Here is a 57,671-nt window from a genome sequence, read left to right as displayed (position 1 = left end):
TTAGAAGTAAACAGAACAAACAAAACTATTATTGTAGAAACCCCAGAAGGCTTAATAGATTTGTACTTAAACAATTAAAGCGCAGCAACTATAGGCTCTCCTCTTTCAATAAGATGTATTCTTGCTTGTACAATATCTCGCTGTTTTAACAAAGCTCTACAAAGTGATAAAGGTAAATTTATTTGTGATAACAGTTCATCATATTTATTTACACACAACAGCTCATTACTATAAACTTTTGATAAGAAATCTAAATCATTACCAATTTTAACTTGTTGTTTAAAATTAGTTCTAATTAAATGAAAGCGTCTTTTTAAAACAATTTGCATTTCGTTATTTTCATCATAACGCTTCAACTCTTTATTTAACACTTGAATAAACTTATTACGCTGTGAAGCACTTTGTTTGCTAAATGCAACATTATCGGCAAATTTAAGTTCATTACTAGCTTTATTGTAAGCGCTTTCTATTTCTTCATTTAAAATCACTAAATCGTTTAACTTCTCTACAATGTAATCTGTCTGTTTCAAATCCCAAAAAAATTTTTCGTTTTTAAATATACGTAATAACAACTCTGTTTTGATTTTTATAGTATAAAGTTTTAACAAATGTTGTTAACAATTAACTTTTATTTTTTACTATTGCGCTTACAAAAAACACACAAATGTCTCAAAAACCCTTTACTTTCAAACAGTTTACAGTAAACCAAAATAATTGCGCCATGAAAATTGGTACAGATGGTGTTTTACTTGGGGCTTGGGCTAGTATAAAAAAGCAACCATTTGCCATACTAGATGTTGGCTCGGGCACAGGCATTATTGCACTTATGCTTGCGCAACGTAGTAATGCCGAAGTTATTGATGCTATTGAAATTGATGCCGATGCCTATGAACAATGTGTTGATAATTTTGAACAATCGCCATGGGGAGATCGTCTATTTTGCTATCATGCATCTTTAGAAGAATTTGCCAATGAAATTGATGATGAATATGACCTCATCATATCAAACCCGCCTTTTTATTCCGAAGATTTTAAAACCGAAAATACCTCAAGAGACACTGCAAGATTTCAAGACGCTATGCCATTTCAACATTTGCTTGAATGTAGTGTTAAATTACTAGCAAAAAATGGCAGTTTTTGTGTAGTTATTCCGTTTAAAGAAGAAGAAAAATTCATAGCATTAGCACAACATTTTTCACTATATCCAAACCATATTTTACACGTTAAAGGCAACCCAACAACTGAGGTAAAACGTAGTTTAATTGAGTTTTCGTTTATTGAAAATAATGTATTAACTAACGAATTAATTATTGAAACTGAAAGACACCAATACACACCCGAATACATTGAATTAACAAAAGAATTCTATCTTAAAATGTGATATTTTTAAAATAAATCATCAAACCATTTTTTTTAACCTTACAATATTTTCCAAAAAGAGAGAAAAAACCTATAAATACGCAACACACTTAGTATCATAACTTTTCAATATTAAATCATAAAGTGAAAAATTCCTTAAAAACCATATTATTTTTTTCACTTTTTTCAATAAATTTGATTTTAAACTGAATAATATCAAATTATGAAGCCAGATTTATTCGAAGCTCCAGATTATTACAACCTAGATGAGCTCCTTTCCGAAGAACATAAATTAGTACGCAACGCCGCACGTAATTGGGTAAAACGCCATGTATCTCCAATTATTGAAGATTATGCTCAAAAAGCTGAATTCCCTTCACAAATTATTGATGGTTTAGCTAACATTGGTGCTTTTGGACCTTATATTCCTGCTGAATATGGTGGCGCTGGTTTAGACCAAATTAGCTATGGCCTCATTATGCAAGAAATTGAACGAGGCGATTCTGGTGTGCGTAGTACGGCCTCAGTACAATCATCATTAGTTATGTATCCTATTTGGAAATACGGTAACGAAGCTCAACGCAAAAAATATTTACCAAAACTTGCTAGTGGCGAATGGATGGGATGTTTTGGTTTAACAGAGCCCGACCACGGTAGCAACCCTGGCAGTATGGTTACTAATTTTAAAGATATGGGCGACCACTATTTACTTAACGGTGCTAAAATGTGGATTAGCAATGCGCCTTTTGCTCAAATAGCTGTTGTTTGGGCTAAAAACGAAGATGGCCGCATACACGGACTCATTGTTGAACGCGGAATGGAAGGCTTCACTACTCCAGAAACTCACAACAAATGGTCTTTACGCGCTAGCGCCACTGGTGAACTTATTTTTGATAATGTTAAAGTACCCAAAGAAAACTTACTACCTAACAAAAACGGTTTAGGTGCGCCACTTGGCTGCTTAGACTCTGCACGCTACGGTATTGCTTGGGGCGCTATTGGCGCTGCTATGGATTGTTATGACACCGCTTTGCGTTACAGCAAAGAACGTATACAATTTGGTAAACCTATTGGCCAATTTCAATTACAACAAAAAAAACTAGCCGAAATGATTACCGAAATAACTAAAGCCCAACTTTTAGCATGGCGTTTGGGTATTTTAAAAAATGACGGTAAAGCAACTTCTGCTCAAATTTCCATGGCAAAACGTAATAATGTTGCCATGGCTTTAAATATTGCAAGACAAGCACGCCAAATGTTAGGTGGTATGGGTATTTCTGGCGAATTTTCTATTATGCGCCATATGATGAACCTTGAAAGCGTGATCACTTATGAAGGCACACATGATATTCATTTACTTATTACTGGGCTAGATATTACTGGGTTAAATGGGTTTAAGTAACACCTTGTTAGCATAAAAACATAACCTTACACACTACATCGTTTTAGTAAAAAATCTCTAGGCAATATGACTTTTGACAGTTTTTTTCAGAAGTTGTAAATCTAACTTTGTTAACACAATAACCAACTGCATACAGTTAGTAAAGTTAGAACCTATGGAAAAATTACGAAAAGACACTGTTCAATCTATCAATTTAAAGTTAGCTGCTATTGGGCAACCAACATTTAAAAATGAAGAGGGTAGTAAAGAATCTTTTAACGACACAAAGTTTGATGAGTTAACTACCGGACTAATAATGAGTATAAGAGAGAAGTCCAGACTTCTAGCCGATCATCTTTCTCCTGCTGATGCAAGAATTCAAAATTTTATAAACGATTATTTAAAAGATGTTCCTTTTAGTAAAACTTATAAGCTCCCAAATGATACACTTATATTATCAAAAAAAGGGCAAGCAAGAGAAGCTAGTTTACCAGCAAACGGCAATTCGTTTGTGAGTGATTTAGTAACATCAAAAAGACTTAAACAAGGCATTTTAAATAATCCGTTACACGATAAACGCACTACAAAAGGCACATTTCATATAGTTGAAGGCCCATTACCTGTACCTTTAGATAAAAAAGAAGTACCAAAAATTGTATTTGCTCACTTTATAAACGCTGCATTTAACGCACCCGATGATTTAAAAGTATTACCATTTACATCATTACAAAAAGAACAAGCAAAAGTAATGGTGTCTATGTTATTAAGACCCATAGTTTGCCCTGAAGTAAAGGGTGTTATTGAAGAAAAATCATTAGAAGTGCGCTTTTTTGCACCAGGCAACTTAGTAAGTAATTTAGATTTTGTTGAAAATATTTTTGGTAATGCCGGAGACCCAAGTTTAGCTCATAATGATGCTGCCTTAGATACAGAACACTGGACAGGGCATACAGGCTGTATCATTTTGGCACCACATTTAAAGTCTTTAAAAAAGAAAGATGTTGGGCTACCACATTACAATGATGCCACAGAACGCCAACGTAAAGATGGTATGTGCTATAAAGATGAAAACGAACTTTACAATGACGGGGGCGCCTTTAAATTAACCTGTAGAGATGAGCGCGGTGTGGTTGTTACGCTTATTGCTGATAATTACTACGGCTACTCTAAAAAAGAAATAAAAACACAAATTAGCTACTCTGCAAACCTTTATGGTTTAGTTGAAGAAGAACATGCGGGCGGTGCTATTGCCTATGCAAGACGTATAATGGGCGATACTGTAAACGGACAAGATTATGTTGAAAATTATGGTTTAGACCACACTTTTGAAGATGTAAAAACACTTTTAGCTGATAGAATTGAAGTAAAACCAGAAAATTACGCAGTTGATAAAAAATATCCAAATATTATTTATGTTCCAGAAACGGCTTACTTCAACATAAATAAAAATAATATTAGCTGGAAACACAACGGTAAAAAGCAAAAGTTAACATTATCGCCATTTAAAACCTACGTACACCCATCTGGTAATAAATTACGTTTAGAAAAACATCCGTCAATAAATTTATGGCGTATGGTTGAAACCTATCCTGAAGGTGTATTTTGCCACAAACCTTGTACTGTGTCTGGTGGTGGTAAATCAGAGATTTCAAAATCTATGCAAAACGCTATAACGTATAGCTCTTTCAACATTCATGATATTGAAGAAGATTTTAAAAAAGCCGATGAAATTATTGAATTTGATTATTCAACAAGATGGAAGGTTAAAGATCCTAACCGCCCAAAATCACGCTCATTTTTAAGTGAAAAACGTACATTAGGTTCGGTAGTTAAACTGCTAACGCCTTCTGAAGAAAACTCTGATGAGTTTAATGAATGGTTAAAAGACATTCCGGTTCACGTACGCTCTTTAGTGCTATTTGTAAAACGTTTATTTAGGCAAGCACATGGTGCCGATTTAAACTGGAAAGACATGATGACTGTTGAAATTATAAACGGCGTTAAGGGCACCAAACTCATTTATAATAACACACCCGTAGTTGGCAGTTATGTGCGTATTGGCTTTAACCAACAAGGTAACTGGATGTTAAACAAACTACGTTCAGATTTCTCTGCAAGTGAAAAAATTCAAACAGAAGATGATATTTCAGCATCAATAACACTTCCTAGAAATCAGTTTAAAAACTTAAACCCAGAGTATAAAAACCAAAGTGTTAAAGTATTAACCAACTGCGAAGCACACCTGTTTCAAAGACCAGATGAAGCTATTGTAAGAGGGTATGATAAAGGTGCTGAATTAGATATTATTTCAAATGGCAGATTTTTAACCAACTATGAAATGTTAACTAAAAAAGACGCCATTGCCATTTATGAAGACACAATAAATTACGATAAATACACACAACCTGTTAAAGATTTCATTTTAGAAATTGTTAATAGTAATGATGACGACATTCAGTTTGTATTACCATCGCATCCAAGAATTATTGAAGATGGTTTACCAACAAAAAACCCTCGTTATTTAGAGCCTAACAGGTTTTTTAACGAAACCGAAGCATCATATATTGCAGATATTGGCGTACGTTTACACCGTAAAATTAAGCCACAAGACCCTGTAATACATGTTGTAAATGCGGTGTTACCCGGTAGAAGAAACAATCCGGTTGATAAAGAAGCTGGTATTAGACCACTAGCGGTTTACAACCCAATTCACTACCAAGAAACACCAGAATTGTTTATGGATTTTGTTTGTAGTTTAACAGGTAAGTCTCCTTCAACAACCGGAGCGGGTTCTGAAGGAGCGCTTACTAAAGCACCTTTTAACATGCTTACACCAACTACAGATTTAAATAACGCGCTTCTATCACATATTTTAACAGAGTCTAACGGTTTTAGCACTGCTGCTGGCTATGTTGGTGCCGAAAACAAAATAGACCACGACGTGAGTTTACTAATACCCGAAATTTGGGCAAGAATGACACCTGCTGATAGAGATCCAAAAAACTTAATTGCCAATGGTTCTTTAGAAAAACTTGAAGATTTTGAATACCAAGGCAAAAAAGTATTAGCAAGCAGATTGGGCTACAGAATAACAAGAAAGTTCGATTTATTATGTTTAAATAGAATTTTTGATGAGCCAACCGCCGTATTTAGTGAACGTATGCTAAAACCTGAATTACAAGGTATGGAAGATTATGTTGATGGTATAAACAACATAGTTGAAGCACAACAAAAAGTAGCCTTAAATTATTTTGAAGACGGTAGTGTTGAAGCAGCTATACCACCGCTAAAAATACTATTACACATTATGGCTTATGGCAACTATGAAGGTAAAGATATTAGCAACCCAGAGTTACGCAAATTTTTTACTAGAGATTATGTTTTAAATAGCAGTTGGTACAAAGAACGTTTAAAAATTAAACAACAAAAAGATTTGGCGTACTACAAATCTCAAATAACATATTTAGAAACTTTTATAGCAAAACCTAATAATAGCAAACTAGTGGAAGAAATGAATATTAATAACAAATTAGAAACCACTAAAAAATTATATGAAAACGCAAAAACAGATGCGTATTTAGAAAGCTTAGTGGGCACCATTGGTACAGACCCACTATTTAAAAAGTAGTTTATTTCATTTTAAGCGTAAAAGCGTTTCGCATTTATAAATTATAAATGTTGAAGCGCTTTTTTTATAAATTTTAATTTCTCATTATAAAACAATATTTTAGGCTGCTGTTATACAATTGCTATCAATGGTTTTAAACGCTTTAAAAGAACATATTAAAAAAAACATTGAAATTTCTTCTGAAGACTTAGAAACCATATGCAGTTATTTCAAACTAAAATCTATTAAAAAAAAAGATTTTCTACTAACACAAGGCAATATTTACAAATACGAAGGCTTTGTTATTGATGGATGCTTCAGAATTTTTACTATTGATAAAAAAGGCAACGAAAACACCCTATATTTTGCAGCAAAAGATTGGTGGCTAATGGATATTGATAGCTTTATGAACCAAAAACCATCAAACTTAAACATTCAAGCCTTAGAAGATAGCCAAGTGTTACTAATTAATAGAACCGATAAATTAACACTATACCAAACACTACCTGTAGTTGAAAAACTATTCCGTATTATGTCTCAAAAAGCCCTTGTTGCGTGGCAACGTAGGCTAATACGTAACCAATGTGAAACTGCTAAACAACGCTATTTATACTTTTCAAAAACCTACCCTAACATTGCTTCAAAACTAACAGATAAACAAATAGCTAGTTATTTAGGTATTACACACGAGTTTTTAAGCAAAATTAAAAAACAGCAGTAGTTATAAAATTAAGCCAAACAGTAAAAAACTTATATTATAATTTTTACAACAGTTGAACTTGTTCAACAATTTTCTGCCAACAGTTTATAATTTTTGTGTTTTTAAACAAAACAACAATTACATGAACTCTTTAAAGAAACTAAACTTTTGTATAGCAATACTTGCTATTACTCTATTTTCTTGTGCTTTACAAGCACAAATAACAAACGATATTACCAGCAACCAAGCCCTTAAAGTACTTTTAGCTGCTAAAGCTAAAGCCGAAACAGATAACGTACTTGTTAACATAGCTGTTGTTGATGCTGGCGCAAACTTAAAAGCGTTTGTAAGAATGGATGAATCTTATCTTGGTAGTATTGATGTAGCCATTAAAAAAGCAAAAACTGCACGCTACTTCAACATTGATACTGGTAAATTAGGTGAACTTACACAACCTGGAGGCATTATTTATAACATTGAATTAACTAATAACGGTTTAGTATCATTTCCTGGTGGTATTCCTATAAAAAATAAAGAAGATAAAATTATTGGCGCTATTGGTGTTAGTGGTGGCACCATTGAACAAGATAGAGAAATAGCAACCGTAGGGGCGCAAGCCATTTTAAATTAATTACTTTTGATAAACAATTAGAACTTATGAATTATATAAAAAACCTAGCTTTACTATTAATGCTTACAATTTCACATATTTGCTTTGGGCAAAATGCTGATAATTTAATGCTTTACAGGCAAGATTTTAAAAATATAGCTGGTAAAAACACCGTTTCTGTAACAAGCTACCTGAAAAACGGCAAGCACCTTGTTTTTGTTGGTGGTGCCGGAGATGTAGATGTATTCAGTTTAGATAAAACAGGTACACTTAGCCCAATTAGTAGCCATGAATTATACAAAAAGAAAGGTCCTGCCAGAGGCATGGTTGCAGACAATATTGGTGGTACCGATTTTTTATTTGTAGCTAATAAATTTGGCAACGTTGTTGAAACCTTCAAAATTCAAGACAATGGGTCTTTAGAACGTGCTGCTATGGTTGAAGATACTGAAGAAACACACCTTGCAGTTGGTATAACACTACAAGTAGTACACATGAAAAAGGCATCATACTTATTTGTAGGCGGACTCGAATTAGAAAACCCAGGATTAAGTTCTTTCAAAATAAATAATGATGGTAGCCTTACACACGTGCAATCTATGAAAGACACCGAAGCCCTTCATACCGATGGTATTATTGGCATGTATACGGTTAAAATTAAAGGAAAAACCTTTTTATATACTAGCGGATTCCAAGATAACGGTGTAAGCAGTTTTAGAATTTATGATAACGGAAAATTCAAAAATGTTAACAATATTCACGACAATACAACAGACAGGTATTTAACTGGCGCATACCCAGTAACTGGTGCAACTTTAGGAAACAATAACTATATAGTAGTTGGGCATAGACATCATAAATATTACAAAAGAGGCGGATTTATAAAAAACCCCCATTTCACATATCATGGTGATGGTGTTAGCGTTTTTAAACTCAACAATAAAGGTGCACTAGTTCCTCATTTTGTTTTAAAAGATGATGAAACCACCAAACTTCAGGGGCAAACAAGAATAGAACTAATTTCTAACAACGGAAAAGAAGCTGTCTTTGCTGTAGGAACTAGAGACGATGCAGCCATTCAGCTATGTAAATTAAGTGAAGATGGTATTTTAAGTCCAATTAATTACTTAGAAACTGGCTTTTCAATTTATTACGGGTTAAAATCGCACAAAATAGGAGATGATAATTTCTTAATTGCGGGCTCTAACAGATTTGATTTTGGTAAAGCTGTATCATATAAAATTGCTCCTAAAATTGATAGAAAAAACAAAGTTATAAAACATATTGTTCACCTAAAATATAAAGATGAAGCAACTGATGAACAGGTTAATGAAGCGGTTCAAGCTTTTGTAGACTTACAAAACAAAATTCCTTCAATTTCTGCTTTTGAATGGGGAGAAAACGATAGCACTGAGAAACATGACAAAGGACTTACTCACTCGTTTGTAATTACCTTTAAAGATGAAAATGCTAGAGAACAATACTTATTTCATGAAGCGCACCTAGGCTTAATTAATAAATACGCACAATTCTTTGCCGATGCCGTAGTTATGGATTATTGGACTGAAGAGTAAACTATTAAAAACAAACATTCTTAAAATAAAAATGAGTAATTTAAAAAATAAAAAAGCCATAATAACTGGAGGTGGCAGAGGTTTAGGCAAAGCAACTGCCATTGCTTTTGCAAAAGAAGGTATTGATATTGCTATTACCGGAAGAAACGAAACTGTTTTAAAAGAAACAATTACAGAACTTGAAAGCTTAGGCGTAAAAGCCATTTATGCAGTTTTTGATGTTGGCAACTACAGCGCTGTAAAAAAAGGAATTAATGATATTATTACTCGTTTAGGTGGTGTAGATATTTTAGTTAACAACGCAGGCATAGCAGCTATTGGTTCATTTCTTGAAATGCCTGTAGAGCAATGGGAACAAACTATTCAAACAAACGTTATGGGTATGTATTATGTTACCAAAGAAGTTTTACCGCATTTAATTGATAAAAATGAAGGTGATATTTTTAATGTAGCTTCTACAGCTGGTTTAAATGGCAACCCTAATATTTCAGCATATTCAGCATCTAAATTTGCTGTAATTGGCATGTCTGAATCTTTAATGAAAGAAGTTAGAAAAAACAATATTAGAGTTATTACACTTACACCAAGCACTATAGAATCTGACATGACTGTTGGTTTAGGCATGTTAGAAAAAGGCTCTGAAAACGTATTACAACCCGAAGATTTTGCGCAGCTAATAGTATCTGGCTTAAAATTACCCCGAAGAGCCATGTTAAAAACAGCTGCTTTATGGACAACCAATCCGTAATAAATAATTAAAATTTAATTGATTAAGAAGCGCTTCATTTTTTGAAGCGCTTTTTTTTAATTGCGCAACTAAACTTCAAAAATTGTATCTTTAAAAGAAAAAATGATTTTGAAAAAGCTACTTAAAAGTCTTGTTTTTTCTGGCATACTGTACTTTGGCTGTTCTTCTTCAGATATTAAAAATGAAGACACAACCAATACTAAAAATGAAGAAATTAGTACAACCACACCAGAAACCACACCAGAAAATGTTGTAAAAATATTATCATTAGGTGATAGTTACACCATTGGCGAAAGTGTTTGCAACACCTGCCGTTTTCCTGAGCAATTAAAAGACAGTATCATTCAAAAAATTGGTAACAATACTGTTTCTTTAAAAGTAATTGCACAAACTGGCTGGACAACTTCAGCCTTAAAAAATGCCATAAATAATGACAATTTAGATGAAGATTACAACTTAGCCACACTACTAATTGGCGTTAACAACCAATACCAACGGCAACCCTTTAGTATTTTTGAAAAAGAGTTTCCTGAGCTTGTTAGTAGCGCCATAACTTTTGCTCAATTAAAAAAAGAAAACGTTATTATTGTTTCAATACCAGATTACGCATATACACCATTTGGAAACGGTGACACTACAATTAGTGAAGAAATAAATAAGTACAATAACTTCATTGAAAACTATTGCAACCAATATGGCATAACTTATATAAACATTACAGACATTACCCGCGAAGGCCTTGAAAACCCAGCGCTTGTAGCTAGTGATGGTTTGCACCCATCAACATTAGCCTACAGCAAGTTTGTAAGTTTGATATTACCCGAAGCTTTGTTTAAAATTGGCTACAGCTCAAACTAATTATACCTATATTAGCTTAAAGTTTTCAGTACATGTTTTCATCAAAAAAACGCTTAAACAACGCCTACAAAAATGCTAAAACTGTAACATTTAACAACACTAGTAAATTCATTTTATTTAGTGATTGCCACCGTGGCGACAATAGTTTTGCTGATGATTTTGCAAACAACCGCAACATTTATTTTCATGCTTTAAAACACTATTATAATGAAGGTTTTAATTATTGTGAATTAGGCGATGGTGATGAGCTATGGGAAAACCTATCGTTCTCATCAATTTTAAACGCACATAAAAATGTGTACATGCTTTTAAAGCAGTTTCACAAAGAGAATAGACTACATATGATTTGGGGAAACCACGATATGGTATACCGAAACCCCAACTACGTAAAAAAATATTTATCAACGTATTTTGACCCAAAAGTTGGTAAAGATGTTGAACTTTTTAACAACATTACCTATAATGAAGCCATTATTTTAAAGCATGAAGGCACCAAGCAAGAGTTATTTTTAACACACGGACATCAAGCCGATTGGTGGAATTTTCTATTTTGGAAATGGAGCCGTTTTTTAGTAAGAATTCTATGGAAACCCTTAAATGTTATGGGTATTGCAGACCCCACAAGTCCTGCAAAAAACTATACCGAGTTAATTAAAGTTGAAAAACGTGCTAAAAAATGGATTGCCGAAAACAACAATTTACTAACCATTTTTGGCCACACACACAGACCACGTTTTCCTGAGCCTGGTGATATTGCCTTTTTTAATGATGGAAGCTGCGTACACCCTAGAAGCATTACGGGTTTAGAAATTGAAAACGGCGCTATTTCATTAATTAAATGGCATATTGCCACCAAAGATGATGGTACGCTACAAATTGTTAGAACATTATTAGAAGGCCCTGTAAACTTAATTGATTACAGAACATAAGTATGCTTCAAAAACGTTACTATGGTTTTTTAAAAACACCTGTTTTATGGCAAAGCAAGTCTATATTCAATTTACAACAGTTTGAAATTGAAACGCAATTTTCAAAAATTGATGTTGAAATAGATGAAACACTTCGGTTGGGTAAATATATTGAACGTTTTGTATCTTTTGAATTATTGCAACAGCCTGATATTTCAATAATAGCAGAGAACATTCAAATACAAAAAGATAAAATTACTTTGGGTGAACTTGATTGTTTATTACTAAAAAACCAACAACCTATTCATTTAGAAATTATTTATAAATTCTACTTATATGATGCTTCTGTTGGTAATACAGAAATAGATCATTTTATAGGGCCTAACAGAAAAGATGCTTTGGTTGAAAAACTATTAAAACTTAAGAAAAAACAACTTCCTCTACTCTATTCTGAAACTTGTAAAAACTATTTAAAAAATTTAAGTTTAAATGTAAATACCATTTCACAATATGTATATTTTAAGGCTCAATTATTTTTGCCTTACAGCAACCAAAACATTCAACTTAAAACGTTAAATAATAATTGTATTGCGGGCTATTATATTAATAAAGAAGATTTAGAAAATCTTTCAAATTGTAAATTCTATATACCAACAAAAAAAGACTGGTTAATAACACCGCACCCTAATGTAAACTGGAAAAACCACACTACTATAAAAACAATTACTGAAAATTATTTTAATACTAAATTCTCTACACTTTGTTGGGTAAAATTTAAAAACGGAAGCATAAAAAAAATGTTTCTAGTTTGGTGGTAAACTAAAAACATTTTTTCTATTTATAATAATATATTTTACTTAACTAACATTATTCTTTAGGTAATCTTTCATCAATCATTTTTAATGGCATACCTTCCATTAAATCAAACACATCAATAATACTTCTAAAAGTATCTTCTTCTTCAGATTGTTCTGAAATAAACCATTGTAAAAATACTTCGGTTATAAAATCATCAGCTTTTCTAGCTGCTTTAAATATTTTAAAAATAGATTCTGTAACGGCTATTTCTTGTTCTAAACCAGTTTCATAAATAGCTCTTAAGCTTTCAAAATCATTATTTACGTTGGTAACACTAGGCGAAATTGCCGCCCCACCATTATCATTTATAAACGTAAATATTTTCATGGCGTGTTCACGCTCTTCTTCTGCTTGCTTGTAAAAAAACGCTTTGCTATTTAATAGCTCACGTTGGTCACACCAAGACGCCATGGCTAAATATGAAGCTGATGCTTTCATTTCCATAGCAATTTGATTATTTAGCATGTCCATAACATCAGTGTTAATAGACATTTGTTTTCTAACAATTGTATTCATAACTATACGCTTTTACACAAATTTACAATAAAAAATTGGTGTAAGAGAATGTGAACAAAATTTAAATAAAGTCTAAATAAACAGAATTATGCAAGTACAGCCTCTTGAAAAAATGCTGCTATTTCATCTTTTAGCTTTAATAACTGCGGAATTTCTAAGAAAATTAAATGTTGCTTATCGGCCACAAAAAGTAGTACGAAGTTTTCGTTATCAATTATGCTATTTAAAGCACTGTAAGTTGTTAATGCATTTATTTTACGCCTTAATTCAAGCATTTGCGGAAAGCTTAAATTTATAATTTTATTAGGCGTTATTAAAGCATATTTGCAAAAAGTAATATGCTGTATTTGATAACTGTTATTTGTGTTAACTACATTTTTCACAGGCACAAATATAGTCTTTATTTAGAATAAATAAAAACAAAAAAATAATTTAACGTTTATAAATTTATAAGTAGCTTAACTTTCAGGAGCAAGCTCTACAGATAAACCTTCCATTTCGGGCGTTATTTGTATTTGGCATCCTAAACGGCTATTATCTTTTACATCAAAAGCTTCAGATAGCATAGCCTCTTCATCATCAGTCATTGGAGGTAAATTATTATCACTAAGCACATAACATTGGCAAGAGGCACACATAGCCATACCACCACAAACACCAATAGTTCCTTCAGGAGCTAACTCATATGAACGCACAACTTCCATTAAATTCATGGCCATATCTGTTGGTGCTACAATATCATGTGTTACACCATCTCTATCTGTAATTTTTATATTTACGTCTTGCATTATAAAATGTTTATTGCCAAAGGCATATCATAATTTATGCCACAAATTTAGTTTAAGAAAATCATTTATCTAAATGTTTACTCTACTAATTTAATAGGAATTAAAAAAATTGAAGATTTTATAAAAATAGCTTAGTATTATTACAACATTTGCAGTAATACTAAGCACTTATATTAATTACTTGTTCTATTTGAGGTGCATACTTTTTTATAGTCATTTCAACGCCCGATTTTAATGTCATTTGATTAACACTACAACCAACGCACGCACCTTGTAATTGTACTTTTACCAATTTATCATCTTCAATTGATAAAAGCGAAATATCGCCACCATCACTTTGTAAAAATGGACGAATTTCATCTAATGCCTTTTCAACATTTAGTTTTAGTTCTTCTGAAGTCATTTTATTACTTTTTAACTGCCGAACAACCTGCCATGGTTGTTATTTTTATGGCTTCGGTTGGTGGTAAATTTTCATTACGTGCTACTACTTCTTGCACTACATTTTGAGTTAATTTTTCAAAAGCTTGCTCTAAAACAGTAGCTGTTTGTAATGCTGCTGGCCTACCAACATCTCCAGCTTCTCTTATGCTTTGTACTAATGGTAATTGTCCTAAAAATGGTACTTTTAAATCTTCGGCTAAATTTTTAGCACCTTCTTTACCAAAAATATAGTATTTATTGTCTGGCAATTCTTCTGGTGTAAAGTACGCCATATTTTCTATAATTCCTAAAACAGGTACTTGTATGCTATCTTGCTGAAACATTGCTACACCTTTTTTAGCATCGGCTAAGGCTATATTTTGTGGTGTACTAACTACTACAGCTCCCGTAATTGGTAATGATTGCATGATGCTTAAATGAATATCACCAGTTCCAGGAGGTAAATCTAATAACAAGAAATCTAATTCTCCCCAATGTGCATCAAATATCATTTGGTTTAAAGCTTTTGCTGCCATTGGCCCACGCCAAACAACAGCCTGATTTGGTTGTGTAAAAAACCCAATTGACAATACTTTTACGCCATAATTTTCAATAGGCTTCATTTTAGATTTTCCTTCAACATTAACCGCTAGGGGTTTTTCAGCTTCAACATCAAACATAATAGGTATTGAGGGCCCATAAATATCGGCATCTAAAACGCCTACATTAAAGCCCATTTTTGCTAATGATACTGCAAGATTAGCTGTAACGGTAGATTTACCAACACCACCTTTACCTGATGCTACTGCTACAATATTTTTAATACCGGGTATTGGTTTACCTTTTATTACATTAGGTTTTGGGGCTGCAGGCGCATCAACTTTTACATTTACTTTTATTTTTGCTTTTTGATATACGTGCTCATGTATAGTTTTTAAAATATCAACCTCAACACGTTTTTTAGCTTGTAAACTTGGGTTATTAATTGTAATATCTACAACAACTTCATCACCAAAAGTTACAACGTTTTTTACAGCGCCACTTTCAACCATATTTTGCCCTTCTCCTGGTACTGTAATGCGCTCTAATGCTTTAAATATATCTTGCTTATTAAGCTTCATGTAATTATAATTTATTCTAATATGCAAAGATAACGATTATAGGTTGAAGAAATGTTACCTTAACACAAGTTTTGCTTATTATACTATTTAATTTAGCTATAGAACTTGTAAAGTGATTTTAAATACGTATTTATAGATTTTATAAGGCTTCGGAAGGATCCCAAAACACGGTTTTAAAATTTTGAATTTGATTGTTAACTACCTCAACGCCTTCGCTTTCTAAAAGCTGCTGCATGAGGTTAGTACCCTCAAAATGATGTTTCCCGGTAAGCAAACCGTTTCTATTTACAACTCTGTGTGCAGGTACATTTTTTCCGCCAGATCCGTTCATGGCATAGCCTACCATTCTTGCACTTCTTGCTGCCCCAAGGTATTTTGCAATAGCACCATAGCTTGTAACACGGCCATAAGGTATTAAACGCGCTATGCTGTAAACTTTTTCAAAAAAACTTAAAGTTTCTGGTTTCAAAGTATTTTAAAGTTCTTTTAGAATATTAATTAATGTGACAACCGAAATTATTCCGGTAATACCACCAATAATATAATTCATATTTTTTTGCGATGTAAATGCTTTGTTTTTAACCCTATCAAAAAAGAATATATACATATAAAGCATAACAAATGTACCTGAAACTGCACCCGCAACGTATGATATTACATTAATTTGTTCAAAATTAAGCCACCCAAATGACGCCAAAGTAATAGTCATATATGCCTGATACGGAATTGGAAATACATTTATTGAAGACAAAAATATACCCTGAAAAAAACGGCTATGTTTACTTTTTGTTTTGGTTTTTATTTGCTGTTTGGTAGTAGCTTTGGCTACAAATAAAAAATACACAGTAATGAGCACAAAAATTACAAAAGCCACGCGTTGCAATACATCAACCACTTCGGGGTGCTTGCTTAAATACCTTGCAAACACTGATGCTAAATAGGTTTGTACAGCAACAATTACACATACACCAATAGAGAAAATTATACCTCGATTGTGTCCTTCTTTTAAGCTAATTTTAGCGGCTGTCATGTTTAACAACCCAGGTGGTATTACCCCAACTAATGCAATTATTAAACCTAAAAAAAAAATGATGGTAATACTCAAAATTAATTAATTTGAAATCTAATATACGTAATTGGTTTGTTATGCTCTAGGTATTGTGATTCATAAAATGTTTGAATTGCAGTAACCTCATCAGGGCTTCCTTCTTGATTATAAACATCGTTATTAGCATATAGTACATTATGCCCTGCACCATGCAATAAACCTAAAGTATAACCGTGCATAAACTCACTATCGGTTTTTAAATTCATAACACCTCCAGGTTTAAGCACTGTTTTGTACTTAGCCAAAAAATCGGCATTGGTTAAACGGTGTTTAGTGCGCTTATATTTTATTTGTGGGTCTGGAAAAGTAATCCAAATTTCATCAACTTCTTGCGCTTCAAAAGCAAAGGTTATCAATTCAATTTGAGTACGTAAAAACGCAACATTGGGTATGTTTTCATCAATAGCTGTTTTAGCTCCGCGCCAAAAACGTGCGCCTTTAATATCTATGCCTACAAAGTTTTTATCTGGATATTTTTGTGCTAAAGCCACAGAATATTCACCTTTACCACAACCAAGCTCTAAAACTAAAGGGTTATTATTTTTAAAAACTTTTGAGCGCCAGTTACCCTTTAACTCAAAAGTACCTTCAACTAAATCTTCTCTTTTTGGCTGATATACATTAGAAAATGTTTCGTTTTCTCTAAATCGCTTTAGCTTATTTTTACTTCCCACTGTGTTTTAACTATTTCTTATTATTTGAAAATATTTGGTAAAATTAAGGAAATATACAGAAGCCTTTATATGCTTACCTTTGTTTTTCTTATTTTTTGTAATTGCAATGCTTTTTTGGTGCTGCATTACAGCAAATATGTAAAAAGCCAACATTTGGTTTTGCAAAATACACCCAAATACACATTTGTGAAACACAACAAAAAACGAATATTAGTGGCGCCTTTAAATTGGGGTTTAGGGCATGCTACCCGATGTATACCTATAATTAAAGCCTTGTTAAACCAGGGGTTTACACCCATTATTGCTAGTGATGGTGTTGCTTTAAAACTTTTACAAAAAGAATTTCCCATGCTCTCTTCTATTGAGTTACCAGGGTATAATGTAACCTATGCCAAAAATGGAAAAAACTTTAAAATGAAACTTTTAAAAGATTCTCCTAAAGTTTTAAAAGCGGTTAAAAACGAAAAAAAAGCAGTTAAAGATATTATTGAAACACATCAAATTTCGGGTATAATTTCTGATAACAGATTGGGTGTTTACAGTAAAAAAGTGCCTTCAGTTTTTATAACCCATCAACTTAATGTACTTAGCGGAAGCACCACTTGGCTTAGTACCAAAATGCACCAAAAAATTATTAAAAAGTTTAGCGCCTGTTGGGTGCCAGACATTGAAGGTGATATGAATTTAAGCGGAAAACTAGGGCACACAAATACTTTTGATATTCCGTTAACTTACATTGGCCCCTTAAGTAGATTTGAAAAAAAAGCTACAGTTAAAAACAACAAATTATTAGCTTTAATTTCTGGCCCTGAGCCACAACGTGGTTTGTTGGTTGATAAACTACTTAAAGAACTTAAAGATTACCCTGAAAAAGCTATTTTGGTTAAAGGCTTGATGGAAGATGAACAAACCATACAAATTATGGGTAATGTTACGGTTTATAATTTTATGACATCGGCACTTTTAGAAAAAACTATAAATGAAAGTGACATAGTCATTTCGCGTTCGGGTTACACCACAGTAATGGATTTAGCTAAACTTAATAAGAAAGCTTTTTTTATACCAACCCCTGGACAATTTGAGCAAGAATATTTAGCAAAACGCTTAACCGAAATGAACCTTGTACCAAGTTGCATACAAGATAATTTTACAATTGATAAGATTGAAACTGTGAAAAATTTTGAAGGTTTAAAAGCTTTTGATTTTGATATAGATTACAAAAAATTATTCAGCCTTTTCCAAGGTGAATGAAAACTCACTACCAACGCCATATTCACTTTCTACATAAATTTTTTCATTGTGTGCTTCAATAATATGCTTAACAATTGATAAGCCTAAACCAGAACCGCCTTCTCTTCGTGAGCCACTTTTATCAACCCTAAAAAAGCGTTCAAACAAACGTTTAATATGCTCTTTTTCTATACCCTCGCCATTATCAGTAACTCTTACAATAACTTTATTTTTTATAAGATTTTCTATACTAATTTCTGTGGTTCCTTTTATTCTTCCGTATTTTAAAGAGTTAACCACAAGATTAGCTAACACTTGTTGTATACGTTCTTTATCTGCCCTTACCATTATTGGTTCAGGGTAATCCATATCAAAGGTTAAGGTTATTTTCTTTTTTGAGGCCTTCATTTCAAACATATCAAATACGTTTTCAACAAGTTCAACAATATCAAAAGCTTCGGTTTTCAAACTTAAATCACCTACTTCTAGTTTGGTAATCATATCTAAGTCTTTAATAATATAGCCAAGTCTTTCAATACCTTTGCTTGCTCTTTCTAGGTATTTGGTTCTTATGTTTTCATCATCCATAGCACCATCAAGCAGTGTTAAAATATAACCTTGCACTGTAAATAATGGCGTTTTTAATTCATGTGATACATTACCTAAAAACTCTTTACGGTATTGTTCGCGTACTTTTAAAGTTTCAATTTCAATTTTTTTGTCTTTCGCAAACTTATCTATTTCTTGGGTAAGTGTTTTCATATCGGTTGTTATGGCCGTTTTATTTAAACTAGCCGATTCTAACAACGTTAAATCATCATAAATTCTTTTTACACGTTTATAAATAAATTTTTCTATTCTGAATTGAATAATTACAAAACAAAATATATAAACGCTTACTGCAAAAATGGGAATATAATACCACTTTGGTTGATGAAAATAATATAAAAAAACGCTTATTAAAAGCGTTATGAATGCGGTTATGTATAACGAAGTGTTAATAGCAAACCTATATGATTTTTTAAATTTTGTTTGCGCTTGCATGTGGTACTAATCTACAAATTTATACCCAACGCCTTTTATGGTTTTAAAACTATCATCTCCTAATTTTTCGCGTAGTTTTCTAATGTGAACATCAATGGTTCTACCACCTACAACTACCTCGTTACCCCAAACGGTATCTAAAATTTCATCGCGTTTAAAAACCTTCCCTGGCTTTGAGGCTAACAAAGATAGTAATTCAAATTCTTTTCTTGGCAATATGATTTCTTTGCCTTTTGAAGTTACTTTGTATTCGTCTCTATTTATAACCAAACTGCCAATTTTAACAGTATCTGAAACATCTTCTTCTTTATAACGGCGTAGTAATGCTTTTACTTTACTAACCAACACCTTTGGTTTTATAGGTTTTGTTATGTAATCATCTGCACCTGCATCAAAGCCTGCTACTTGAGAGTAGTCTTCGCCTCTTGCTGTTAAAAAGGTAATTATAGTGTTTTTAAGGTCTGGGTTTTTACGCAATAATTCACATGCTTCAATACCATCCATTTCAGGCATCATAACATCTAAAATAATGAGTTGAGGTAATTCTTTTTTTGCTTTTTTAACGCCTTCACTTCCGTTTTCGGCAGTTATTACTTGGTAGCCTTCACTAGTTAAATTGTATCCTACAATTTCTAAAATGTCTGGCTCATCATCAACTAACAGTATTTTAATGTCCTTTTTCTTCATTTTTTAATAATTTCAAAAGGTAAAGATAAAACTAAAAGCACAATATACTCATTATTGGTTAATTAATAACGTTAAGGTAACAAAGTACTTACCCAGAGTTAACCTTTCGATGTATTACGTAAATGTTTAACACTTTTTTGGTATAAATTTTGTTGTGTTTTCTTAAATTTACATAACCTAAAAGGTACTTTATGGCAAAAAACTACTTTTTATCTGTTTTTTTTATTCTAGCATTTTTGTTTTGTAACTATAAAGGTACATCTCAAAATTATGCTACAGATACGCCTGTTAAAGAAAATATTGAGGGTTTATCTATTTACCCAAACCCTGTTAACAGTGGCCATACTTACATATATATTTCTTCTAAAAAAAACTTAGTAAAACACGTTGAGTTTTTTAATGTTATTGGAAAACTAATTTACAACACTAAATTAATTGGTAAAGAATTAAATATTGCCAACCTTAGTAAAGGTGTTTATATTTTAAAAATAACTGAAAATAATATTAGTGAGACTAGAAAATTAGTGATAAAGTAAAGATAACGTTATTTCCTTGTAAAATAAATATCAATTACACCAAAACCATTAAAATACCTTAAAGTTTATACATAATTTAGAGGTTTAATTAATTAAACTCTCATTTTATGAAAAAACTTTACTTCTTCCTATTTACTATTTTATTAGCAAATATGTCTTTTGGTCAAATTATTAGTGAATTTGATGCTGACCAAGCAGGTACTGATAGTGCTGAATTTATTGAAATTCAATGGTCACCAAATACTTCTTTAAACGGCTATATTATTGTGCTTTTTAATGGCAACGGAGACATAAGCTACAACACTGTTGATTTAACAGGCGAAACAACTGATGCTAATGGATTTTTTGTTATTAATTTCCCTTCAAACGGAATACAAAATGGACCAGACGCCATTGCATTATATATGGATAGTGCCTCAAACTTCCCTAATGGTACCGCTCCAACAACTACAAATCTTGTAGACGCTGTAGTATACGGAACTAATGATAGTGACGATACTGCCCTAATGAATGCTCTGGGTGAAACTGTACAATATAATGATGATACTTCAAATTCTTTAAACCAATCTGGTGATGGAACTTTTTATCTTGCTGCACCATCGTCTGGTGTTACAAACAACACGTTGTCTTCAAACCAAAACCAAATTAAAGGGTTTGCTTTATACCCAAATCCTGCAAATGGTTTTATTAATATTTCTAGCAAAAGCAATGCTAAAATATCTGTTGCTATTTTTGATATGTTAGGCAAACAAGTAATTAACACAGTAACAAATAACGAAACTGTTAACATTTCTAGCTTAAATACTGGCATTTATATGCTTAGAGCCGTGCAAGATAATGCCACAACCACTACAAGATTAGTGGTTAAATAAACACTATTTATACCATATATTTAAAAGCGTTGCAATAGCAGCGCTTTTTTATTTTAACTATTTTTGTACTGTGTTTTTTAAAACAGAATTGCTTGATAAATGATAGACTACAAGAGTATTTTTAACATTAAAACTAACAAAGCATTTGAAAAAAAAGCGCTTGAAATTTTCAAGTTCCAATTTGAAAACAATAGTGTTTACAGATCTTTTTGCGATTTACTTTACAAAACACCTAGTGATGTAAAAACCATTGAAGATATACCGTTTTTACCTATTCAATTTTTTAAATCTCGTACCGTTTTAAGCTCAAACTCTGCTATTGAAACTATTTTTACAAGCTCTGGTACTACAGGCCAAAACACTAGCAAACACCATGTAACTAACTTAAAAGTTTACCAAGACAGCTTTAATTTAGGGTTTTCTCATTTTTATGGTAATATTGAAGATTATGTGGTTTTGGCTCTATTACCATCATACTTAGAGCGCAAAGGTTCATCACTAATTTACATGGTTGATGCACTCATAAAACAATCAAAACAGCCTGAAAGCGGCTTTTATTTAAACAACCTATCTGAATTAAAAAACACATTAACAACTTTAGATTGTGAAGGAAAAAAAATATTACTAATTGGTGTTTCATTTGCACTTTTAGATTTAGTTGAAACCTATAAATTCAATTTAAAAAACACCATAATAATGGAAACTGGCGGTATGAAAGGGCGCCGAAAAGAATTAATACGTAATGAGCTTCACAACATATTAAAACATGGTTTTGGTGTTGATGAAATACATAGCGAATATGGTATGACCGAACTTTTAAGTCAGGCTTATTCCAAGGGCAATGGTATTTTTAATTGTCCACATTGGATGCGTGTTTTAACCCGTGATACTGAAGACCCTTTAAGCATACAAAAACCAAGAAAAACAGGTGGTTTAAACATTATAGATTTAGCAAATATTAATTCTTGTGCGTTTATTGCCACCCAAGACTTGGGCCGGTTAAATACCAATGGCTCTTTTGAAATTATTGGCAGATTTGACCATTCTGATATTAGGGGCTGCAACCTTATGGTGCTTTAACTTATACAAAGCATAACCTATTCACTTTAGGTTATATATGTAAAAACTTCATTAAAATTCAGTTTAATACTTTAACTTTTAATTAAGATTATAACTGTGTAAGCTATTTGTATTTATACCGACAAAACTAATGAGCTAAGAAAAAGAAAGATTAGTTTTTATTTAATTGGTTAGTAATAAGGCTTGGTTTTACACCAAGCCTTATGTTTTTATACCACTCTTAGTATGAAGTAATTTTTTTTACCACGCTGTAACAATACAAACTTTTCATTAATTAAATCTGACGAGGTAATAGCGTAATCTTCTTTTACCTTTTCTTTATTTACTGAAATTGAATTTTCTTTTAAAGCGCGTCTTGCTTCGCCGTTAGATTTTAAAAAGTTACCTTTTTCTGCCAACGCAGCAACCATATCTAATCCGTTTTCAATATCACTTTTTGAAATTTCAGTTAATGGTACCCCATCAAAAACATCTAAAAACGTTTGTTCGTTTAATGCTTTTAAATCTTCACTTGTAGATTTGCCAAATAATATATTACTAGCTTTAATAGCATTTTCTAAATCTTCTTTAGAGTGTACCATTGTAGTAATTTCTTCAGCTAAACGTTTCTGTAAAGTTCGTAAATGGGGAGCTTCTTTATGTTCTTCAACCAAAGTTTCAATAGTTTCTTTTGTTAAAAACGTGAAAATTTTAATATACTTTTCAGCATCTTCATCACTGGTATTTAACCAATATTGATAAAATTTGTAGGGTGATGTTCTGTTTGCATCTAACCATACATTTCCACCTTCGGTTTTTCCAAATTTTGTACCATCGGCTTTTGTAATTAGCGGGCAAGTTAGTGCATAACCTTTACCTCCACCAATACGCCTTATAAGCTCTGTACCTGTAGTAATATTACCCCATTGGTCACTACCACCCATTTGTAAGGTGCAGTTTTTTTCTTTGTATAAATGAAGAAAATCATATCCTTGTACTAATTGGTATGTAAACTCTGTGAAAGACATGCCCTCTTTAGCTTCAGAAGACAAACGTTTTTTAACAGAATCTTTAGCCATCATATAGTTTACGGTAATATGTTTACCAACGTCTCTAATAAATTCTAGAAACGAAAAGTTTTTCATCCAATCATAATTATTAACTAAAACTGCAGCATTAGCTTCGTTGCTTTCAAAATCTAAAAAACGTGACAACTGGCTTTTTATAGCTTCTTGGTTATGGCGAAGCGTTTTTTCATCTAACAAATTACGTTCAGCAGATTTTCCTGACGGATCACCAATCATACCGGTAGCACCACCAACAAGCGCATAAGGTTTGTGGCCTGCTAACTGAAAATGACGCAACATCATAACACTTACCAAGTGCCCAATATGTAAAGAATCGGCCGTAGGATCAATGCCTACATAGGCGCTTTGCATACCAGACATTAAATGTTCTTCGGTTCCTGGCATGGCATCATGTAGCATACCTCTCCATGTTAATTCTTCAACAAAATTCATTTTCATCTTTAATATAATTTATTGTGCTGCAAATATAAAAATACCATACAATTAGTAGGTTATAATTAGTATTCTTTCTGAAGCATTTTAGCAAAAGCTATATAAAATATTCATTATTTTAGCCTCATGATTTTAGTTACAGGCGGTACAGGTTTAGTTGGGTCTCATTTGCTTTATAAACTTATTTGTAATGGCGAAAAAGTTAGAGCTATTTATAGAAACCCTAAAAAACTTGAAAATATTAAAAATGTATTTTCTTGTTATACTAGCAATTACCTTGAACTTTATAATAGTATTGAATTTGTTGAAGCCGATATTTTAGATATTTCGTTATTAACCAATGCTTTTAAAAACATTGAATACGTATATCATTGCGCTGCTTTTGTATCATTTGAACCACATAAATACATACTTTCTAGAAAAACAAATATTGAAGGCACTGCCAATATTGTAAACATGTGTTTAGCAAATAACATAAAAAAACTTTGCCATGTAAGCTCTATTGCTACCTTAGGAAATAGTAATAATAACAAACCTATTGACGAAAGTAGTATATGGAACCCCGAAGCCGATAACAGTGTTTATAGCATTACAAAGTATGGTGCTGAAATGGAAGTTTGGCGCGGTACACAAGAAGGTTTAAATGCCGTTATTGTAAACCCTGGTGTTATTTTAGGCGCTGGCATTTGGCGTTATGGTACCGGAAATTTATTTAAACGTGCACACAAAGGCTTTACGTATTACACTAATGGCACTGTTGGTTTGGTGGCGGTTGATGATGTTGTAAATATTATGATAGCCCTTTTAAAAAGCACAATTACCAACCAACGCTTTGTTTTAGTTGCAGAAAATTGGACTTACAAACGTTTTTTACAAACGCTGGCAAAATCTGTGAATAAAAAAGCACCAAAAAAACAAGCACCTATTTTTCTATTAAAAATAGCTTGGAAATTAGACTGGATAAAAAGCAAACTTACAGGAAAAAGGCGTGTACTAACAAAACATATAGTTACAGCATTAACCACTGAAAAAAACTATAGTAGCAAACACTTAAAAGCTACATTAAACTATACGTTTACACCTATTAACGAAACAATACAAGAAATTGGCGCTTGTTTTTTAAAGCACAAATAATTACAACTCAATATCTAAATTCTCTAATTCTTGAATTGTTTTATCATCTATTGAAGGTGCTGGTTTTGCGCTATTTTTACCCTTTGGAAACTTAATTGAATCGCGTGTTTTTAAAACTTCATTTAAAGAATCTTCGCTTTTTTTAACCCGCTTTTTTTGCTCTTCTTTTTGTATATTTTTATAATGCTCTTTTAACTTTTCTAAACTGTCATTTACCATTTGGTAAATTTCTTCGTAGTCTTTTATTTGGTATGTATAATATATATTGCTTTCGGCAAATTGTAAACTATCAATATTATACTTATTGTAAATGTATGTATTGGGCAAAATCCCCTTGTCTTCTAATGTTTTTCTGTTTACAGCATTTGCAGACCCTACCAATTTAGCATCAATTAAAATGTTAACCATTTTGTTTTTAGATATTAAATTCTTTGGTTTTTTTGGACCATTACACCCAATAAAACCTAAAATGGCTATAAAAACTATTAAAAAACGTTTCAACATTATCTATTAAAAGTTAAGCGTTTAGCATATTTTACGTTACTAAATTTAGCGTTTTGGTAGGCAACATTTCCATTTACAAAAGTATGCGTTATTCTAGATTTAAAAGTTGTACCCTCAAAAGGAGACCACCCACATTTATATAGTGTGTTTTCTTTTGTTACTGTCCAAGGGTTATTTAAATCTACCAACACCAAATCTGCAAAATAGCCTTCTTTTATATAGCCACGTCTTTCAACATCAAATAAAATAGCTGGGTTATGACACATTTTTTCAACTATTTTTTCAATAGATATTTTACCTCTATGATGCATTTCTAACATAGCTGGCAATGCATGTTGTACTAACGGCCCACCAGAAGGTGCTTTTGTATAAACGTTTTTTTTCTCTTCTAAAGTATGTGGAGCGTGGTCTGTTGCTATAACATCAATTCTATCATCTAGTAAAGCTTCCCAAAGTTGCTCTCTATCTTCGGCCGTTTTTACTGCCGGATTCCATTTTATTAATGTACCTTTCTTTTCATAATCTTCACTTGAAAACCACAAGTGATGTATACATACTTCGGCTGTTATTTTTTTATCTTTTAAAGGTGTTTTGTTTTCAAACAGGCTAGTTTCCTTTCCTGTAGATAAATGAAAAACATGTAATCTTGCACCGGTTTCTTTTGCTAATTCTATTGCTTTTGAAGACGATAAATAACAAGCTTCTTCGCTTCTTATTATAGGATGCTGCGAAATAGGAATATCATCACCATACTTTTCAATATGTGCTTGTAAATTGTTTTTTATTGTAGTTTCATCTTCACAATGTACTGATATTCTTAAATTGGTATTTTTGAAGATATTTTTTAAAACCTCTGGATCATCAACCAACATATTACCTGTTGAAGACCCTAAAAACAATTTTAATCCTGCAGCTTGGTTAGCATCTAGTTTTAAAATTTCGTTTAAATTATCGTTTGTACCTCCAAACATAAATGAATAATTAGCCGATGATGTTTTGGCTGCTATAGCAAATTTTTCTTCTAACTTTTCAATTGTTGTAGTTTGCGGATTGGTATTGGGCATTTCAATAAATGATGTAATACCACCTGCAATGGCTGCTTTAGATTCTGTTTCAATTGTAGCCTTTTGTGTTAAACCAGGCTCTCTAAAATGCACTTGATCATCAATAACACCAGGTAAAAGGTATTTGCCTTCTGCATCTAAAACTAAAACATCGGCAGATTTTGGTGTTAAAGATTCTCCTATTTTTTTTATGTACTCGCCTTCTATTAATATATCGCCATTAAAAATAGCCCCCTCATTAACTATATTGGCATTTTTAATTAGTGTTTTTTTCATTTTTTAATATTTAAATAGAATTACGTTTTACTTTTTAAATATGCTTTTAATTTTCATTGAGATAACACCAAAAATAGCTTCAGATATTATACCACGGTGTAATTTAGATTCGCCTTTTGTTCTATCAGTAAAAATTACGGGTACTTCAACAATTGTAAAGTTTTTTAAATAGGCTTTAAATTTCATTTCAATTTGAAATGCATACCCAATAAACTTTACAGTATCTAAATTTATAGCTTTAAGCACATGATTTTTATAGCATACAAAACCCGCTGTGGTATCGGTAATATTCATACCCGTTATAAAACGTACGTACTTTGATGCAAAATACGACATAAGCACTCTTCCCATGGGCCAATTTACCACGTTTACTCCTGTTTTGTAACGCGAACCTATTGATACATCGGCGCCATTAATAGCACATGCATTGTATAGTTTTGGTAAATCGTTTGGGTTATGCGAAAAATCGGCGTCCATTTCAAAAATAAAATCATATTCTCTACTTAACGCCCATTTAAACCCATGTATGTAGGCCGTACCAAGTCCAGATTTTTCCTTTCTAACCTCTAAAAACAACCTATTAGTGTAGGTGTTTTGAAGCTCTTTAACCTTTAAAGCCGTTAAATCTGGTGAATTATCATCAACAATAAGCACATGAACGTCATTAGATTGCCCCAAAACTGCCTTTATTATAGCTTCAATATTCTCAATTTCATTATACGTTGGAATAATAACTACAGCTCCTATCATTCTAATTTTCTTGAACATTTATTTTGGCAAATGTACATTAATAAGCCCGTACTTTTTTTAAATTTTCCTTAATAATTTTGAGGTTCTTATTAATAAAATATAATAATTTTAAGGCATGCTTAGAGAAATTACACATAATGGACTTTTTACTATATTGCTAGTTATTGGCATTGCCTTAGTAGCCATTGCTAAATTAACTGACCCAAAGCGTTTTAACGACTTTATTTATGTAATAGGAAACTCTAAGTACTTGAAAATTTACTCTAGAGATCAAAAGTTTTTTGACAAATTTGATGCACTTTTATTTTGTAATTTAATAATTTGTGGCGCTACTTTTTTATATATTTTATTTAGATATTTCACAAACACAAAAAACACAAATATTAACCTATTATTTAAAATGGGCGTTGGTATTGGCGCTTTTATACTTATAAAAGTACTTATTGAAAGACTTATAGCCAGCCTTTTTGAAATAGATAAGTTGGTTGATAATTATATTTTTCAAAAAATTAGTTATAAAAATTACATTGGTATATTATTACTACCTATTAATGCCATTTTACTATACAAAATACAAGTATCATTAACTGTAATTTACATAATGGTTATTATTTTATTAATAGCAAATGTTATAGGAATAATAACATCATTTAAAATGCATCAAAGTTTTATAAAAAACTATTTATTCTATTTTATTTTGTATCTTTGCGCACTTGAAATAACACCCTATCTTATATTATACAAGGTGTTTATGAGTTAATACAGAACAAACTACTTGTGCCTATGAAAGTGAAAACAATTTTAGTATCTCAACCAGAACCTAAAATAGAGAACTCACCATACTTTGATTTACAAGAAAAGCAAAAAGTAAAAATAGATTTCAGGCCTTTTATTCATGTAGAAGGTGTTTCTGCCAAAGACGTTAGGCAGCAAAAAGTTGACTTATCAAAGTACACAGCTATAATTTTAACTAGTAGAAATGCTGTAGATCACTTTTTTAGGGTTGCTAAAGAAATGCGTTTTACTGTTCCTGATTCCATGAAATACTTTTGCCAATCAGAAGCTGTTGCTTATTATTTACAAAAATATGTTGTTTACAGAAAACGCAAAATTTATGTGGGTAAGCGCACATTTTCTGAGCTTTCGCCATTAATAAAAAAGTATAAAGACGAAAAGTTTTTATTACCAAACACTGATAAAGTGAAACAAGAAGTACCTGATACTTTAGATGCTTTAGGTGTAGAATGGAAACAAGCTACATTTTATAAAACTGTTGTAAGTGATTTATCGGATTTAGCAGATGTTTATTATGATGTTTTGGTGTTTTTCAGTCCATCTGGTATTGAATCTTTATTTCAAAACTTCCCAGATTTCAAACAGAATGATACAAGAATAGCTGTTTTTGGAAACACAACTATAAAAGCTGTTGAAGCCAAAGGTTTACGTGTAGATATTGCTGCACCAACACCTGAAACACCATCTATGACAATGGCTTTAGAAAAATACATAGACAAAGTTAATAAAGGAAAATAATTAACTTTATCGTTATTAAAAAGGCTGGTTTTTACGTAAAAACCAGCCTTTTTTCTTTAACTAATAAAACACTTAAAATGCGTAGCGTTGTGGTCCGCCACGTCTTATTTCTTCGCTACAATGCGCTTCAAACTTTTTAAAATTTTCTCTAAAAGCATTTGTTAATTTAAATGCTGTGGTGTAATAGGCCTCATCATTGTTCCAAGTTGCTCTTGGGCTTAATACACTAGTTGGCACACCAGGGCAAGTTCTTGGTTGGGCTACACCAAATACAGAGTGAATATGGTAATCATCATAATTATACAAGCCTAAATCACCATTTAAAACAGCATTAATCATAGCACGTGTATATTTAAGTTCCATACGTTTACCAACTCCATAAGGGCCACCCGTCCACCCAGTATTTACTAACCAAACATTAACACCAGATTTTACCATTTTATCACTTAACATTTCTGCATATTTTGCTGGGTGTAAGGGCATAAAAGGCGCACCAAAACATGCAGAAAAAGAAGGTACAGGCTCAACAACACCTGCTTCAGTTCCTGCTACTTTTGCTGTGTAACCCGAAATAAAATGATATGCAGCCTGACTTGGCGTTAATTTTGAAATTGGTGGAATTACACCAAAAGCATCTGCAGTTAAAAAGAAAATATTTTTAGGATTTTTTCCAATTGAAGGCACTTTAATATTTTCAATATGATGAATTGGATAACTTACTCTTGTATTTTGAGTAATGGTAGTGTTAGCAAAATCTACCACACCGTTATCATCTAAAATAACATTTTCAAGAATGGCTCCTTTTTTAATAGCATCATAAATTTCAGGTTCTTTATCTCTAGAAAGGTTAATTACCTTAGCATAACAACCACCTTCAAAATTAAAAACGGTGTTTTCGTTTGTCCAACCGTGTTCATCATCACCAATCAAACTTCTATTAGGGTCTGTTGAAAGCGTGGTTTTTCCTGTACCAGATAAACCAAAGAAAATAGCGGTATCTCCATTTTTACCAACATTAGCGCTACAGTGCATTGGCAATGTGTTTTTAAAAACTGGTAGTATAAAATTTAATGCAGAAAATATACCTTTTTTAATTTCGCCAGTATAACCTGTGCCACCAATGAGTGCTATTTTTTTTGAAAAATCTAAAATTGCAAAATTATGTTGCCTTGTACCATCAACATCAGGATTTGCCATAAAACCTGGTGCGTTAACAACCGTCCATTGCGGATTAAAGTTATTTAACTCTTCATCGGTAGGCCTTAAAAACATATTGTAAGCAAATTGATTGCTCCAAGGATACTCATTAATTACACGTATGCTCAATTTATAATTTTCATCGGCACAAGCATAAGAATCGCGTACAAATATTTCTTTGTTAGACAGGTAGTTAACAACCTTACTGTAAAGTTTATCAAATTTATCAGCATCAAAAGGAATATTGATATTGCCCCACCAAACGCGGTCTTTAGTAATATCATCTTTAACAATAAACCTATCTTTAGGAGAACGCCCTGTAAACTCACCTGTATTAACGGCCAAAGCACCAGATGAAGCCTGCACACCTAAACCTTTTTTAATAGAAATTTCATGAAGTTCTTCTGGAGAAAGTTGGTAATATAACTTGGCATTTTTAATGCCGTAACGCTCTAACGAAATCGTTTTCGTAGTTTGGGTATTATTATCCATAAATTCGTAAAAATTTAAGTTTTAAGCAAAAATAGCGGTTTATTTTAATAATTATACTTTTTAAACAGCTATTTTGTTTTAATTATTAAAAAATCTACAATTAAAAACAGCCCAAGCAAGCACAAATAGTAAGCCACCAATTGGTGTTATAAAACCAATTGTTTTAAAGTTAAACATAAATAGATTATTTGTTGCCAAACCATAAATTGACCCCGAGAAAAATAAAACTCCAAAAACAACTAAATAAAAAATAATGCTTTTAGTTTTTTCTGTTAAAAAAGAAGTGCCACCTACAAACATTAGTAATAACGCATGATACATTTGATAGCGCACACCTGTTTCAAAAGTTTTTTGAGCTTCAACTGAAATTAATGATTTTAATGTATGTGCACCAAAAGCACCTAAAACTATAGCTATTACGCCAAGTATAGCAGCAGTTACTAATATTTTTTTTGTCATTATATGTTGTGTTAATATTGCAAAATTAACGAACTAAAACTATTAATTTATTAACCGGGTCAATCAATTTTAATATTTTAGTTTTAATTTGAAATCAAATTATTAAATTAGCCTTTTAAACAGAAATCATTTTAAATGAAATCAAAAGACAAAGCTTTAACAATAGACGGAATAGACAAAAAGATATTGCGTGCCCTTATGGTAGATGCTAGAACGCCCATTTTAGAAATAGCCCGAAACGTAGGTATTTCTGGAGCTGCAATACATCAGCGTTTACGTAAACTTGAAAAATCTGGTTTAATAACTGGTTCAAAATTTGTAATAAACCCAAGAGTATTAGGCTACACAACAGTAGCTTTTATTGGTGTTTATTTAGATAAAGCCATACATAACCCAGAAGCTATTAAACAACTTAAAAAAGTACCCGAAGTACTAGAATGCCATTATACAACTGGCAACTGGAATGTATTAATTAAAATTATTTGTAAAAACAATGCACATTTAATGCACTTATTAAATGATGAAATACAAACTATTTCGGGCGTTTCAAGAACTGAAACATTTATATCACTAGATCAACAAATTGACCGCCAAATGAAGATATAAAATTAAAACCCCCGAACATATGCTCGGGGGTTTTATTTACTTGCTTACAAATTTAGTTTACCACTAATTTTAGTGTTTTTAAATCACCGCTTTCATCTTGTACTTTTATGAAGTACAAACCTTGGGTTTTAAATACGGTTTTTGAATCAATATTTATCTTTTCTTCAGTAGTTGTTGTTTTATATATGATTTTACCTCTTAAATCATAAATTTTCACATTTTTATTTACTTCAGAATTTCCTAAAATAATATTAAATTCTTCATTTTGATGTAATGGATTTGGATAAATAATTACTTTATCATTCAAAACCTCATCACTATTAACAACAGATTTAGCCTTTATATTTTTATTAGCAGTATTTGTTAAAGTTACACCAGTTTTAGAACACGCATCAATATTAGATTGCCAACTTGAACCAACAGGACGGATACTAGCTTTTAACAAATAGTTGCTTCCTGCTGCAGGCGATATTCCTAAATTTATTGTTACTATTTCTGTATCTGATCCTGCACTAACAGTTGTAGTACCTCCGGCTAGCCATGAGTTTGTAGAAGCATTCCAAAGCTCTACAACAACATCTAATTGACCATTTGAAGTGTAAGATATTGGCACTTCTATTGAAGTAGAAGATTGTAATAAACTTGGCAAACTAGCACAATCAACATCTGGAGAGCCTGCACTTCCGTTAATTAAACTAACACCTGTTTTTGTACAAGAATCAATATTAGATTGCCAACTTGAACCAACAGGACGAATACTAGCTTTTAATAAATAGTTGCTTCCTGCTGATGGCGCTGTTCCTGTATTTATTGTAACTATTGCTGTTCCAGATCCAGCACCTACTGTTTTACTTCCTTGTGCTAACCATGAATTTGTAGATGCATTCCAAAGCTCTACAACAACATCTAATTGACCATTTGATGTATAAACTATAGGAACATTAATTGATGTTGAAGTACTTAATGAGTTTGGTAAACTAGCACAATCAACATCTGGAGGACCTCCAGTATTACCACTTATTAAACTAACACCCGTTTTTGTACAAGCATCAATGTTTGATTGCCAATTTGCTCCAACAGGACGAATACTAGCTTTTAATAAATAATTACTACCAGCAGGTGGTGCAGTACCAATATTCATTGTAACTGAAGCTGTACTTGTTCCTGCCGATACAGTAGCTTTACCTTCTGCTAACCAAGAATTGGTTGTTGCATTCCATAATTCAACAACCACATCTCTTTGCTGATCAGCTGTATAACCTATAGAAACATTAATTGCTGTAGATGTTGTTAAGTCGTCTGGAAGACTGTTACAGTTAACGGTAGCAGTTGAAGGTGTTCCGCAATCATTACCAGTACAATCTACCAACTTCCACGACCTTACCCAATCATACCTAGTAGTTCTGTCAGATAAGGAACTGTTCATTCCATCAGCACCAGGACTAGGTGCAATCCAATCATATGTTTCTACAACAAATCTTAAGTACATATCAAGATTAAAATCTGACGGTAAATTTATAGTACCAACATTTTGTCCGTCTAAGAAGAATGTTGCTTCATCTTTGTTTTTATACCAAACTCCGTATGTATGAAAACCTGCCCAATTGAATCCTCCTAAAGGAGCATTGTTACCCTGAGTACCAGTTTGGTAGTTGCAACCTGCAGGCCAAGGGCAATTTATTACTTTGCCTCCTGGAGGGTTTGGGCACCATGGTGGTCTGCTATGAGAATTTGAACTCATCTCATTAGTAAAACCGTTACCACCATTAGTGTTAATACCCACACATTCTACTACATCTAGTTCTGTAGTACGTCTTTCACAAGCTGTTGGATTAGATGGCACCTCATTAATTAGCCAAAATGTTGAAGACATAAAAGTTTTGTTTGCCTTCATACTTACTTCATAATAACCAAAAGGAGCTTTATTAACACTTCTTACGGCAGCCCCTTCATGTGTCCATCCATCATATGGGTTATCTTTTGTTTTTGCTACTAATTTTAATTCACCTCCAGACACGGATACATTGGCTGTTTCAAAACGCGCTGGTTTTCTACCTTCCCATGTGGGTATGTTTTTTGCCCACTTAGTTGTTACGAAACCATTATCGAATTCATCAGATAAGTTTTCAATTTTTTCCCATTTTTTTCCTCCTGGTTTAGGATCTTGACCCGCAGAAAATGAGGGTTGATTTTGAGAAAACAGAGTCTCAAATAAAAGCAAACAACAGATTACCATTGTTTTACTAACAAATTTTTTCATGTTTATTTAGTTTAAATTAGGTTTGCTTAAAGTTATTTTAAACGAAAAACAATTTGTTGCGGAAAAACCTTTTGTTGTACTAAAAAACACATAATTATTCCTTTGAACCCACTAAATCAAACAATTAGAAAAATTTCTTACAAAAAAACCCGAATGTTTTATTCGGGCTTTGTGATTTATCATAAATTTAAAATACGTTGTAAATACTTGCTTTACCTCATTTTTATTAACCAATTACGCACATCAACTTCTTGTTTAATAATGTTTCTTAAATCATCAATTTTAACGCGTTGTTGCTCCATAGTATCTCTGTGCCTTATGGTTACTGTATTATCATTTAATGTATCATGATCTACAGTAATACAAAATGGTGTTCCGTTAGCATCTTGTCTACGGTAACGGCGCCCTACCGCATCTTTTTCATCATAAATTACATTGAAATCCCATTTTAAATCATCAACAATTTGGCGTGCAATTTCTGGTAATCCATCTTTTTTTACCAATGGTAAAATAGCCGCTTTTACAGGTGCTAAAACACTTGGTAATTTTAATACGGTTCTAGTTGTTCCGTTTTCTAGCTCTTCTTCTTGTAATGAATTAGAGAATACTGCTAAAAACATACGATCTAAGCCTATTGATGTTTCTAATACATAAGGCACATAACTTTTGTTTTCTTCAGGATCAAAATATTGTAATTTTTTTCCTGAAAACTTTTCATGCTGACTTAAATCGAAGTCGGTACGTGAATGAATACCTTCTAATTCTTTAAAACCAAACGGAAATTTAAACTCAATATCGGCAGCGGCATCAGCATAATGTGCTAATTTTTCATGATCGTGAAAGCGGTATAAATCTTCACCCATACCTAAGCTTAAATGCCATTTCAAACGGGTTTCCTTCCAGTGTTCATACCATTCTTTTTGTGTGCCTGGTTTTATAAAAAATTGCATTTCCATTTGTTCAAACTCACGCATTCTAAAAATAAATTGTCTAGCAACAATTTCGTTTCTAAACGCTTTACCTGTTTGCGCAATACCAAACGGAATTTTTAAGCGGCTAGTTTTTTGCACGTTTAAAAAGTTTACAAAAATACCTTGGGCTGTTTCGGGTCTTAGGTATAAATCCATAGCATTTTCGGCAGAAGCACCAAGTTTGGTACCAAACATAAGGTTAAACTGTTTTACGTCTGTCCAGTTTTTGCTTCCAGTTAATGGGTCTGCTATTTCTAATTCTTCTATTAAGGCTTTAACATCGGCTAAATCTTCGTTTTCTAAAGACTTTGCCATTCTAGATAGCGTGGTATCAATTTTTTCTTGATAACCTAAAACTCTAGCATTAGTTGTTACAAATTCTTCTTTATTAAAGGCTTCACCAAAACGCTTTGCGGCTTTAGCTACTTCTTTATCTATTTTTGCTTCAATTTTAGCACAATAATCTTCTATTAAAACATCAGCTCTGTAACGTTTTTTAGAATCTTTATTATCAATTAATGGGTCATTAAAGGCATCAACATGTCCTGAGGCTTTCCAAGTGGTTGGGTGCATAAAAATGGCAGCGTCAATGCCTACAATATTTTCATGCATTTGCACCATGGCTTTCCACCAATAGTCACGTATGTTTTTCTTAAGTTCAGCACCGTTTTGTGCATAGTCATAAACTGCGCTTAAACCATCATAAATTTCGCTACTTTGAAATACATACCCGTACTCCTTTGCATGCGATATAACCTTCTTAAATTTATCGTCTTGATTTGCCATAGCTGCAAAAATATAAAACCGACAATTAACTATTACAGTTCTTTAATAAAATTTGATATAATTTCATGATTATTTACTTCTACTTAACTATTTTACTAATAGCTACAGACATTTACTTAAATATAGCAAGATAAGTATTAAAATATTTTTTTAGTTTTCTTGCTATTAAAATTATACCAAAAATGACCTTAAAAACCATTATTTTAAAATTCATTTGTAATATGTTATTATTGTAAAACTTTAAATTGCATGATGCCAAATAATTTAAAAAAAGTCTTTCTACTTTTTTTTATGCTATTCTTTATAGCATATAATTTTCATGCTCAAAAGTTTACAGACAACTATAAAATTACCCACTTTAAGTTACCAATAGAAACCCATACAAATGATATTTTAGAAGACACCTTTGGTTTTGTATGGATTGCCTCATCAAACGGGTTGTGGCGTTATGACGGTAGCAACTATAAAAATTACAGCAAGAATGAAAACGATAAAAACAGTATAACTGATAATAATATTTCATGTTTATATGAAGATACCGAAAAAACACTATGGGTAGGCACCTATGGTGGTGGATTATTAAAGTACAACCGAGAATGTGATTGTTTTGATAGGTTTATACACAATGAAAACAACCCACAATCTTTAAGTTTTAATGAGGTTAGAACCATTTTTGAAAGTAAAAACAAACAATTATATATAGGTACAGATGGTGGCGGATTAAACATACTTAACAGAAGCACCAATACATTTACATGGTATAAACATAAAACCTCTGACACTACTACCCTTAGCCACAATAATGTATTAGCTTTAGAAGAAGATCCTTATGGTAATATAATTGTTGGTACATGGATTGGCTTAAACATTTTTAACACCAAAAACAAAACGTTTAAGCGTGTGCTACCAAGTAAAGAAACACAGCCACACTTTAGCCTTGAGTATTACAATGGAAAATTAATAACATCATTTAAAAACTTTTCTATTTACAAAACCAATAGTGCTTTTAAACCCTTAAAAGTTTCAAATTATACTGGGCGATACGTTAAAAAAGAAAACAGTAACAGCTGTTGGTTTTTAAGCAATAATACCATTTCAATATTAAATGAAGACTTTAAACTAAAAAAACAAATTTATTTAAATAAACTATTTAACCTAGATTATGATTTAGTTTTAAATAAAGTGTTTCATAACAAAAATAAAAACACCTCTTGGGTAGCAGCTAATAATGGTAGTTTTTTTCTTTTTGAAAAGAAAACCAGTCCGTTTAAATACTTCACAAAACATATTTCTGGCTACAGCACCATAAGTAAAACCCATTTAAATTATTGGATTGTAAAAAACAACAACGTATTTATTTACACAAAAAAGGATAGCACCTTCAATAAAATTAAAATTAGTTTTATTGGAAAACCATACGTTGCAACAAACTTTAATAAAAATGTTTGGATAGCCGATTCTAAAAACATTTATGAGTTAACTGTAAAGGGTGAATTATTAAATACCACGGCCTTAAAGTCTGACCCTAGAAGTATTATGTTATCAAACAATGGCAATTTATGGTTAGGAGAAATTTTAGGCGTTAAAAAATACAATATTGCCTCAAATAGTATTTTAAAATTTGAATGCACCTCAGACACTCCTAATGGTATTGGGTATTTTCATTGGGCTTCTGTAATTTTTGAAGATAGCAAAGGCCAAATATGGATTGGGACTAATGGCGATGGTTTAAAAAAATACTTACCTAAAACCAATGAATTTGAACATTACAGACATAAAATTGGAGACAAAACAAGCCTAAACAACAATTTTGTAAATGAAATTTTTGAAGACAATAAACATAATTTATGGATTGGAACAAAAGTAGGTTTATGTAGGCTAAATGAAAAAACTGGCACATTTTTTCAATGTGAAAACCCTGTAATTAAAGACAAAATAATTAATGCTATTGAACAAGATCAAGAAAACAATTTATGGATTGGAACCTTAAACGGATTAATTAAATATAATTACATAACTGATGAAATTCGTGTTTTAAATGAACAAGATGGCTTGTTATCTCATAAAATAGGTCTTTCTAGCTTACATTTAGATACAAACCAATTAGTTTTTGAAACTGATAAAGGCTTAATGCTATTTAACCCAAAAGCCATTGAAGAAAACCATAAACCATCACACATTTACATCTCAAAACTTTGGGTAAACAATACCATTGTAAAACCCAATAGTAAATATATTTCTAAAAATATTGAAGTAGAACAACAAGTAAATTTAAGTTACAAAGACAAAAAATTTGAATTTGAATTTCAAGTTATTAACTACAACAATAACGGACGCTGTAAATTTGCATATAAACTAGATGGTTATGACAAAACCTGGATTAATGTTTACGGTAACCAAAAGGCAACCTACACTAATATTCCTTCAGGTAAATATACTTTTTTAGTTAAAGCCAGTAATGAAGATGGTGTTTGGAGCAATAACATTAAAAAATTAAACATACATATTAAACCTCCTTTTTGGAATTTAATATGGTTTAAAATAGTAATATCACTGTGTATTATAGCTTTATTTTTTCTTGTTATTTGGTTAATAATTAAACGCGAAAGACATCGCTCACAATTTGAAATAGAAAAAGAACGCGTTTTACAAGCAGAAGAGCTAACCAAATTAAAATTAAAATTTTTCACCAATATTTCTCATGAGTTAAGAACACCCTTAACACTAATATCGGCTCCATTAAACAAATATATTCAAGAGCAAACCAAACCCAACAACAAAGTTTTAGAAATGATGTATCGCAACAGCTCTAGGTTGTTAGAATTGGTTAATCAAATTTTAGACTTTAGAAAACTAGAAACCACACAAAAACTACACGTAACTACACACAGAGATGTATCAGTATTTAATACCATAAACGCATCATTATTATATTGGGCAAAAGAAAAAAACTTAACCTACAAAAGTAAATTTCCTGATGAAAACTACGAGATTTATTATGATACCGATGTAATAAAAAAAATAACCACAAACCTGCTCTCTAACGCCTTTAAATACACCCCAAAAGGCGGCAAAGTATCTTTATTAGTAAACTATTTAAACACTAAAGTAGATACTAATAACAAACTATTAAATGGAACTCTGGAAATTAATGTAATAGACAATGGTTCTGGAATACCTGAAGCATACCAAGAAAAGGTTTTTGAACGTTTTTATCAATTAGATGAAAACCCAGATTTTGGTTATAGTAGTGGCATTGGTTTATCATTAACCTCAGAGCTAGTTAAACTTCACAAAGGCAGCATAGAGTTAAAAAGCAGCAAAGAAAAAGGCAGTTATTTTAAGGTAAAAATACCCATTGGCCTGCATGATTACAATAACCTTAACAACGTTACAACAACAGTTTTACCAAAAATAAACACTGAAAAAACTTTAATTTTAATTGTTGAAGATAATGCAGATATTAGAAATTATATAAGCGAAGAACTTAAAGACACGTACCAAATAGTTGAAGCCGAAAATGGCAAAAAAGGGTTTCAAATTGCCATTACCACTATACCTGATGTTATTATTAGCGATATTATGATGCCAGAATCAGACGGCTTACAACTTGCAAACCAACTAAAAAGTAATGAACTTACAGCACATATACCTTTGCTATTTTTAACAGCCAAAACAGGAGAGCAAAACAAAATTTCAGGACTAAACTCGGGTGCTAATGATTATATTCAAAAACCGTTTAATATTTCAGAAATAAAACTTAAAATTAATAATATTTTAGAAAGCAGAAAACAACTACTAAAAAAGCATTTAAAAGCACACAACACCCAAGAAGCCAACACACAAAATAGCACACCTGATAAATATCTTGAAAAAATAAACTTAAAGCTAAATGAACATTTAGATGATTCAACATTTTCTATTGATGAATTATGCAAAGAGCTCACTATAACAAGATCTCAACTTTACAGAAAAATACAAGCATTAACAGGAAAATCTATAATAGAATATATAAATTTCTACAAGCTTACAAAAGCAATGCAATTAATTAAAACAGGCCGGTACACTTTAAAAGAAATAGCTTACAAAGTTGGCTATAATGACAACCGATACTTTAGTCGTGCTTTCAAAAAAGAATTTGGTAATCCGCCGTCTCATTACCTTCCAAAGGGTTAATTTCACTGTATTTGTTTAATAAATACACCATTTTACAAAAAAAATCCACCTCATTTTTTGGTGTCTAGAATATATTTGGAAGTCTAAAAAACTACAACTAAACTAACACCACACAAATGAAAAATTCTCGTAGAGATTTTCTAAAAAAAACGGCTTTAGCCAGTACCGCTGCAACCATACCTTCATATAGTTTTACAATTATAAATAAACCAACCTTAAGTAATGAAATAATTGGTCATGGAAATTTTAAATATCGTGTTCACAAACAATGGGGTAATTTAAACCCTAACACAACACCAATTAAAAACTGCCATGAAATGGTTTTAGACTCTAAGGGTAGACTAATAATGATTACAGATGAAACCAAAAACAATATTATTATTTATGATAAGTCTGGAAAATTAATTACCACTTGGGGGCACACATATAACGCTGGCCATGGCTTAACACTTTTTAAAGAAGGCGAAGAAGATGTTTTATTTATAACAGACCCTAGTGCGGGTAAAGTTGTAAAAACCACTGTAAATGGCAAAATTATTATGGAATTACCTAACCCTAAAAACATTGGTGTTTACAGCAATAACATGCAATACAAACCAACTGAAACAGCCATTGCTCCAAATGGAGATATTTACGTTTCTGATGGCTATGGCTCAGATTGGATTTTACAGTTTAACAAAGACGGAGAATTTATTAGAAAATTTGGAGGGAGAGGTTATGAAGATGAAAAATTAAACAACGCTCATGGCGTTGCTATTGATGATAGAGACCCCAATAACATTACCCTTTTATGCACTTCTAGAACACATAATGCTTTTAAAAGATACACTTTAGAAGGCAAATATTTATCAACCATTTTTTTACCAGGAGCCTATGTATGCAGGCCCGTTATTGATGCTGAAAATATTTACGCTGGCGTATGCTGGTCTAGAATGAAATACCTTGAACGTGTTCCAAATTCTGGTTTTGTAACCATTTTAGATAAAAACAATAAGGTAGTATCTAATCCCGGTGGCACCAAGCCTAAATACAAAAACGGAGAGCTTCAACTAATGCTTCAAAACACAGCATTGTTTAACCATTGCCACGATGTGTGTATAGATGAAGATAAAAACTTATACATCTGCCAGTGGAATGCTAAAAAATCTTACCCAATTAAATTAGAAAGAGTATAAATGAAACTATTTTTTCCATTTTATTTAGTATTAGTCCTTAGCTTTTTTTCTTGCAATAGCAAGAGCGATAATTACGTAAGTATACCCGAAAAAAAAGTACCCAAAGTAGTAGATTATAATTTTGATGTAAGACCAATATTGTCAGACAAATGCTTTAATTGCCATGGGCCAGATGCCAATAAAAGATTTGCAGATTTAAGATTAGATACCGCAGAAGGTGCTTATGCTGCATTAAAAGAATCTCCAAAAAAACATGCCATTGTTAGTGGTAAACCCAACAAATCTGAAGCATATTTAAGAATTGTATCAAAAGATACAGCAACAGTAATGCCACCTCCAGAGTCTAACTTAAAACTTTCAAACTACGAAATAAAAGTTATTGAAAAATGGATTAAACAAGGTGCTAAATACAAACAACATTGGGCATTTACACCAATTACAAAACCACAATTACCTAAAGTAAAAAAAGCAGATTGGGCAACAAATGATATAGATTATTTTATTCTTAGTAAAATAGAAGACTTAGGTTTAACCCCAAACGAAAAGGCTACTAAAGAACAATTATTAAAACGTGTTTCTTTTGATATTACAGGACTTCCTCCGTCTATTGAAATGCAAAAAAAGTTTATAAACGACACCTCTGAAAATGCGTATGAAAAAATAGTAGATGAGCTTTTAGCCAGCAAACATTATGGCGAAAAAATGGCTAGTTCATGGATGGATATAGCTCGTTTTGCAGATTCACATGGTTACCAAGATGATGAACTAAGAACCATGTGGCCATGGCGAGACTGGGTTATACATGCATTTAATGAAAACTACAGCTATAAAAAATTTGTTACTTGGCAGTTAGCCGGAGATTTACTCCCTAACAAACATTTGGAAACAATTCTAGCCACAGGTTTTAATAGAAACCATAAAATAACCCAAGAAGGCGGTATTGTTGTAGAAGAATACAGAATTGAAACCATTACAGATAGAACCAACACATTTGGCAAAGCATTTTTAGGTTTAACTTTTGAATGTGCCAAATGCCATGACCATAAATATGACCCCATTTCGCAAAAAGACTACTACAGTACTTTTGCTTTTTTTGAAAATACACCTTATAAAAAATCTAGTGCAGTAAATGCAAATTTAAGAGTCATTGCAGAGCCTCCCTTTTTATCCATATCAAATCAATTAGCAAAAGACAGTTTACCTTTCATAAATAAGAAAAACGGCTATAAAAATGTTGAAGTAATGGTAATGGAAGAGCTAGAAGAAAAAAGACCAACCCGTATTTTAGATAGAGGTGCTTATGATGCAAAAACAGATACCGTAACACCAAATTTACCAAATGCTATTTTAACGTTTGATACAGAAAAATACACATCAAACCGTTTAGGTTTATCAAAGTGGTTATTTAATGAAAAAAACCCGCTAACCAGTCGTGTGTATGTTAACCGCATTTGGCAAGAAATTTTTGGAACTGGCATTGTAAAAACCTCGGGAGATTTTGGCATGCAAGGAGAATTACCTTCTAACGTAGATTTATTAAATTACCTATCGGCAGATTTTATTGAAAATGATTGGAATATTAAAAAACTAATTAAAAAAATGGTTATGTCTTCCACCTACAAACAATCTTCAATAGTAAACAATAAAAAGCAAGCAATTGACCCAGAAAACAAGTATTTATCTTATATGCCAAGAGCTAGATATACTTCAGAAATGATTAGAGATCATATACTAGCCAGTAGTGGATTATTAAATAGAGAGATAGGTGGCCGTAGCGTTAAAACATATCAACCAGATGGTTTATGGGAAACATCATCATCTGGCAGAGGTATGCTAGTTTATTACGTACAAGATCATAATGAAAACTTGTATCGTAGAGGTATTTACACATTTATTAAAAGAACTTCACTTCCTCCTGTTCAAATGATTTTTGATGCGACTACTAGAGACCAATGTGAGGTAAGAAGACTTAGCACAATGACACCTCTGCAAGCTTTAGTACTTTTAAATGATCCTACGGTTTTGGAAGCCTCTAGAGTATTTTCTGAAAAACTGTTACAAGAAAACAGCACTGATGAAGCTAAAATAAATAAAGCTTTTAGAAGTATTTTATGCAGAAAAATTAAACCCGAAGAAAAAAAACTATTACTAAACTATTACAACCAGCAAAAAGAAATATTTAAAAATGATACTAAAAGAGCTAATGATTTTGTTAATGTAGGCGAATACCCTTCAACAAATTTAAATAAAAGTGAGGTGGCTGCTCTTATGCAAATAATTCACACTATGTATAATATGGAAGAAGCCATTGTTAAAATTTAAACGAACTAAAACACATGAAAAAAGACGTTTTTGAACATCATTTAAATATAAATCGTAGGCATTTTTTTAAAAAAGCCGCTATGGGTCTTGGTGGGGTTGCTTTGGGCTCATTATTAGCGCCAGATTTATTCAAAGGATCGCAAGATGCTGCTAACCAAATACCATTAGGCTTAAAACATTTTGCTTCAAAAGCCAAACGCATAATAATGTTAGTACAAAACGGTGCCCCTTCACAACTAGAAACTTTTGATTTTAAACCTAAACTTAGAGATATGTTTGGGCAAGATTTACCAGAGTCTATTAGGCAAGGGCAAAGGCTAACAGGCATGACTGCCTACCAAAAAAGTTTTCCTTTAGTAGGTTCAAAATTTGGTTTTAAACAATATGGCAACTCTGGTGCTTGGGTTAGTGAACTATTACCAAATATTGCTAAAATTACTGATGATATTTGTATTGTAAAAAGCATGCATACCGATGCTATTAACCATGATCCTGCATTAACGTTTTTACAAACTGGAGCTCAAGTAGGTAACCGCCCAAGCATGGGGTCTTGGTTTAGTTATGGTTTGGGTAGCGAAAATAAAAATTTACCTGCGTTTTGTGTATTATTATCAAAAGGCGGTGGTACTGGACAAGGTGTGTACTCAAAATTATGGTCCAACGGATTTTTAGACAGTACACACCAAGGTGTACAATTAAGTGCTAGTGAAAATCCTATTTTATATTTAAACAACCCAAAAGGTATGAATATGAAATCTAGAAGGGATATGTTAAATCACTTAGGAACTTTAAATGAAATGGGGTATAAAGAATTTAAAGATCCTGAAATTCATTCTAAAATTAAGCAATATGAAATGGCTTACAGAATGCAAACTGCTGTACCCGAAATTACTGATGTTTCAAAAGAACCAGATCATATAAAAAAACTATATGGAGCAGATTGTATGATACCTGGTACCTATGCCGCCAATTGCTTATTAGCCAGAAAATTATCAGAATCCGGTGTGCGTTTTGTACAGTTATACCATCAAGGTTGGGACCAGCACAATAACTTAGTTGGGCAAATTAAAGGGCAAGCCAAAGATGTAGATCAAGCTTCTGCAGCTTTAATAACAGATTTAAAACAGCGTGGTTTATTAGATGAAACACTAGTAATTTGGGGTGGAGAGTTTGGTAGAACCAATTATTGCCAAGGAAAACTAACTAAAGATAATTATGGTAGAGACCATCACCCAAGAGCCTTTAGCATATTCATGGCCGGTGGTGGTGTAAAAGGCGGAAAAGTGTACGGAAAAACAGATGAATTAGGCTATAATATTATTGAAAACCCAGTTCATATTCATGATTTACATGCTACCATTATGCATCTTATGGGCTTAGATCATGAAAAGTTAACTTACAAGTATTTAGGTCGACGATTTAGGCTCACAGATGTACACGGGCATGTTGTAAAGGATATTTTAGCATAACCATGAAAAAAATCACATCTTTTGCTTTAAACGCATTGTTGTTTCTTCACTGTTTATTATTATTTTTAATAGTTTTTGAAACCTCTGTTAAAGTTCCGTTTTGGCTACAACCTTTAGGAAGAATGCACCCTATTTTACTCCATTTCCCTGTGGCCTTTGTTGTTTTGTTAGCATTACTAAACACATTAAAAAAACAACTTGATGAGCATGCTTTTAATAAAATTAATTTATTCCTTTTATTAATAACTGCTATAACTACTGCATTAGCTACTTTAATGGGCTTTTTACTATCACTTGAAGGTTATGAATCTCAATTAATGAACTTACATAAATGGGCTGGTATTGTATTATGTTTTTTAATTTATAGTTTAGTATTACTTCGCAAACAAAAAATAGTATATCAAACTTTGCTATATATTGGGTTAATAGGCATTGTTTTAGTTGGTCATTACGGAGCTGGTTTAACTCATGGCAAAAACTTTATAACTGAACCATTATTAGCTGCTAAAACTAAAAAAATAGATGAAAGCACACCTGTATATTCAGCATATATAAAACCCATTTTAAACGCAAAATGTGTGAGTTGTCATAACCCTGAAAAACGTAAAGGCGCATTAGATTTAAGTACAATTGAAGGCATTACAAAAGGCGGCAAAAATGGCCCACTCTGGGTAGCTCATAAACCAGAAAACAGCCAGTTCATGCAACGCGCACAATTACCTATAAATGATAAGGAACATATGCCTCCTGAAGGCAAACCTCAATTAACGCCTTTAGAAATAGAATTATTAGAAACTTGGATTCTTCAAGGCGCGAATAACACCATTTCTTTTGCTCAATTAAAACCAGAAGCTCCTTTAAAAAAACTTATTGAGAAAAAATGGCAAAAACAAAAAGCTTCTACAATACCAAAATATACGTTTGAATTTGCTGATGCAAAACTTGTTGAATCATTAAACAGTAGCCCTTACAGAACAGTAATACAAAAATCTTCAAATTCGCCTGCTATAGATGTATCCATATATGGAGAATCAACTTATAGTTTAAAACTTTTAACTGATTTATCTGAAATTAAGGAACAAATAGTGTTTCTTAACGTTGCAAAACTACCTGTAGACAATAAAGCCTTAGAATTTATTGGCACACTTAATAATTTAGAGCACTTAATTTTAAATGGTACTGATGTAAAAAACAATGATTTACAGGCGCTTAAAACTTGTTTAAAACTTCAATCTATCTCATTGTCTAGTACCAAAGTAAATGCTTCAGTTTTAAGCATATTAAAAAACTTTAAAAACCTTAAAGAAGTTTTTCTATGGAATACACCTATAACATCCAATGATTTAGCTGTTTTTGAAAAAGAACTTCCTTTGGTTACATTTTATAAAGGCTATGTTTCAGATACTAATACGCTGGCAAACCTTACACCTCCTATTCTTGAAGGAAATATTAATGTTATAAACTCTGGAGATAGAGTAAAAATTTGGCATAAAATGAATGGTGTTAAAATACACTACACCGATAATGGAGATAAGCCCGATAGTAGCTCTACCTTACTTAATTCAGATTTAAAAGTAATGCTAGACGGTAAAAAATTTAAAACCATAAAAACTATTGCTTATAAAAACGGATGGAAACCCAGCAGTGTTAAAAGTTTTACGTTTCTAGACAAAGGTTTTGTTCCTAAAGCTTTTGAGCTAGAATACGAAGGTATTTTAGGAGAATATACGGGTTCTGCAAAAAGAATTTTGTTAGACAATGTGGTTATGAATAATAATAAGGTTGATGTGTCTAAATTTTGGGCGGGTTTTCAAGAAAAACCGTTAATAGCTATAGCTGATTTTGGTAAAACTGAAACACCAAACATTAACGAAGTTATTCTTAGTGTAGGATATTCCTTTTATCAAAATAGAATTAAACATTGTCCTGTAAAATATGTTGAATTATGGATCTCTAATGATAAGCAACAATGGAAACTTGCACAAAGAAAAAACTACGAAAACACAAAAAACTTAGAAGATATAAAAAATATTTCTTTAAAAGTTCCTAATGGTAAATACCAATATTACAAAATAGTAGCACAACCCAATGGAATAAAAATGCACGTAGATCAGCTGTTTTTTTATTAAGTTTATAAAAAAAATTAATGCTAACCAATGTAGTAAACTTATTTTTTCCAAAGGTTTGTTATGCATGCCATAACTTACTGCAAGATAACCAAAGTGTTATTTGCGTTGATTGCCGGCACGATTTACCCGTTACAAACTTTCATTTTGATAATAATAACAGTGTAAAAAAAGTACTTTATGGCCGTGTAAAAATTGAATTAGGAACCGCTCTTTTTAGGTTTGAAAAAAAGAGCAACGTACAAAGACTTATACATGGTTTAAAATATAAAGGCTATGAAAATATTGGCTTTACACTTGGCAATTGGCTAGGTAATGAGCTTAAAACCATAAATGATTATAAAAACATTGATTGTGTAATACCTGTACCGTTGCATAAAAAGAAACTTAAAAAACGCGGTTACAATCAAGTTACTAAATTTGGACAACAACTGGCACTGGCTTTAAACGCTTGTTTTATAGATAATGTACTGGTAAAAATTACAAATACCACTTCACAAACCAATAAAACACGTATAGCCCGCTGGAAAAACACAAACGAACTTTTTGCATTAAAAAACATGCAAAATATTGAAAATAAGCACATTTTATTAGTTGACGATATTATTACAACTGGCGCTACTTTAGAGGCATGTGCTACGGTATTGCAACAAGCCAAAAACATAAAAATTAGCATTGCCACCATGGCAATAGTACCATAATTTGCACGTTATATTTCTAATTTTATGTAGGTTTGTGCAAAATTAAGTTGGTAATGACTAAAACCCTTTCAAACATTGTTTTATTAGTTTTTTTTGGAACACTTTTAATTAATTGCGCTAACCGCGGCACACCCGATGGCGGCCCAAAAGATGAAGACCCTCCAAAAATTGAAAAATCTTCACCTGAAAACTATTCTACAAATTTTAAAGGAAACGAAATTGAAGTTGAATTTGATGAGTACATAAAAATTAAAAATATTGAAAAGCAACTCATTATTTCGCCTCCAATGAAATACCAACCAGAAATTAGACCCATGAGTGGTGCTAGCAAATCAATAAAAATTAAAATTATTGATACACTTTTACCAAACACTACCTATGCTTTTAATTTTGGAAATAGTATTGTAGATAATAACGAAGGAAACCCCTACCCTTACTACAGATATGTGTTTTCTACCGGAGATTATATAGATTCGTTAAAAGTACAAGGTAATATAATTGATGCTTATAACAGAGCGCCTGAAACCTTTGTAAATGTTGCTTTATATGAAGTAGACTCTACATTTACAGACTCTATTGTTTATAAAGAAGTACCAAAATATATAACCAACACACTTGATAGCCTTACCACATTTTCTATTGAAAACATTAAAGCTGGCAAATACATGCTTATGGCTTTAAAAGATAATAATGGCGATAATAAATTTCAGCAAAAAACAGATCAAATTGCATTTCATAAAACATTTATAAATGTTCCTACAGACACTACTTACACATTAAAACTTTTTAAAGAAGCACTAGATTTTAAAGCTGTAAACCCAAAGCTTATTTCTGGTGAAAAAATTGCTTTTGGTTATGAAGGAGATTATAAAAACATGAAAATAAACATACAGTCTGAAACACCTGAAGATTTTAAATATAAAATTACCAAAGACCAAGAAACAGATACACTTTATTATTGGTACAAACCAAGGTTAGAAGCAGACTCGCTATTGTTTAACGTAACAAATACCAATTACGAAAAAGCTTTTACAGCTAGAATTAGCGTACAAGAACGCGACTCATTAACACTTAACGCTAACCCTACAAGTTCTATTTCTTTAAATGAAGATTTTAAAATTTCTGGCACAACACCGCTTACCTATTTTGATGTTGAAAAAGTTACACTAATAGACAAAGATTCAACCAAAGTAAACTTTACAACGGTTTTTGATACTATTAACAACGCTTATGTTTTCAAATTCAATAAAACATACGAAAACAAATATAACTTTGAAATAAAACCCGAAGCTTTTGAAGATTTTTATGGCACTTTTAATACTGATACTTTAAACTACCAAGTTAGCACCAGAAAAGAATCTGATTATGGTTACGCTCGTTTTACACTAGTTAATGCTAAATACCCACTAATACTGCAGTTAACTAATGATAAAGGCGATGTTAAATTTGAAACTTACGTTGAAAAACAACAAGAAGTAGACGTTTTAAACGTTACACCCGGAAAATATTATGTTAGAGCCATACATGATGCTAATGGTAACAAAAAATACGACTCTGGTAATTATTTAAAAAAGATACAACCAGAACACGTAAGCCACTTTATTTTTGATAATGATGAAGAAATAAGAGCCAATTGGGGATTAATACAAACACTTAAATTTTTAGACTAAAAGCATCTTTATCATCCAGGAAGCGTAACTTATTTCTATATTCAAAAATATGTTGTTTTTGTAGTGTAACAACTTCAACCTGTGTTTTATTTGGCTGTATGTTTGTAATTTTAGTACCTAAAACATCATAAACTGCAGAGTTTCCTGAGTATTCTATACCCAAACCATCAACACCAACTCTATTTACGCCAATACAATAGCTCATATTTTCAATAGCACGCGCTTTTAAAAGCGTATTCCAAGCAGTAATACGTTTTTCTGGCCAATTGGCAACATATAAAAGCACATCATAATCAGCTATATTTCTTGCCCAAACAGGAAACCGTAAATCATAACAAACTAAAGGACAAAATTTCCAACCTTTATAATTAACAATAAGCTGCTTAATTCCTTTGGTGTATACTTTATTTTCACCAGCTAACGTAAATGTATGACGTTTGTTGTAGCTGTGTAATTTCCCGTTAGGTTCAACAAAAATTAATCTGTTATAAAAGTTGTTGTTTTCTGTAATAACTACGCTACCTACAATAGCAACTTGGTATTTTTTTGCAGTATTCGCCATCCAATTTACTGTTTTACCTTGCATGGTTTCGGCAACAGCTTTGGCATTCATTGTAAAACCTGTTGTAAACATTTCGGGTAATAAAACAACATCTACACTACTTGATATGGCTTTTATTTGATTGTAAAAATTAAACCGATTTTGCTCGGGGTTTTCCCAAACTAAATCGGTTTGAATTAATGCTATATTTAGTTCGTTTTGCATATTGAAAATTACTTATTTTAAACAGCAAAACCAAACATAAACAAAGTTTACGCTTAAATAGATTTTAGCTTTTTTTCGGCTTTAATAAACTTTTCATTAAGTTTTTCTAGCTTATGCTCATATTGAATTTCTTTAATTGGAGATAGCTTTCCTTTTGCTTTTAAGCGTTCAAACTTAGCTTGTGTTTTTTCTAAATTATTTTTTGCTTTATTGTAATTAGCCTGTATAGTTTCTTTTCGTTTTAATGCCTTAGCTGCTTTTTTTCGTTTTTGTGTTTCTTTCTTTATTTCTTTTTCAGCCTTCTTTAAATCTTTCTGTTGCTTTAGTTTAGCTTTAGTTTCGTCTTTTTCTTCTTGTAATGATTTTTTTATAATTTCTTGTTCAGCTTCAGTTAAAGTTGTTGTTACATCTTTACCATCTTTATAAATTTTACTGCCTTTTAACGTGTAGTTAGCATTTTTTACATGAGTGTTTTGGGCATTAAGGGCAACACTAAAAAGTCCAAAAATTAGTACTAATATTAAATATTTTATATTCATTGTATGTTATTTTTATTTAAGACACATTCCTTATAAAAAAGTTACATAAACAAAAAAAGTAACGTTTAGGTTGGATTTTTAAACGTTACTTTTACAAATGGTTAAACCTTAAATTAAACCAAATTTCGCTTTCCTCTCAAAAGCTTAATAATTCTTCTTTTCATTTTACATTTAATTTTTTGCATTTCTCTTAAATTATTTTCAACATCTTCTTTACAAGGTTTATGTTCACAATCATAGAAATTTTCCATGGCCTGAATAAAATCTAATGTCTTTAGGCATTGCATTAAACCAAAGTGCTCTTTGGGCATTTTTATTTGAGAAATAATGTCTTTATGTAATTCTTGTTCTTTAAAAAAGGTATTTGGCATTACATTATGGGCATTTTTTAAGCTATTTGTATCTTTTTGTATGTTGTATGATTGAATTAAAAAATATAGTGTTATAATAATGTATAACACAACAACCACTGAAAGTATTTTTATAATTAACATGCTTTAAAGTTTTTAGGTTAGATTTAGGTGAAGTACTGGCTAGCTATTCTATTTATATAAAATGTTCAGGTTGTATTTTACTTTCTGAAACTTCTTCTAAATAGTGCTTTGCATTATTAATTACTCTAGATAAATCTTTATCTAACTTGTAAGAAACTATTAATATGTGACATGATAATACGCCAAAAACGATGACGAAAACTAGTAATATAAGTAATATGTTGAAGATTGACATACTTTTGATATTTAATGGATTAAACAATTTACTATAGCAAATTTATAGATTGTTATAATCCATTTTATCGTTTATCGATAAAGTCTCTTGTATGTATCGGTTAATGGTTTTACTTTTTAGATTACTTGATTTTATACAATATCCATTTTCTTAAGTAAAAAGGATGCATTCATATTTTGGCAAACACCTTGTTTTAGTTTATAGTCAAAGTAAAGTTCATCATTAATAATTTCTGCATCAAAGTAGTAGTTTTTTACATTTTTAAGTTCATTTTCAATAGCACATAAACTTAAATCGTGTGTAGCAATAATACCAGTAGCGTTTGATGCTACTAATTTTTCAACAAATTTTTTAGAGCCAATAGCTTTATCAGTACTATTAGTGCCTTTTAAAATTTCATCTAGAATTATAAAATACGGTTCATTTTTAATGGTATCAACAATAAATTTAAGTCTGGTTAATTCTGAAAAGAAATACGAACTATCATCGGTTAAAGAATCTGTAGTTCGCATGCTAGTAATTAATTTTACCGGATTATAGTTACTAGATTTTGCACATACTGGCAAACCTACATTGGCCATAACAATGTGCAGTGATACCGTACGCAAAAAAGTACTTTTACCGGCCATATTTGCACCCGTTACAATAAAAAACTCCTCATTATTAATTTGCAAATTACTGTCAATCCGTTTTGAAGCATTTAGTAACGGATGTCCTAATTTTTCAGCTTCAATAACTTGGGGTACGTTAGTTATTTTAGGGAAAACAAATTGTTGGTGGTTAAAGGCATAATTACCTAATGAAATATAAGCATCAAAAAATGATACAACTTCAAACCAATCATTAACTTTATGACCGTAATTTTTAATCCATTGTTCAATTTTGTAACTATTTTTTAAATCGTTTAAAAAGTAACCATTGCCAAAAATAGCGCCTATAATATTGTTTCTATTATCTAGAGCATCCAAGGCTTTTGAAAGTTCTTTAAAAATTACCGATGCTTTTTTATGCTCTGACGTTATAAGTGCTTGTTTTTCATTTAAAAGCTCTGAATTAAATTCGGCCTCTTCAATATGTTTTAACAACACGCTGTATTGCCTAAATGTGTATTTTAATTTATCTGTTTTAAATGATAGTTCATTAATTTTTTTAACATAAACACCTGTTACACCTAAACCAACAAATAACCAATACCCAATAATAGACGGCGCAATAAAACTCCCTAAAGTTGCCAACAATAAAACACCTGTTATTATTGAAAACACCAATGGCAGCCAGCGCATAGTGTTAGGTAAAAACAATGTATAATTTTTAAGCCAGCTAATTATTGTTTTTGCAGGCGTTTCAATGGTTACCAAACTAGATGCCGCTAAATAATGCTGGCGCCACTTAGGCATATTACTTAGGGCTTTAATAGCCGTTTGCCTTACCGGAATATTATTAATATTATTAGCCTTTAATAAATTTGAAAGTGTTTCTCCACCTTCATTTATGGTAGTTCTGTTTATAAATTGAAAAAAAGAACCACGACCAAACAAATCTATATCTAGACTATAAAAATGTGAAGGATCTTGATATTGACTACCGCTATCTCTATCATGAAATTTACCCGATGCAATGGCAATTTCATCATCATTAATAGTTACTAAAGCTTCAAAAAAAGCTTTATCATTTTTTACATCGGTGTATTTGGATAGTAATTTCACAAAAATAACCACACCCGCTAAGGCTATTAAAACAGCCACTTGCCAAGTATTAAAGGTAAAATAAACACCTAAACCCGTTAACACAAATACTATTAGCCTTACCAAGCTTAGAGATATCATTTTTTTATGACTAGCTTTGGCTTTTGCCTTATATAGTGCAACGTTTTCTTTGTAAAAATTATTTGTATCTATCATTTTTTAATAAAGAAAAAGCTCTGAAATTTTCAGAGCTTTCATAAACTATTTTTTTAAATTTAGTCTCTACCAAATACTTGTAACGCCCAATATAATAAGTTAGCAAGTGCACCAATAGCCGCAACTAAGTATGTTCTTGCAGCCCACTTTAAAGCATCTTCAGAACCTTTGTATTCATCTGGAGTTACAACATTTTTATTTTTTAACCAAGCCAATGCGCGGTTACTGGCATCATACTCAACAGGCAATGTTATAAAGCTAAACAATGTTGCCAGCCCCATTAATACAACACCTGCAACAGCAACCCACCAGCCTAAACCTAAACCAGCAGCACCACCTAAAACTAAACCGCCTATAATTAACCACTGAGACATACCAGAACTTACACTAACCACAGGCACTAAGGTAGATCGCATTTGCAACCAACTATAAGCTTGTGCGTGTTGTACAGCATGCCCAACCTCATGCGCTGCTACTGCTGCGGCAGCTGCGTTACGCTGGTTATAAACAGCCTCACTTAAATTAACTGTTTTGTTTTTGGGGTTATAATGATCTGTTAATCTGCCTGCTGTTGATATAACTTCAACATCGTAAATACCATGATCTGCTAACATTTTTTGAGCAATTTCAGCACCACTCATACCATTACGCAATGGTGTTTTTGAGTATTTATCAAACTTGCGTTTTAGTGTGTTACTAACAGCCCAACTTACAAGGGTTATAGCACCAATTAATATATAATATCCTATCATTTTGTTTTTTCTTTTTAATTTATAAAGTAAATATAACAATAATTACACCATAAATAGAAATATGAAAGTTTGTCATATAAAAAAAGATAACCCTAACAAACTTTTGTTTATTAGGGCTTTCTACTATTAACCTGATCAACTTAAATTATGCAGTTTCAAATGCTAAATCAAATGCTTCTGCAATTTCTTTATAAACAATTTTACCATTTACTATGTTAAGTCCTTTGGCAAGTGATTTATTTTTCTTGGTTGCTTTTTTCCAGCCCATATCTGCCAGTTTAATAACGTACGGTAACGTTACATTTGTTAAGCCCACTGTAGATGTGTATGGTACAGCACCTGGCATATTTGCCACAGAGTAATGCACCACCTCATCTATAATATAGGTTGGGTCTTGGTGGGTAGTTGGTTTTGTGGTTTCAAAACAGCCACCTTGATCTACAGCTACATCAACCATTACAGTACCAGGCTGCATATCTTTAAGCATATCTCTTGTTATAAGTTTTGGTGCTTTGGCACCTTTTATAAGTACACCACCAATAATTAAATCGGCGTCTTTAATATGCTTTCTTATATTATATTCACTAGAAAATTCGCTAATAACGTTATTAGGCATAGTTTCACTAACATGCCTTAAGGCTTTCATATTTATATCTAAAATAAATACGTTGGCACCTAAACCAGAAGCCATACGTGCCGCTTGTACACCTACTACACCAGCACCTAAAATTAACACCTTTGCAGGTGGTACTCCCGGAATTCCGCCAAGTAAAATACCGCGTCCCATAATAGGTTTTTCTAAATATTTTGCCCCTTGTTGAATAGACATTCTTCCGGCTACTTCAGACATTGGAATTAGTAGTGGCAACGTTCCATCTTTATCTTCAACAGTTTCATAAGCAATACAAACTGCTTTGCTATCAATCATAGCTTTTGTTAACGGCTCACTTGATGCAAAATGAAAATACGTAAACACTGTGTGGTGTGGCTTAATTAACGTATACTCTTGCTCAATAGGTTCTTTAACCTTTACAATCATTTCGGCAGTAGCGTAAACATCTTCAATAGTATTAAGAATTACTGCGCCAGCTTCAACGTAATCTTCATCTAAAAACCCACTGTTAAAACCAGCATTTTTTTGCACGTAAACGGTGTGATTTCTTTTTGTAAGTTCAAAAACTCCTGATGGCGTCATACCAACACGGTTTTCATTATTTTTAATTTCAATAGGAACACCAATTTTCATAAGCGGTGATAATTTTTAAGTTATTTGTTAAAAACGGTTACAAATTTAAAACATTAGATTGAAAAAAAATTCAAAAATCATGTTTTTATTAAAAAATAATTAAGAAAATTAACATATAGTTGTGAATTAACTAAAATAGTGCTTCACAACATGCCTTTTTTAACTATTATGTAATTAAGACGTATAAAAAATTAGAAACCCCTAATTTATTAGAAGTTTTACGAACGTTTGCTGTACTTAATTTTGAAGTAAACTAGCAAAAATGAAGATAATATGGTAATAGAATTTGCAAAAATCATTGACAAACTCTTTTGTAAAATACCGTAAACCAGCCAAAACAAAATACCTATAAAAAAAATGAGTAGCATTGGAAGTGATAAAGCCGATACATCTTTAGTTTTCCATGTTTGGTAAACTTGAGGTAAAAAAGCCGTTGTTGTTAAAACAGCGGCCGTTAAACCTATAATTTCTATATAATCTATGTTGAAACCTTCCATGGGTTTACCCTACAATATTTACAATTTTACCGGGCACTACTATAACTTTTTTAGGTGTTCTGCCGGCTAATTGTTCTTGGGTTTTTTCGTGTGCCATTACTGCTTTTTCAATGTCTTCTTTACTCATATCTAATGGCAACTCCATGGTAAAACGCATTTTACCGTTAAATGAAATTGGGTAATTTTTACTGCTTTCAACTAAATAACTTTCATCAAACTTAGGAAATGCAACTTCGCTAATACCTTTATAATCATTTGGTAATTCATCTGGCTGAATGTATTTACCAAATTCAACACAAGCGTAAAGCTGTTCGGCTACATGTGGCGCATAGGGTGAAATTAGCACCAATAGCGGTTGTAAAATAGCTTTACTTGTACATTTTTGAGCTAATAACTCATTTACCGCAATCATGAAGGTTGATACTGATGTATTGAATGAGAAATTCTCAATATCTTCTTCAACCTTTTTAATGGTTTTATGTAATGTTTTTAAGTTGTCTTTGGTTGGTTCTGTATTGGTTACTTTTAGTCCGTTGTCATCAAAATACAGTTTCCATAGTTTTTTTAAGAATCCGTGCACACCAGTAATACCAGCCGTATTCCAAGGTTTGTATTGCTCTAAAGGGCCTAAAAACATTTCGTATAAACGTAAACTATCGGCGCCGTAATCTACACAAATTTGGTCTGGATTGACTACGTTGTATTTTGATTTTGACATTTTTTCGACGTCACGCTTGCAGATATATTTGTTTTCTTTATTTGTTATAAACTCTGCATTCTTATATTGCTTATCTTCCTGTCTCAGTTTTTCCCAATTTAACTCATTTTTAGTATTCACATATTTTACTGGAACATGAGTCTTAAAATAATTCATCATCATAGTGTTAACCATGACTTTCCCTTCTAAATTAAATTTTAAAATTTCTTCTTCTATAGGTTTCAAAAAATATGAAATCAAACTTTTTCTCAAATTCATGTGTTCGATTTCACTTTCACTTTCTGGTTTATTAAAAGTTTTTCTTAGATAAATAATCACATCATTACTTATATAAACATTTTTAATAATTGAATACTTATCTCTTAAATATTGAATATTTTTTAAGTCATCCTTAGAAAAATCAACTTTAGACCCCACAGTTTTACCAAAATTAAATCCAATCCTGTGAACAAAAGCACTCTCTCCCAGAATCATACCTTGGTTAATCAGTTTTTTAGCAAATTCGTCATGGTTTACATAACCTTTATCAAACATAAACTTTTGCCAAAAGCGTGAGTATAACAAATGCCCTGTGGCGTGCTCACTACCACCAATGTATAAATCTACTTGTTGCCAATAATCAATGGCTTGTTTTGAGAAGATAGCTTCATCATTATTAGGGTCCATGTAGC

53 protein-coding genes (2 of these 53 cut by a window edge) are annotated in these 57,671 nt (G+C 31.9%); 26 read left to right on the top strand and 27 right to left on the bottom strand.

Annotation, left to right across the window (positions count from 1 at the left end):
• On the top strand, window positions 1-78 hold the final stretch of the coding sequence (gene rimM, locus FUA26_RS09235) for a ribosome maturation factor RimM (protein ID WP_147134838.1). 453 nt of this gene lie to the left of the window's left edge; 78 of the gene's 531 nt are visible here — the last part of the coding sequence; its start codon lies off the left edge, out of view; the stop codon is at window positions 76-78.
• Here the strand turns inward: rimM and FUA26_RS09230 are convergent.
• Window positions 75-530 carry a hypothetical protein gene (locus tag FUA26_RS09230; RefSeq protein WP_186826892.1) on the bottom strand — a complete coding sequence of 152 codons (456 nt, stop codon included), beginning with the start codon at window positions 528-530 and terminating at the stop codon, window positions 75-77. The genes rimM and FUA26_RS09230 overlap by 4 nt on opposite strands.
• Before the next feature lie 134 nt (window positions 531-664).
• Between FUA26_RS09230 and FUA26_RS09225 the strand changes: the two genes are divergently transcribed.
• The 10 genes from FUA26_RS09225 to FUA26_RS09180 all read left to right on the top strand — a co-directional run bounded on the left by FUA26_RS09225 (window position 665) and on the right by FUA26_RS09180 (window position 12,563).
• Window positions 665-1,381, top strand: a complete 717-nt coding sequence (locus tag FUA26_RS09225; RefSeq protein ID WP_147134832.1) for a tRNA1(Val) (adenine(37)-N6)-methyltransferase — start codon at window positions 665-667, stop codon at window positions 1,379-1,381.
• 201 nt (window positions 1,382-1,582) lie between these two features.
• Window positions 1,583-2,761 (top strand): acyl-CoA dehydrogenase family protein, encoded by a 1,179-nt coding sequence (locus FUA26_RS09220; protein WP_147134829.1) that lies wholly within the window; start codon window positions 1,583-1,585, stop codon window positions 2,759-2,761.
• Between the two features lie 154 nt (window positions 2,762-2,915).
• Entirely contained in the window at window positions 2,916-6,368 is a 3,453-nt protein-coding gene (locus tag FUA26_RS09215) for a hypothetical protein (RefSeq protein WP_147134826.1), read from the top strand.
• Between the two features lie 127 nt (window positions 6,369-6,495).
• Complete coding sequence (locus tag FUA26_RS09210; RefSeq protein WP_147134823.1) at window positions 6,496-7,068, top strand: Crp/Fnr family transcriptional regulator; 573 nt, start codon at window positions 6,496-6,498, stop codon at window positions 7,066-7,068.
• Window positions 7,069-7,189: 121 nt separating this feature from the next.
• Complete coding sequence (locus tag FUA26_RS09205; protein WP_147134820.1) at window positions 7,190-7,678, top strand: GlcG/HbpS family heme-binding protein; 489 nt, start codon at window positions 7,190-7,192, stop codon at window positions 7,676-7,678.
• A 26-nt stretch (window positions 7,679-7,704) separates the two neighbouring features.
• Window positions 7,705-9,231, top strand: a complete 1,527-nt coding sequence (locus FUA26_RS09200; protein WP_147134817.1) for a Dabb family protein — start codon at window positions 7,705-7,707, stop codon at window positions 9,229-9,231.
• 31 nt (window positions 9,232-9,262) lie between these two features.
• Window positions 9,263-9,979: a 3-ketoacyl-ACP reductase gene (locus FUA26_RS09195; protein WP_147134814.1), complete on the top strand. Its 717-nt coding sequence runs from the start codon at window positions 9,263-9,265 to the stop codon at window positions 9,977-9,979.
• Between the two features lie 102 nt (window positions 9,980-10,081).
• Entirely contained in the window at window positions 10,082-10,837 is a 756-nt protein-coding gene (locus FUA26_RS09190) for an SGNH/GDSL hydrolase family protein (protein ID WP_147134811.1), read from the top strand.
• 32 nt (window positions 10,838-10,869) lie between these two features.
• Complete coding sequence (locus tag FUA26_RS09185; protein WP_147134808.1) at window positions 10,870-11,766, top strand: metallophosphoesterase; 897 nt, start codon at window positions 10,870-10,872, stop codon at window positions 11,764-11,766.
• A 2-nt stretch (window positions 11,767-11,768) separates the two neighbouring features.
• Window positions 11,769-12,563 (top strand): DUF1853 family protein, encoded by a 795-nt coding sequence (locus FUA26_RS09180; RefSeq protein ID WP_147134805.1) that lies wholly within the window; start codon window positions 11,769-11,771, stop codon window positions 12,561-12,563.
• Between the two features lie 49 nt (window positions 12,564-12,612).
• Here FUA26_RS09180 and FUA26_RS09175 read toward each other — a convergent pair whose 3' ends face one another.
• From FUA26_RS09175 to trmB, 8 genes are all read right to left on the bottom strand, one after another.
• A complete protein-coding gene (locus FUA26_RS09175) occupies window positions 12,613-13,119 on the bottom strand; it encodes a ferritin (RefSeq protein WP_147134802.1) in 507 nt (168 codons plus the stop codon).
• Window positions 13,120-13,205: 86 nt separating this feature from the next.
• Window positions 13,206-13,502 carry a hypothetical protein gene (locus tag FUA26_RS09170; protein ID WP_147134799.1) on the bottom strand — a complete coding sequence of 99 codons (297 nt, stop codon included), beginning with the start codon at window positions 13,500-13,502 and terminating at the stop codon, window positions 13,206-13,208.
• A 75-nt stretch (window positions 13,503-13,577) separates the two neighbouring features.
• On the bottom strand, window positions 13,578-13,907 hold the full coding sequence (locus FUA26_RS09165; RefSeq protein WP_147134796.1) for a 2Fe-2S iron-sulfur cluster-binding family protein: 330 nt from the start codon (window positions 13,905-13,907) through the stop codon (window positions 13,578-13,580).
• 160 nt (window positions 13,908-14,067) lie between these two features.
• Window positions 14,068-14,310, bottom strand: coding sequence for a NifU family protein (locus FUA26_RS09160; RefSeq protein WP_147134793.1), 243 nt, complete (start codon window positions 14,308-14,310; stop codon window positions 14,068-14,070).
• 4 nt (window positions 14,311-14,314) lie between these two features.
• Window positions 14,315-15,451: an Mrp/NBP35 family ATP-binding protein gene (locus FUA26_RS09155; RefSeq protein WP_147134790.1), complete on the bottom strand. Its 1,137-nt coding sequence runs from the start codon at window positions 15,449-15,451 to the stop codon at window positions 14,315-14,317.
• A 139-nt stretch (window positions 15,452-15,590) separates the two neighbouring features.
• Window positions 15,591-15,920 carry an MGMT family protein gene (locus tag FUA26_RS09150; protein WP_147134787.1) on the bottom strand — a complete coding sequence of 110 codons (330 nt, stop codon included), beginning with the start codon at window positions 15,918-15,920 and terminating at the stop codon, window positions 15,591-15,593.
• Between the two features lie 6 nt (window positions 15,921-15,926).
• On the bottom strand, window positions 15,927-16,556 hold the full coding sequence (locus tag FUA26_RS09145) for a LysE family transporter (protein WP_147134784.1): 630 nt from the start codon (window positions 16,554-16,556) through the stop codon (window positions 15,927-15,929).
• 2 nt (window positions 16,557-16,558) lie between these two features.
• The gene (gene trmB / locus FUA26_RS09140; RefSeq protein WP_147134781.1) at window positions 16,559-17,233 is read right to left on the bottom strand and encodes a tRNA (guanosine(46)-N7)-methyltransferase TrmB; all 675 of its coding nucleotides are present in this window, start codon (window positions 17,231-17,233) and stop codon (window positions 16,559-16,561) included.
• A gap of 186 nt (window positions 17,234-17,419) precedes the next feature.
• On the opposite strand from trmB, the gene FUA26_RS09135 reads away from it, so the two are divergent.
• A complete protein-coding gene (locus FUA26_RS09135) occupies window positions 17,420-18,484 on the top strand; it encodes a glycosyltransferase (RefSeq protein ID WP_246109113.1) in 1,065 nt (354 codons plus the stop codon).
• Here the strand turns inward: FUA26_RS09135 and FUA26_RS09130 are convergent.
• Window positions 18,458-19,507, bottom strand: a complete 1,050-nt coding sequence (locus FUA26_RS09130) for a sensor histidine kinase (RefSeq protein WP_147134776.1) — start codon at window positions 19,505-19,507, stop codon at window positions 18,458-18,460. The genes FUA26_RS09135 and FUA26_RS09130 overlap by 27 nt on opposite strands.
• Before the next feature lie 6 nt (window positions 19,508-19,513).
• Window positions 19,514-20,194 carry a response regulator transcription factor gene (locus tag FUA26_RS09125; protein WP_147134773.1) on the bottom strand — a complete coding sequence of 227 codons (681 nt, stop codon included), beginning with the start codon at window positions 20,192-20,194 and terminating at the stop codon, window positions 19,514-19,516.
• Between the two features lie 191 nt (window positions 20,195-20,385).
• Here FUA26_RS09125 and FUA26_RS09120 point away from each other — a divergent pair, with 191 nt between their 5' ends.
• The 3 genes from FUA26_RS09120 to FUA26_RS09110 all read left to right on the top strand — a co-directional run bounded on the left by FUA26_RS09120 (window position 20,386) and on the right by FUA26_RS09110 (window position 22,682).
• Window positions 20,386-20,730, top strand: a complete 345-nt coding sequence (locus FUA26_RS09120; RefSeq protein ID WP_147134770.1) for a T9SS type A sorting domain-containing protein — start codon at window positions 20,386-20,388, stop codon at window positions 20,728-20,730.
• A gap of 107 nt (window positions 20,731-20,837) precedes the next feature.
• The gene (locus FUA26_RS09115; protein WP_147134767.1) at window positions 20,838-21,602 is read left to right on the top strand and encodes a T9SS type A sorting domain-containing protein; all 765 of its coding nucleotides are present in this window, start codon (window positions 20,838-20,840) and stop codon (window positions 21,600-21,602) included.
• A 99-nt stretch (window positions 21,603-21,701) separates the two neighbouring features.
• Complete coding sequence (locus tag FUA26_RS09110) at window positions 21,702-22,682, top strand: LuxE/PaaK family acyltransferase (protein ID WP_147134764.1); 981 nt, start codon at window positions 21,702-21,704, stop codon at window positions 22,680-22,682.
• Between the two features lie 209 nt (window positions 22,683-22,891).
• Here the strand turns inward: FUA26_RS09110 and tyrS are convergent, their stop codons facing one another.
• On the bottom strand, window positions 22,892-24,187 hold the full coding sequence (gene tyrS, locus FUA26_RS09105) for a tyrosine--tRNA ligase (RefSeq protein ID WP_147134761.1): 1,296 nt from the start codon (window positions 24,185-24,187) through the stop codon (window positions 22,892-22,894).
• 120 nt (window positions 24,188-24,307) lie between these two features.
• On the opposite strand from tyrS, the gene FUA26_RS09100 reads away from it, so the two are divergent.
• A complete protein-coding gene (locus FUA26_RS09100) occupies window positions 24,308-25,315 on the top strand; it encodes an NAD-dependent epimerase/dehydratase family protein (RefSeq protein WP_147134758.1) in 1,008 nt (335 codons plus the stop codon).
• Here the strand turns inward: FUA26_RS09100 and FUA26_RS09095 are convergent, their stop codons facing one another.
• Genes FUA26_RS09095 through FUA26_RS09085 form a run of 3 tightly spaced genes read right to left on the bottom strand, consistent with a single transcriptional unit; the run spans window position 25,316 to window position 27,909 of the window.
• Entirely contained in the window at window positions 25,316-25,819 is a 504-nt protein-coding gene (locus tag FUA26_RS09095) for a DUF4296 domain-containing protein (protein ID WP_147134755.1), read from the bottom strand.
• Window positions 25,819-27,159, bottom strand: coding sequence for a dihydroorotase (locus tag FUA26_RS09090; RefSeq protein ID WP_147134752.1), 1,341 nt, complete (start codon window positions 27,157-27,159; stop codon window positions 25,819-25,821). Before FUA26_RS09090 ends, FUA26_RS09095 begins: the two co-directional genes overlap by 1 nt.
• 27 nt (window positions 27,160-27,186) lie before the next feature.
• Window positions 27,187-27,909 (bottom strand): polyprenol monophosphomannose synthase, encoded by a 723-nt coding sequence (locus FUA26_RS09085; protein WP_147134748.1) that lies wholly within the window; start codon window positions 27,907-27,909, stop codon window positions 27,187-27,189.
• A 115-nt stretch (window positions 27,910-28,024) separates the two neighbouring features.
• Here FUA26_RS09085 and FUA26_RS09080 point away from each other — a divergent pair, with 115 nt between their 5' ends.
• The gene (locus tag FUA26_RS09080) at window positions 28,025-28,669 is read left to right on the top strand and encodes a DUF4271 domain-containing protein (RefSeq protein WP_147134742.1); all 645 of its coding nucleotides are present in this window, start codon (window positions 28,025-28,027) and stop codon (window positions 28,667-28,669) included.
• 23 nt (window positions 28,670-28,692) lie between these two features.
• Window positions 28,693-29,442, top strand: coding sequence for a uroporphyrinogen-III synthase (locus FUA26_RS09075; protein ID WP_147134739.1), 750 nt, complete (start codon window positions 28,693-28,695; stop codon window positions 29,440-29,442).
• A gap of 72 nt (window positions 29,443-29,514) precedes the next feature.
• On the opposite strand, the gene pckA is transcribed toward FUA26_RS09075, so the two are convergent.
• The gene (gene pckA / locus FUA26_RS09070) at window positions 29,515-31,131 is read right to left on the bottom strand and encodes a phosphoenolpyruvate carboxykinase (ATP) (RefSeq protein ID WP_147134736.1); all 1,617 of its coding nucleotides are present in this window, start codon (window positions 31,129-31,131) and stop codon (window positions 29,515-29,517) included.
• Window positions 31,132-31,209: 78 nt separating this feature from the next.
• Complete coding sequence (locus FUA26_RS09065; RefSeq protein WP_147134734.1) at window positions 31,210-31,590, bottom strand: DUF423 domain-containing protein; 381 nt, start codon at window positions 31,588-31,590, stop codon at window positions 31,210-31,212.
• Between the two features lie 135 nt (window positions 31,591-31,725).
• On the opposite strand from FUA26_RS09065, the gene FUA26_RS09060 reads away from it, so the two are divergent.
• Window positions 31,726-32,196, top strand: a complete 471-nt coding sequence (locus FUA26_RS09060) for an Lrp/AsnC family transcriptional regulator (RefSeq protein ID WP_147134731.1) — start codon at window positions 31,726-31,728, stop codon at window positions 32,194-32,196.
• Window positions 32,197-32,248: 52 nt separating this feature from the next.
• Here the strand turns inward: FUA26_RS09060 and FUA26_RS09055 are convergent, their stop codons facing one another.
• Both FUA26_RS09055 and FUA26_RS09050 read right to left on the bottom strand, forming a co-directional pair.
• A complete protein-coding gene (locus tag FUA26_RS09055; RefSeq protein ID WP_147134728.1) occupies window positions 32,249-34,456 on the bottom strand; it encodes a T9SS type A sorting domain-containing protein in 2,208 nt (735 codons plus the stop codon).
• 212 nt (window positions 34,457-34,668) lie between these two features.
• Window positions 34,669-36,213, bottom strand: coding sequence for a glycine--tRNA ligase (locus tag FUA26_RS09050; protein ID WP_147134725.1), 1,545 nt, complete (start codon window positions 36,211-36,213; stop codon window positions 34,669-34,671).
• 249 nt (window positions 36,214-36,462) lie between these two features.
• Between FUA26_RS09050 and FUA26_RS09045 the strand changes: the two genes are divergently transcribed.
• The 7 genes from FUA26_RS09045 to FUA26_RS09015 all read left to right on the top strand — a co-directional run bounded on the left by FUA26_RS09045 (window position 36,463) and on the right by FUA26_RS09015 (window position 49,852).
• Entirely contained in the window at window positions 36,463-40,389 is a 3,927-nt protein-coding gene (locus FUA26_RS09045) for a hybrid sensor histidine kinase/response regulator transcription factor (RefSeq protein WP_147134722.1), read from the top strand.
• Between the two features lie 116 nt (window positions 40,390-40,505).
• Window positions 40,506-41,564 carry a 6-bladed beta-propeller gene (locus tag FUA26_RS09040; RefSeq protein WP_147134719.1) on the top strand — a complete coding sequence of 353 codons (1,059 nt, stop codon included), beginning with the start codon at window positions 40,506-40,508 and terminating at the stop codon, window positions 41,562-41,564.
• Window positions 41,565-43,886 (top strand): PSD1 and planctomycete cytochrome C domain-containing protein, encoded by a 2,322-nt coding sequence (locus FUA26_RS09035; protein ID WP_147134716.1) that lies wholly within the window; start codon window positions 41,565-41,567, stop codon window positions 43,884-43,886. It abuts the gene before it with no gap.
• A 14-nt stretch (window positions 43,887-43,900) separates the two neighbouring features.
• Window positions 43,901-45,355, top strand: a complete 1,455-nt coding sequence (locus FUA26_RS09030; protein WP_147134713.1) for a DUF1501 domain-containing protein — start codon at window positions 43,901-43,903, stop codon at window positions 45,353-45,355.
• Window positions 45,356-45,357: 2 nt separating this feature from the next.
• Window positions 45,358-47,484: a c-type cytochrome domain-containing protein gene (locus FUA26_RS09025; RefSeq protein ID WP_147134710.1), complete on the top strand. Its 2,127-nt coding sequence runs from the start codon at window positions 45,358-45,360 to the stop codon at window positions 47,482-47,484.
• 17 nt (window positions 47,485-47,501) lie between these two features.
• Window positions 47,502-48,182: a ComF family protein gene (locus FUA26_RS09020; RefSeq protein ID WP_147134707.1), complete on the top strand. Its 681-nt coding sequence runs from the start codon at window positions 47,502-47,504 to the stop codon at window positions 48,180-48,182.
• Between the two features lie 53 nt (window positions 48,183-48,235).
• Complete coding sequence (locus FUA26_RS09015; protein ID WP_147134704.1) at window positions 48,236-49,852, top strand: Ig-like domain-containing protein; 1,617 nt, start codon at window positions 48,236-48,238, stop codon at window positions 49,850-49,852.
• On the opposite strand, the gene FUA26_RS09010 is transcribed toward FUA26_RS09015, so the two are convergent.
• From FUA26_RS09010 to FUA26_RS08975, 8 genes are all read right to left on the bottom strand, one after another.
• Entirely contained in the window at window positions 49,836-50,618 is a 783-nt protein-coding gene (locus FUA26_RS09010; protein ID WP_147134701.1) for an amidohydrolase, read from the bottom strand. The two genes, FUA26_RS09015 and FUA26_RS09010, sit on opposite strands and share 17 nt — an antisense overlap.
• Window positions 50,619-50,671: 53 nt before the next feature.
• Window positions 50,672-51,157 (bottom strand): hypothetical protein, encoded by a 486-nt coding sequence (locus FUA26_RS09005; protein WP_147134698.1) that lies wholly within the window; start codon window positions 51,155-51,157, stop codon window positions 50,672-50,674.
• Window positions 51,158-51,270: 113 nt separating this feature from the next.
• Entirely contained in the window at window positions 51,271-51,651 is a 381-nt protein-coding gene (locus FUA26_RS09000) for a hypothetical protein (RefSeq protein ID WP_147134695.1), read from the bottom strand.
• Window positions 51,652-52,017: 366 nt separating this feature from the next.
• Entirely contained in the window at window positions 52,018-53,787 is a 1,770-nt protein-coding gene (locus FUA26_RS08995; RefSeq protein ID WP_147134692.1) for a MutS-related protein, read from the bottom strand.
• A 59-nt stretch (window positions 53,788-53,846) separates the two neighbouring features.
• A complete protein-coding gene (locus FUA26_RS08990) occupies window positions 53,847-54,539 on the bottom strand; it encodes a zinc metallopeptidase (protein ID WP_147134689.1) in 693 nt (230 codons plus the stop codon).
• A gap of 145 nt (window positions 54,540-54,684) precedes the next feature.
• The gene (gene ald / locus FUA26_RS08985; RefSeq protein ID WP_147134686.1) at window positions 54,685-55,785 is read right to left on the bottom strand and encodes an alanine dehydrogenase; all 1,101 of its coding nucleotides are present in this window, start codon (window positions 55,783-55,785) and stop codon (window positions 54,685-54,687) included.
• 218 nt (window positions 55,786-56,003) lie between these two features.
• Entirely contained in the window at window positions 56,004-56,282 is a 279-nt protein-coding gene (locus FUA26_RS08980; RefSeq protein ID WP_147134684.1) for a SemiSWEET family sugar transporter, read from the bottom strand.
• Between the two features lie 4 nt (window positions 56,283-56,286).
• A protein-coding gene (locus tag FUA26_RS08975) for a leucine--tRNA ligase (RefSeq protein ID WP_147134681.1) crosses the window boundary here: on the bottom strand, window positions 56,287-57,671 show its 3' end. The gene runs 1,711 nt beyond the window's last position; only the last 1,385 of its 3,096 coding nucleotides appear in the window; its start codon lies off the right edge, out of view; its stop codon occupies window positions 56,287-56,289.

Origin of the sequence: Seonamhaeicola algicola (assembly GCF_007997385.1) — a bacterium.
Lineage (GTDB): Bacteria > Bacteroidota > Bacteroidia > Flavobacteriales > Flavobacteriaceae > Seonamhaeicola > Seonamhaeicola algicola.
Note: the sequence above shows the minus strand (reverse complement) of the source record. Positions and strands in the feature narration are given on the sequence as shown.

Coding starts and splice junctions, on each gene's coding strand:
- FUA26_RS09200 (WP_147134817.1), top strand. CDS start 7,705: ATGAATTATATAAAAAACCTAGCTTTACTATTAATGCTTACAATTTCA.
- FUA26_RS09085 (WP_147134748.1), bottom strand. CDS start 27,909: ATGATAGGAGCTGTAGTTATTATTCCAACGTATAATGAAATTGAGAAT.
- pckA (WP_147134736.1), bottom strand. CDS start 31,131: ATGGATAATAATACCCAAACTACGAAAACGATTTCGTTAGAGCGTTAC.
- FUA26_RS09110 (WP_147134764.1), top strand. CDS start 21,702: ATGATAGACTACAAGAGTATTTTTAACATTAAAACTAACAAAGCATTT.
- FUA26_RS09025 (WP_147134710.1), top strand. CDS start 45,358: ATGAAAAAAATCACATCTTTTGCTTTAAACGCATTGTTGTTTCTTCAC.
- FUA26_RS09015 (WP_147134704.1), top strand. CDS start 48,236: ATGACTAAAACCCTTTCAAACATTGTTTTATTAGTTTTTTTTGGAACA.
- FUA26_RS08990 (WP_147134689.1), bottom strand. CDS start 54,539: ATGATAGGATATTATATATTAATTGGTGCTATAACCCTTGTAAGTTGG.
- FUA26_RS09130 (WP_147134776.1), bottom strand. CDS start 19,507: ATGCAAGCGCAAACAAAATTTAAAAAATCATATAGGTTTGCTATTAAC.
- FUA26_RS09035 (WP_147134716.1), top strand. CDS start 41,565: ATGAAACTATTTTTTCCATTTTATTTAGTATTAGTCCTTAGCTTTTTT.
- tyrS (WP_147134761.1), bottom strand. CDS start 24,187: ATGAAAATGAATTTTGTTGAAGAATTAACATGGAGAGGTATGCTACAT.
- FUA26_RS09060 (WP_147134731.1), top strand. CDS start 31,726: ATGAAATCAAAAGACAAAGCTTTAACAATAGACGGAATAGACAAAAAG.
- FUA26_RS09040 (WP_147134719.1), top strand. CDS start 40,506: ATGAAAAATTCTCGTAGAGATTTTCTAAAAAAAACGGCTTTAGCCAGT.
- FUA26_RS09050 (WP_147134725.1), bottom strand. CDS start 36,213: ATGGCAAATCAAGACGATAAATTTAAGAAGGTTATATCGCATGCAAAG.
- FUA26_RS09055 (WP_147134728.1), bottom strand. CDS start 34,456: ATGAAAAAATTTGTTAGTAAAACAATGGTAATCTGTTGTTTGCTTTTA.
- FUA26_RS09010 (WP_147134701.1), bottom strand. CDS start 50,618: ATGCAAAACGAACTAAATATAGCATTAATTCAAACCGATTTAGTTTGG.
- FUA26_RS09120 (WP_147134770.1), top strand. CDS start 20,386: ATGGCAAAAAACTACTTTTTATCTGTTTTTTTTATTCTAGCATTTTTG.
- FUA26_RS09080 (WP_147134742.1), top strand. CDS start 28,025: ATGCTTAGAGAAATTACACATAATGGACTTTTTACTATATTGCTAGTT.
- FUA26_RS09075 (WP_147134739.1), top strand. CDS start 28,693: ATGAAAGTGAAAACAATTTTAGTATCTCAACCAGAACCTAAAATAGAG.
- FUA26_RS09155 (WP_147134790.1), bottom strand. CDS start 15,451: ATGAAGCTTAATAAGCAAGATATATTTAAAGCATTAGAGCGCATTACA.
- FUA26_RS09090 (WP_147134752.1), bottom strand. CDS start 27,159: ATGAAAAAAACACTAATTAAAAATGCCAATATAGTTAATGAGGGGGCT.
- FUA26_RS09165 (WP_147134796.1), bottom strand. CDS start 13,907: ATGCAAGACGTAAATATAAAAATTACAGATAGAGATGGTGTAACACAT.
- FUA26_RS09100 (WP_147134758.1), top strand. CDS start 24,308: ATGATTTTAGTTACAGGCGGTACAGGTTTAGTTGGGTCTCATTTGCTT.
- FUA26_RS09220 (WP_147134829.1), top strand. CDS start 1,583: ATGAAGCCAGATTTATTCGAAGCTCCAGATTATTACAACCTAGATGAG.
- FUA26_RS09225 (WP_147134832.1), top strand. CDS start 665: ATGTCTCAAAAACCCTTTACTTTCAAACAGTTTACAGTAAACCAAAAT.
- FUA26_RS09190 (WP_147134811.1), top strand. CDS start 10,082: ATGATTTTGAAAAAGCTACTTAAAAGTCTTGTTTTTTCTGGCATACTG.
- FUA26_RS09180 (WP_147134805.1), top strand. CDS start 11,769: ATGCTTCAAAAACGTTACTATGGTTTTTTAAAAACACCTGTTTTATGG.
- FUA26_RS09215 (WP_147134826.1), top strand. CDS start 2,916: ATGGAAAAATTACGAAAAGACACTGTTCAATCTATCAATTTAAAGTTA.
- FUA26_RS09115 (WP_147134767.1), top strand. CDS start 20,838: ATGAAAAAACTTTACTTCTTCCTATTTACTATTTTATTAGCAAATATG.
- FUA26_RS09125 (WP_147134773.1), bottom strand. CDS start 20,194: ATGAAGAAAAAGGACATTAAAATACTGTTAGTTGATGATGAGCCAGAC.
- FUA26_RS09195 (WP_147134814.1), top strand. CDS start 9,263: ATGAGTAATTTAAAAAATAAAAAAGCCATAATAACTGGAGGTGGCAGA.
- FUA26_RS09020 (WP_147134707.1), top strand. CDS start 47,502: ATGCTAACCAATGTAGTAAACTTATTTTTTCCAAAGGTTTGTTATGCA.
- FUA26_RS09175 (WP_147134802.1), bottom strand. CDS start 13,119: ATGAATACAATTGTTAGAAAACAAATGTCTATTAACACTGATGTTATG.
- ald (WP_147134686.1), bottom strand. CDS start 55,785: ATGAAAATTGGTGTTCCTATTGAAATTAAAAATAATGAAAACCGTGTT.
- FUA26_RS09045 (WP_147134722.1), top strand. CDS start 36,463: ATGATGCCAAATAATTTAAAAAAAGTCTTTCTACTTTTTTTTATGCTA.
- FUA26_RS09205 (WP_147134820.1), top strand. CDS start 7,190: ATGAACTCTTTAAAGAAACTAAACTTTTGTATAGCAATACTTGCTATT.
- FUA26_RS08995 (WP_147134692.1), bottom strand. CDS start 53,787: ATGATAGATACAAATAATTTTTACAAAGAAAACGTTGCACTATATAAG.
- FUA26_RS09185 (WP_147134808.1), top strand. CDS start 10,870: ATGTTTTCATCAAAAAAACGCTTAAACAACGCCTACAAAAATGCTAAA.
- FUA26_RS09005 (WP_147134698.1), bottom strand. CDS start 51,157: ATGAATATAAAATATTTAATATTAGTACTAATTTTTGGACTTTTTAGT.
- FUA26_RS09065 (WP_147134734.1), bottom strand. CDS start 31,590: ATGACAAAAAAAATATTAGTAACTGCTGCTATACTTGGCGTAATAGCT.
- FUA26_RS09160 (WP_147134793.1), bottom strand. CDS start 14,310: ATGACTTCAGAAGAACTAAAACTAAATGTTGAAAAGGCATTAGATGAA.
- FUA26_RS09095 (WP_147134755.1), bottom strand. CDS start 25,819: ATGTTGAAACGTTTTTTAATAGTTTTTATAGCCATTTTAGGTTTTATT.
- FUA26_RS09030 (WP_147134713.1), top strand. CDS start 43,901: ATGAAAAAAGACGTTTTTGAACATCATTTAAATATAAATCGTAGGCAT.
- FUA26_RS08980 (WP_147134684.1), bottom strand. CDS start 56,282: ATGGAAGGTTTCAACATAGATTATATAGAAATTATAGGTTTAACGGCC.
- FUA26_RS09210 (WP_147134823.1), top strand. CDS start 6,496: ATGGTTTTAAACGCTTTAAAAGAACATATTAAAAAAAACATTGAAATT.
- FUA26_RS09000 (WP_147134695.1), bottom strand. CDS start 51,651: ATGTTAATTATAAAAATACTTTCAGTGGTTGTTGTGTTATACATTATT.